This window comes from Janthinobacterium sp. Bl 1 (assembly GCF_058215535.1).
Genome location: NZ_CM177086.1, coordinates 5870657 through 5928327 on the forward strand (window position 1 = coordinate 5870657; position 57671 = coordinate 5928327).

A 57671-nucleotide genomic window follows, 5' to 3' on the forward strand; every position below is an offset into this window, starting at 1 on the left:
CCGCACCGAGGCCGCCCACGGCGATCAGATAGCCGTGCACGGACGGCAGGCGCGATGGGGCGATGGCGCACGAGACCGCTTTCACGGCGGCCATGAAACAGCCGCCCAGGCCCGCTCCCATCAAGGCGCGCGCCCACATCAGCTCGGCAAAGCTGTGGCCCCGGCTGAACAGCCATACGCCCAGGGCGGCCAGCGCCAGCAGCCACAGTTGCACCGCGCGGGGACCGTAGCGGTCGAGCGCCATGCCGATCGGCAGTTGCACCAGCGCAAAGGCGAGAAAAAAGGCACTGGTGAGCAGGCCCAGCTGGGCGGGTGTCAGGGCGATGGCGCCCAGCAACTCGGCCGTCAGCACGGCATTGACGCCGCGCAGCAGGCACGACAGGTAATGCCCGAGCGCGAACGGCAGGAATACCAGGCAAAACACGGCCACGCCGGAGCGGGCAGGCGCAACGGCCGCGTGCATGCTCAGGCGGCCTGTGCCAGGCGGATGATTTTATGCGGCAGCTGCGGCACGGGCTCATCCATTTCAAAGAAAAACTTGTCGTGGCCAAATGCCGGCTTCAAATGATCCAGCCACGTTGCTTCCGCATCGAACTTGGCATAAAACGGCCGGCGCACCCAGTCCGGGTTGCGCGCCTGCAAAAATTGCAAGGCAAACAGTTTTTCGCCATTGATGGTGACGATGCCGTCGATGACGACCTTGCCGGGGAAGGCGCTCATGGACGGTCCGCGCACCGTGCGCGACAGGCCCGACACCATCTGGTAGGCGGCCTGGAAAATCTCGTGCGCCTTTGCCAAGGGCAACTCGAAATAGCCGCGCGGACCCGTGTCCCGTTCGACGAACATGTAATACGGAATCGCCCCCAGGCGCGTGCCCGTCTGCCACAGCTCGGCCCAGCTTGCCGGGTCTTCGTTGATGTGACGGATCAGCGGCCCCTGCATGCGCAAGGTGGCGCCTGTGGAGACGATGCGTTTCACGGCTTGCTGGGCAATGTTCTGGCGCAACTCGACGGCATGGCTGTAATGGCCCATCACGGCCAGGTTCTTGCCCGCCTTGACGATGCGCTCGAACAAACGCATCAAGTCATCCGCATCGCGGTCGGAGACGAAGCGCTGGGGCCAATACGCCACCGCCTTGGTGCCGATGCGAATGTTCTGGATGTGTTCCAGGCCCGGCGCCAGCAGCGGCTCCAGGTAGGCGGCCAGTTGCCGCGTGTTCATGATCATCGGGTCGCCGCCCGTGATCAGCACGTCCGTCACTTCCGGATGCAGTTTCAGGTAAGCGGCCAGCTCATGCGACTCGCGCGCATCGAACTTCATGTCGTCCATGCCGACGAACTGGGGCCAGCGGAAGCAGAAAGTGCAATACGCGTGGCAGGTCTGGCCTGCGCTGGGGAAGAACAGCACTGTTTGCGCATATTTATGCTGCAGGCCGCGCACGGGCGCGTCGTTGACCCGGGGCACGTTATGCGTCATCTGGCCGGCCGGATGGGGATTCATGCCCAGGCGCAAGCCATGCACATAGGCATCGATGGCCGCCTTGTCGCGCTGCACCAGCACCAGGTCGCGCAAGTGCGCGTACTGCTCGGGTGGCAGCATGTCGCGGTGGGGAAAGACGAGGCGGTAGATGGGGTCGTCAGGGATATTGTTCCAGTCGATCAGTTGATCAAGCACATATTCATTGGTGCGAAACGGCAAGACGTGCGACACCACTTGCACGGCTACACGCTGCTCTTCGGGCAGCCATTCCCACTGCCGCGCCTGCTGAATGGTTTGCCGCGTATACGGCTTGAACTTGGGTGAAAACGGCTCAGTAATGAGTGCGGACACGATCGGCTCCTTGCCTGTAAATAGCGATAACTGTCATAAAATTGGCCGTATATCGGCCAATTCCAGCCTTTTTCTCCCGCATGCCAGGCCACCCCGGCATGCTGTGAAAGTCATCATAATTCTTGCCGTTCGGAACCAAATTGCTGCATATCAACAAGCCGTCGATACGTTGCATGCTGCCTACAAGCAACACCTTAGTTTGTTCCAACGCAAGCTGAGACGGACTTCGGCGACGTAAATTACGTCTTGGCAACACTTCCATCGATATCACAAGGAGCTTTCATGAAACGCTTATTCACGGGTAGCCTGCTGTGCCTGGCATTTGCCGGCGGCAGCGTCAGTGCCGCGGTCGAACCAACAGAAAAAGATGCGATCGCCATGGCCGAACGGGGCGCCGCCTTCATGAAGGCGCATGGCAAGGAAGAAATGATGAAGAAAATCACGGCGAAAGACCCGGACTTCGTGCAGGGCTCGCTGTATGTGGACATGCGCGACATCAAGACGGGCATCGTGCTGGCCCACCCCATAAATCCTTCCATCGTGGGCAAGGATTTGACGGATGTGCCCGATGCGAACGGCAAGAAATATCGCCGTGAAATCATTGAGCTGGCACAAAAGCAGGGCAAGGGCTGGGTCGATTACCAGTACAAGAATCCCGTCAGCGGCAAGATCGAGCCGAAGACCACGTACATTCTGCGCGTCAATGATGTGGTGCTGGAAGCGGGCATCTACAAAAAATAAGACGGGGGCGGCGCGCACGCACGCCATACGCCGCCTGCGGTTTGAACAGCCATCGCCAGGAGTCAAGCATGCTCAATCAATTACGCATCGGACCAAAATTATTGCTGGCGCCCACCCTGGTCTTGCTGCTGCTGATACTCAGCTCGAGCGGCGCGTGGTATGGCATGGTGCGGCAAAATGCCTCACTGGAAAACATGGTGCGGGTACGCATCACGCATTTGAAGGCGGCCGCCGACGTACTAGGAGAGGCCAAGCAGGTGCACGGCAATATGTACCAGTTGCTGTCGTGGACGAATGGCAGCTTCGCCAAGGCCCGCCTCGATACATTGGAGCAACAGATCAAGGCACGCCACGCGGCCATCGGCGCGCAGCTGGCCACGCTGCGCGCCACGGCCACGGGTGCCGAGCGCACCCTCGTCGATGCGGCCATCACGGCGCTGGCCGGCTATCGCAAGGCCGTGCTGGAAACCATGGAAATGGCGCAGATGGACCAGTCGATCGCCACCAATTCCATGCTCAAGGCGGAAACCCAATTCGTCCAGCTCAACACGCAGCTGGCGCAACTGTCGGCCCTGGAAACAAGCCTCAGCAGCGAGGCCCATGCGACGGCCAGCGCCGAGTTCCGCAGCCTGGGCTGGAGCTTGCTGCTGACGGTGCTGCTGTCTATCCTCGTTTCCATCGTCGTGACCATGCTGGTACGCCGCGCCATGCTGGTGGAAATCCGCGGTATTGCCGACGCCGTGCAAGACCTGGCGGCGGGCAAGCTGATGGCGGGCGCGCCCAAGCAGGGCAATGACGAAATCGCCGCCACGTCACGCGTGCTGGACCAGACCATCGCCCACCTGAACCAGACCTTGCGCACCATCATGAACGCCGTGCAATCGATCGACACGGCCTCGCGTGAAATTGCCACAGGCAATCTGGATTTATCGGCGCGCACGGAAATGCAGGCCAGTTCGCTGGAAGAAACGTCGAGCGCCATGGAAGCACTGACGCAAGCCGTCAATGACAACGCCGACAACGCCCAGCTGGCCTGCGAGCTGGCGGGACAAGCATCGACCCTGGCCGTGCAAGGGGGCGCGTCGATGCAGCAAGCGGTGACGACGATGGCGACGATACGCGCCAATTCGCGCCAGATCGTGGATATTATCGGCGTGATCGACGGTATTTCCTTCCAGACCAATATCCTCGCGCTGAACGCGGCCGTGGAAGCGGCGCGCGCGGGCGAGCAAGGCCGCGGCTTTGCCGTGGTCGCGTCCGAAGTGCGCACCCTGGCGCAGCGCTCGGCCCAGGCGGCCAAAGAAATCAAGACCCTGATTGCCACCTCGGTCACCACCATTGATGGCGGCAGCGTGGCCGTGCAGCAAGCGGGCGACAGCATGGGCGCCATCGTGGCCTCGGTGCAGCAAGTCAATGAAATCATCCAGCGCGTGAAAGAGGCCAGTGCGGAGCAGGCGTCGGGCATCACGGAAGTGAATCAGGCCGTCACGCAAATGGATGACGTCACCCAGCAAAATGCGGCCCTCGTGGAGCAGGCGGCGGCAGCGGCGGCCAGTTTGCAGGACCAGGCCGTCAAATTGTCGGCGGCCGTGGCTGTGTTCACCCTCGACCCGCTGGCGCCCGCACAGCCCGCCTCGACTGACGAGGAAGCGTTCCGGCATCCGGCCAGTGCGCAGCAGGAGCGGCGCGCACTGCATAGCCCGCTACGCGGCATGCCCGGCTTGCACGGCGCAAACACGACGCCACAGCGCCGGCGCAGCTAACTGGCCGGCGCGCGCATCGGTTTACTCAGGTGAGGCGAACCGGCCAGCACGAAGCGCCACTGCGTCTCCATCGCCTTGGAAATACCGATGCGCGGGCCAGCGTGTACCGTCACCTCTTCCTCGCGCGCCAGCAGGGTGAATGGCGGCGCATCGAGCGCCAGCCGGTTGTGCATATACGTGACACCGAGCGCCTGGCACACCTTGCCCGGCCCCGAACACAGCAGCCGCGCATCCTCGACGCCGCGCCGTTCGCGCATGGCATCGAGCCCCACGAGCGGTTCAATCGCCCGGATCAGCACGCCCGCCCCGTGCCCTGCTTCGCGGCACACAAAGTTCAGGCACCAGTGGATGCCGTACGAGCGGTAGACATAGGCGTGCGCGGGCGGGCCGAACATGGCCGCATTGCGCGGCGTCATCCCACCATACGTGTGCGAAGCCGGGTCCAGCCGGTCATACGCTTCCGTTTCCACGATGCGCCCGCCCACACCGTCGACCAGCACGGTCACGCCGATCAGCTGGCGCGCCACGCTGCTGGAATCATCCGCAAAATCGATACCCGCGAGGATTTTTTTCATCGGGCAATTGTACCGCTGCGCATCCCGCCACACGCCTCGCTTCGTCTTGAAAACAAATAAAACTTGACCTTTCCATCACAAATATCGCGATGAGCAGCGTCGTAAAATGACGAAAATCGCAGCTGGAGCAGGCCCAAACGGGGATTTTTGCGACAAAATATTGCAGAGATGAACTATTGCCTTGCATAAACAGCGATAATCGTCGGGCACTGCGCCAGACGCTCATGCAGCGGGCAGCGGCAGCGCGCACAGAATAAGCACCGGGCACAAAATGATGATGAAAGCGTAATGATGAGAGCGGCAGCGCAAAAGCAGGTAGTGCAGGAAGATCCGGTTGACGCCCTGATGCGTTCCATCCGTATCCCGCCGCGTCCCAGCCTGCTGGTCGACTTGCAGCGCGAACTGGCGGAACAGGATCCGTCGCCGCGCCGCATCGCGCGCATCATCGCCGATGACGTCGGCATGTCCGGCGCCCTGCTGAAATTGGCCAACTCGCCGTTCTATGGCGCCGCACGCAAGGCCAAGTCCGTCGAGCAAGGCATCAATTTTCTTGGCATCAACCAGTGCAGCGCCATGATGACGGGCTTGCTGGCACGCCAGGCGCTGGAAGCGGAAGGCGTGGAACTGACCAACTTCTGGGATGTATCGGCCAAGCGCGCGCGCGCCCTGGTCTTTACCTCGCGCAAGCTGCGCATCGCCCCGCCCGACATCGCCCACACCTTCGGCCTGTTCTGCGATATCGGCGTGCCCCTGCTGATGAACCGCTTCCCCGACTACGTCAACACGTACGCGGCGGCGGCCAACGATGCGCGCAATTGCTTTACGGCACTGGAAGACGCGCGCCACCAGACCAACCACGCGGCCATCGGCTGCTTGCTGGCGCGCAACTGGGGCCTGTCCTCCGACGTTTCCTGGGCGATTTTGCATCACCACGACTACACGGTGCTGGCCGACCCGTCCACGGACGACGCCATCCGCTCGCTCGTCGCCCTGTCGCTGCTGGCCGAAAAGGGCATTCAGCGCTACCATGGCAACAGTACCTCGCTCGAGTGGGACAAGGGCGGAGAACTTGCCTGCCAGCATCTCGGCCTGTCGCAGGAAGAAGCCGCCGACCTGCTCGACGAATTGCACGAGATGTTCGATACCGACCATTGAGGTATCAGGCGGCCGCGTCCGCCTGTATGATCTGTCCCGGCGCCTGGCCTGAGCCATGGCGCCCGTTTCCGTTTGCCTGACCCGTATTTCTTAACCTGTTGATCGCCATGCCCAAAAATAAGCGCCCTGTCCCCCGTAAATCCGCCAACACGCCTGAAGACAAGGATGAATCCGTCACGCGCATGCTGTGCACGATGGCCCTGAACCTGGCTGAGCAGGAAGACAGCGAATCGCAGGGCACGGTGCTGGCCGAGCAAGCCGTCGAGTTCGGCCGCCTGATCCGCAAGGCCTTGAATCAAAAGAAGGATGAAATTCTGTACGACGCCATCGAGCGCGCCAAGTACGAAGACGTGGGCGCCTACCAGTACCTGCACAGCCACATCGAGGAAGCGGCATCCATTTCCGTGATCCGCCGCGACAATGCCCCGGCCATGGAAATCAACGCCTTCGTCGTGCCCCTGCTGGTGCAAAGCACGGGCGGCCTGAAGGAAGCGGACAGCTTCCAGGACCAGAACGCTTTCGAAGCGCTGGTGAAAAGTTTCCAGCAGGCAGAACTGGAAAGCGCCAAGGCCAAGGTGGTCCTGATGAGTCATGCCTACGACCTCGATGAAATCGACCGCATCACCTACAGCCATCTGCACGAGATGGTGCGCGATGCCTATAGCTCGATGACGGACAAGAAGATCGTCGCCACGCCGGGCCTGGAAAGCAGCATCGTCGGCTGGAGCGAAACGGCCTTCGGTCCGCAGGACACGGCCGTCGAACTGCGCTTCCTGCTGGGCTTTGCCTTGAAACGCGTGGACGACCCGTTCTATGCGGAACCGAAGGACGAAGCGGCGCTCGACGCCTGGTTCGACGCGCGCATGGCCCGCTACCAGCAGTGGACGACGGAAGTCGGCGAGCTCGTCAAGCGCTGCCTGGCGCCGGCCGGCAGCCCCCTGGAAGTGAGCTTCCTCTACCAGGATCTGTTCCACGGCGGCAAGGAACAAGGCATGAGCGAGTACGCGATGCTGCAGATGATGTCCGGCATCAACCACGCATTGGCGGAAAACAAGGTAGACGCCGGCGACGTCTCCGTGGTCGTCGGCCCGGCCGATGAACATGGCGAAATGCTGCTGCGCGTCAACGTCAGTACGGCGGCTGGCGAACTGCTGCACAGCGCCGACAAGCCGCTGGACCTGGCCGCCGACCTGCAGGACGAAGTCGACGACATCTGCGACGCGCTGGCCACCATCGGCGTGACGCAACTGTCCGTGGCGCTGAAATTCGATGCCAAGGGACAGCCGCTGGAAGCGCAGCCATACGCGCCGGCGTAAGCCCCCCCCCGACGCAAATGCCAGCCACTGCCGCAATTTCGCGCCATACGCCAAGGTATAGGCGGGGCTGCTCGACGGCAAGCTGACGATGCGGTAGCGCTGCGCGTGTTCGCCCAGCACCTTGATGCCCAGCTTCGCGGCCGTGCCGCCGTTGAAAGCGATCGTGCGCAGCTGCGGCAGGCTGGCTGCCAAGGCCACCAGGTCGTTGTCGTCGCGGGCGCGGATATTGCTGTCCAGGCTGCCCGTGCGGTGCGCCTGCGCCACCACATCCCACAGGCCCACGCCGTGCGCCAGCAAGGTCGCCAGACGTTCCTCATAGGGCTGGCTCTTCAAATCCAAGCCAAGCACCTCGCCCAGCAGCATCCAGAACCTGTTTTGCGGATGTGCATAGTACTGGCTGTGCGCCAGCGATTTTTCGCCGGGCAGGCTGCCCAGTATCAGCAAGCGCGTGTTGGCGTCGACGACGGGATCGAAACAGCGCTTGCGCGCATCTGCGGCTTGCTCTGGCAGGATGACTGGGCTATTCAATGGGCGGTCCGGAAGGGAAAACGAAGGACCATTTTACCCGGCCACGCGACGGTGTAGAATTCCCGCACAACCTTCCTGCCCACGAGACCGCCCATGCGCACCATCGACACCCTGCTGGCCCAGTATGGCGAAAGCCACCGCAATCACGTCAATGAATGGGTGCACATCGTGTGCGTGCCGCTGATCGTTTTCAGCCTGCTGGGGCTGCTGTGGAGCGTGCATCCCAGCGTGGCGCTGCTCGGCAGTGTTCTGGCCTTATACTATTATTACAAGCTGTCGCGCCCGTTTGCGGCGGGCATGCTGGCGATGCTGGCCGCCATGCTGGGCCTGCTGTTGCTCATGCCGCCGCTGACCATCCTGCCCGTGTCGCTGGCGCTGTTCGTGCTGGCCTGGATAGGCCAGTTCATCGGCCACCAGATCGAAGGCAAGAAACCGTCGTTCCTCGACGACTTGCGCTTTTTGCTGGTGGGGCCGCTGTTCGTGCTGGGATTTTTGTACCGGCGCCTGCGGCTGGCGTATTGAGCGGCAAGCGGTCATGGGGTAGCCGTAACAGATTTTTACTATTCGCAACTAGGTATCTGCAGCAAGTGTCCTTATGATAAGTCATCATCTGCCGGTCGACGCAATCGGCAACCAACTTTTGTCCAAGGGAGTCCCACATGAAAGCACCAATTATTGCAGTGGCATTGCTCGCCACCCTGGCCGGCTGCGCCGTACAACCGAACTCGGCAAATGTCTACAACGCGCGCCAGGCGCAGAATGAACAATCGGTCCGCATGGGTACGGTTGAATCCGTACGCCAGGTGACCATCGACAAGGGCGAAACGGGCACGGGCGTGCTGGCTGGCGCGGCGCTGGGCGGCGTGGCCGGCTCGACAGTCGGTGGCGGCAAGGGCGCCATCGCGGCCAGCATCCTCGGCGCCGTCGCAGGCGGCATGGCCGGCAAGAGCATCGAAGCGAATGCCTCGAACAAGCCCGGCCTGGAAATCACCGTGCGCCTGGACAATGGCGACATGCGCGCCATCGTGCAAGACGCCGACGAGCTGTTCCGCCCGGGCGAGCGCGTTCGCCTGCTGTCGGACGGCCGCAAGACCCGCGTCACGCACTGATCCACTTGCCGGCGCAGGCGCTCAGCCGAATGCGCCGGCAGCGAGCAAGACTGAAGGGTGCAGCCAGATGGCAATCGCAGCCGTCACGACGACATACACAAGCACGCTCCATACTTTGATCTGCAGTGAGGCTGGCATGGCATTCCCCTTCAAAGATGCAATCCGGAAAATACTTACTTGATAATAAAGTAAATATTTTCATAAATTCAATATTTTCCAGAAGCACTGCGCTGGCTCAATCCCGGCTGTCTCCTGACGCCACGTTGAGCAAACTCGACCGCACTCGCCATCCCCGCGCGATGCCCGTATACTTGCGCGATGTCCTCTCCTCTCCTGTTCATCATTGCCTGCCTGATCTGGGGCTCCACCTTCTGGGCCATCACCTTGCAGCTGGGCGACGTCGCCCCCGCCGTTTCCGTGGTCTATCGCTTCGGCCTCGCGTCCGCCACCCTGTTTGCCTGGTGCGCCGTGCGCGGCGACCGCTTGCGCCTGCCGTGGCGCGCGCAAAAATGGATGCTGCTGCAAGGCCTGGCCTCGTTTGCCCTCAGCTATGTGTGCACCTACAGCTCGGAGCAATACCTGGTATCGGCCCTCGTCAGCGTGCTGTTCGCGCTGATGGTGTTCTGGACGCCGTTGCTCAACCGCATCGCCTTCGGCACACCGATCACCTGGAGCACCTGCTGCGCGGCATTCGTCGCCATCTGCGGCATCGTGCTGCTGTTTTACCAGTCCATCGGCGCGGCGCTGCAAGATATTCTGGGTGGCGGCAATGGCCATTTTCTGCTCGGTTTTATCCTGGCGCTGGTCGCTACCGTGTCGAGCACGGCAGGCAACGCCCTCGTCATGAAAGTGCGCGAACATTCGGGCAACGTGATGCTGACCATGGCCTGGACCATGCTGTGGGGCACCTTGATGGTGGCCGCCTGGGCCATCGCCACGGGCCAGTCCTGGCAGCTGCCCACGCGCCCCAGTTACTGGATGGGATTGGTGTACCTGGCCATCTTCGGCTCGGTGATCGCCTTCAGCGCATATTTCACGTTAATCGCCCGCATCGGCACGCAAAAGACCGTGTATATCGGCGTCGTCACGCCCGTCATTTCCGTGCTGCTGTCGGTACAATTCGAACACTACCGGCCCGCAGCCATCGAATGGGTGGGCATGGTGCTGTGCCTGTCCAGCGTGGCCTGGGCCCTGACGTCGGGCGCGCGCAAGACGAATACCATTGCTTCCCTTTCCACCACTCCATCAGCAAAGGCAACATGAGCACCTCTTCCTCCCTCGCCATCCGTCCCGCAACCGCATCCGACGTGGCCGCCATCTTCGGCATGATCCACGAACTGGCCGTGTTTGAGAAACTCGAACACATGATGATCGCCAAGGAATCGATGTTGCACGACAGCCTGTTCGGCGCCCATCCCGCGTGCGAAGCGCTGGTCGGCACAGAAAATGGTGAAGTCGTGACCTTCGCCCTGTTCTTCCATAATTTTTCCACCTTCCTGTGCCGCAAGGGACTGTACCTGGAAGACCTGTACGTGAAGCAATCGGTGCGCGGCAAGGGCTATGGCAAGCAGATGCTGGTGGCGCTGGCGCAACTGGCCGTCGAACGCGATTGCGGCCGCTTCGAATGGTCGGTGCTGGACTGGAATGAAAATGCGATCAACTTCTACAAGGGCATGGGCGCGGACGTGATGCCGGACTGGCGCATCTGCCGGGTCGCTGGCGATGCCTTGACGCAATTGTCGGCAGGCACGCCAACATCGGCCTGATGGGGGAACTGTCAGCGCAAGTTCCAAAAAAATCCCCGCGGGCTAGCGGCACCGCGGGGCAGAACCCATTGTCAAGTGGGAGGGGGAGAATGCAATCAACGGTTATCAATATAAACGCTGCCGCTTGCGATGGCGCAGACCTTTACATTTGCTTACCGGGCCTTACATTTGACTTAAATCCGCTAACCAAGTGTCACCCAGTGTCGCCCGGATGCCACTGATTATTTCCGTGGTTCAATCAATGTGCCGTGCAAGCCAATATGTTGTTGCGCAACCCCACTGCCACCCTGCGATTTTCTATAGATTTGATACACTGTCAGGCAGGCGATGCAGCCAGCAACCACGGCAAAAATGACCATGCGACGCTCCTTGAGTATGCTTGAGGGAATCAGGCCTGCGGCTGATGATGACCAGGCGAACAGGGAAAATTCAGTGTGGCATCTTCGGCCTGGGGGACATTGCGGAAGATCAAACGCGCCAAAGTGACGGCACGCTGGCGTTTGATGCGACGCAAAATGGCGGCAATGCGCTCACACACAATGAACGAATCAATGAACGAATCGCATACGGGAGCCACATCATGAATGTTTCTGCCAAACCGCTCGTCATGAAAATCTACCGCGCCTACCTGCGCTCCCGCCTGGAGCGCTACACACGCGACTTGCAAGCCATCGCCGAACAGCGCGAAAACGACTTCCAGGCCGAACGCATCCTGCACCAGGCCGTCGTCTCGGTGCGCTCCAAACTGCACTCGCTGTAACCGTGATGCCGTCAGCGCTGCCGGCCGGCCACGGCCCAGCGCTCCACCAGCTCGAACAAGCCTTGCGTCAGCAGGGCCAGCACGGCTGCGGGGATCGCGCCGGCCAGCAGCATGTCGTTGTCATTGAGCGCCAGGCCGATGGTGATGCGTTCGCCATAGCCGCCCGCGCCGATAAAGGCGGCGATGGTGGCCGTGCCCACGCTCATCACGGCCGCCGTTTTCACGCCCGCCAGCATCACGGGCAAGGCCAGGGGCAAGTCCACGTGCAGCAGGCGGTCGCGCCGGCTCAAGCCCAGCGCCAGCGCCGCCATGCGCAAGCCTTGCGGCACCTGCAAGATGCCTGTGCACGTGTTGCGCACGATGGGCAGCAGCGCGTACACGAATAGCGCCACCAGCGCCGGCACGGTGCCGATCATGCCCAGCACGGGGATCAAGATCGCCAGCAAGGCCAGCGAGGGCACCGTCTGCAGCACGCCGACGAAGGCCAGTACCGTTTGCCGCAGCGGCGCCGAAAACGCCGCCAGCACGCCCAGCGGAATGCCGATCAGACATGCCAAAGCCACCGACAACAATACCAGGGTCACATGCTGGCGCGTCAGGGTCCACAAGTCGTCGCCGATGATTTTATCGAGCAGCTTGCCGCGCGCGGCGGCCGGCTTGTTCGCCTGCGTGCCGGAGGCCAGCCACTGGCGCGCCACGTCGGAAAAACGCTTGCCGTCGATTTCCACGGCCGCATTCATGGCGATCATGTCGCTCTCGCTGATGCGTCCCTGCAACCCTTGCAACGCCAGCCATGCTGCGGGAAAACGCTGCGGCACGTCGAGCCGGTACAGGAGCATGGCGTCATAGCGGGGAAAGTACTGCTGCGTGTCGGCCAGCACGCGCAAGCCGTACTGGCGGATCTTCGCGTCCGTCGAATAGATGTCGATCACGTCCACCTGGCGCTGCGCCAGCGCTTCATAGGCGATGCCGTGATCGAGGCCGCGCGGGCGCTGCGGCAAGCCATAACGCGTGGCCAGGCCTGGCCAGCCGTCGACCCGGCCGATGAATTCATGCGACAGGCCGAATTTCAGGGCCGGGTGCTGGGCCAGCTGCGCCAGGCTGGCGATGGATTTTTCATCGTTGCGCACTGCCAGCGCATACGTATTGTTAAAGCCCAGCGGCACGGCCACGCCCAGGCCCAGCGCCGCCAGCTCGCGCCGCATCTGCGCCAGGTCGATGGCTTTGTCGTGCTTGAGGATTTCGCTGCCGATGGTGCCCATGTATTCGGCATACACGTCGATGCTGCCCGCCTGCAGCGCGGCCAGCACGATGGCCGTGTTACCCAGGCCCTGGCGGTGCTGCGCCTTGACGTGCGGCGCGGCGCTCTGCTGGAGGATTTCGCCGAGGATGTACGATTCCGTGAAGCGCTTCGAGCCCACCTTCAAGGTGCCGCCATCCTGGGCAAGGGCAGGGGCGGCGGCAAAAACAAGCAACAACAGCAGGGAAGACAACGAGTAAACAACACGCACGCGGCGCTCCAGGGCGGATGATCAATCCGGCAAGCTTACCACCGGCGCGCGCCAGACACCGCCATGCACCACGCCCGCGCACGGGTTCAGGCCCAGCGCATACGCCAGGTCGGCCGGGCGCGCGATGCGCCACAGGGCGAAATCGGCGCGCTTGCCCACCACCAGGCTGCCCGTCCGATCCTGCAAACCCAGCGCGCGCGCCGCATGGATCGTGCAGCCGGCCAGCGCTTCCTGCGGCGTCAAGCGCCACAGGGTACACGCCATGTTCATCGCCAGCAGCAAGGACGTCATCGGCGACGTGCCCGGGTTGCAATCGGTGGATACGGCCATCGGCACGCCGGCCGCGCGCAATGCCGCGACAGGCGGCGGCTGCGTCTCACGCAAAAAGTAATACGCGCCCGGCAGCAGCACGGCCACCGTGCCATGCTGCGCCATGGCGGCGACGCCCTCTTCCGACAGGAATTCCAGGTGATCGGCCGACAGGCCATCGTAGCGCGCCACCAGCGCCGCGCCGCCCAGGTCCGACAACTGTTCCGCATGCAGTTTCACGGGCAGGCCCAGCGCCTGCGCCGCCTCGAACACCCGCTGCGTTTGCGCCGGCGTAAAGCCGATGCGCTCGCAAAACGCGTCGACGGCGTCGACCAGTCCATCGTTCGCCAACTGGGGCAGCATCCGCGCGCACAGCAGCTCGATATAAGAGTCGGCCTGGCCAGCATATTCGGGCGGCAGCGCGTGCGCGCCGAGGAAGGTGGTGCGCACAGTGACCGGCAGCTGTTCCCCTATCCTGCGCGCCACACGCAGCATCTTCGCCTCGCTATCCGCGTCCAGGCCATAGCCGGACTTGATCTCGATCGTGGTCACGCCCTCGGCCAGCAGCGCCAGCACGCGGGGCAGGCTTTGCCGCAGCAATTCGTCGTCGCTGGCCGCGCGCGTGGCGCGCACGGTGGACATGATGCCGCCGCCGGCGCGGCTGATGTCTTCATAGCTGGCGCCATTCAGGCGCGCCTCGAATTCATCGCTGCGGTTGCCCGCGTGGACGATGTGCGTATGGCAGTCGATCAGGCCTGGCGTCAGCCAGCAGCCCTGTCCATCGAGCAGCGCCGCGCCGCTGGCCGGCAGCTCGTCGCCGGGGCCGAACCACGCGATGCGGCCATCCTTGACGGCGATGGCCGCGTCGAGCAGCTCGCCATAGCCATGCTCCATCGTGGCCAGGTGGACGTTGTGGATGACCATATCCCAGTCTTGCATGTGTGTTTCCTTCCTAGATGAACAGGTCGACGCGGAACACAGCCGTGCGCTGCAAAGCGTCGAGCCGCCAGTCCGGCGCATCGTCGGCGTCGAGCAGCAGCGCGTCATGGCGGGCCAGCGCGAACTGCTGCTCGCCACCGCGCGCCAGCACGTGGCCTTCGCCGGCGACGAACAGCAGGGTTGCCGCGCTGCGCCGCGCCAGCTTGCCCGGCGCCGTGATTTTTTCCAGCTGGTGGCGGCAGCGGTCGCGCCGCGTCATCACATTGAAATCCGTCGTCGGCCCCTTGACCTGCGCAACCACGGCCGCTTCGCCGGGAAACCACAGCATCGGTTGCGCCGCGCTCAAGGTCACCTTGCGCGCGCCGTCCAGCGTCAGCTGCACGCTGTCGCCATCGACCAGCATCAGGCTGCGGTCGATGCCGGGGAAGCTGGAAAATGGCCCGCTGGCCGTGATCGTCGCCAGGCTGATGCGCCAGTCGAAATCGTCGAAACCGGCACCCGGGGGAGCAATCGCGATTTCCGTCGTGCTGCCGCCGCCGTTTTTCCACGGCGCGGCGCGCAGGTATTCCTGCGGGATGAAGGTTGCCATCAGAGTGCCCTCAGTTGCGCCAGGGTGCGCTTGTAGGCGGTGGCGATGGCGTCCTGCGCCACGTGGCGCCCATCGCGCACCTGCCACTGGCCGCCGCACAGCACGTCGCGCACCAGGTTGTCGTTGCCGCAGAAAAGTACGCTGCCCAGCACATCGTCGATGGCCACGCCGCACAAGTTCACATGCGCGTCGTCGAGCACCAGCAAGTCGGCACGGCAGCCCGGCGCCAGGGCACCGAGCTTGCGCCCGGCCGCCTTCGCGCCGCCCTGCAAGGCCGTTTGCCACAGGTAGTCGCCCACATGGCGTTCATCCGGCGTGGCGGCCACATTGCGCTGCTGGCGCTGCAAGCGCTGGCCATATTCGAGCCAGCGCAATTCCTCCACCGGCGACTGCGACACGTGGCTGTCGCTGCCGACGCCGAAACGCCCGCCGGCGGCAATGAATTCGGCCAGCGGGAACAGACCGTCACCCAGGTTCGCTTCCGTCGTCGGGCACAGGCCTGCCACGGCGCCGCTGGCCGCCATCAACGCCACTTCATCGGGCTGCACATGCGTGGCATGCACGAGACACCAGCGCGCATCGACGTCGATCTGGTCGTACAAATACTGCACCGGGCGCCGGCCGCTGATATCCAGGCACTGGCGCACCTCGCCCTGCTGCTCGGCGATATGGATGTGGATGGGGCGGTCCGCGGGCAGCGCTTGCGCCACTTCACGGATCTGCGCCACGCCGGCCGCGCGCAGGGAATGGGGCGCAAAGCCCACCTCCACCTGCCCGCCACGCTGCGGCGCCAGCGCTTCGACGATGCGCAGCACGTCATCCGCACCGGTGCGAAAGCGCGCCTGCTCGGGTTTGAGGGGCTGTGCGCCAAAACCCGCATGGCTGTACAGCACGGGCAGCATGGTCAGGCCGATGCCGCTGAGGCGCGCCGCGGCCAGCACCCGTTCGGCCGTTTCGGCGGGACGCGCATACAGCGCGCCGGCCGCATCGCGCTGCAGGTAGTGAAATTCGCAGACAGCCGTGTAGCCATGGCGCAGGCATTCGGCAAACAGCTGCGCGGCGATGCTTTCCATCTGTTCCGGCGTGATGTGGTGCGCGAAACGGTACATCAGCTCGCGCCAGGTCCAGAAGCTGTCAGGGCCATCACCTGCAATTTCCGTCATGCCGCCCAGCGCCCGCTGGAACGCATGCGAATGCAGGTTGACCATGCCGGGCAAGAGGTATTCGGCCAATTCCGCGCCAGGCGGCGCTGCGGCGTTGTCCGCCACCGCCGTCAAATCGCCGGCCGCGTCCCACTCCAGCAGCACGTCGCGGCGCCAGCCTTGCGGCAGCAGCGCGTGGCGCGCAAACAAGCAGCCGCTCAACGCGCCACCCATGCCACGGCCGCTTCCATCATCTGACGCAGCAGCGGCTGCACCTGCGCCGCCAAGTCGGGCCGGTAGCCAAACGGCGCCGTCTCGTCCATGTACAGGCACTGGCACATCTCCAGCTGGATCGCATGCACGCGGCTGTCCGGCTGGCCGTAATGGCGCGTGATGTGGCCACCCTTGAAGCGGCCATTCAAGGCCACGGTAAATGCATCCTGCGCGCGCGCGATATCGACCACGGCCGACGTCAGGCCGCCATCGCAGCTGGCGCCATCGGCCGTGCCGAAGTTCAGGTCGGGCAGCTTGCCGTCAAAGAAGCGCGGCACATGCGAGGCGATGGAATGGGCATCCCACAGCACCACGGCGCCGTGCACGCGCAGCAGCCGGTCCAGTTCCGCGCGCAGCTGCGCGTGATACGGCGCCCAGTAGCGCTGCAGCCGGCGCTGCACATCGGCCGCATCGGGTTCCTTGCCGGCCAGGTACAGCGGCTCACGGTGGAAGGTATCGTTGGGCAGCAAGCCCGTCGTATCCTGGCCCGGATACAGATTCGTGTCTTCCTGCGGGCGGTTCAAGTCGATGATGTAGCGCGACCAGCGCGCCGACAGCACGGACACATCCATCTCCTGCAAAAAGCCATACAGTTCGCGCAGATGCCAGTCCGTATCGGCCTTGACCAGGGCCTGGGGCGTCATGCGCGCGGCGATATCATCGGGTATGTCGGTGCCCACGTGGGGCATCGACACGAGCAGCGGAATGCTGCCTTCGTTGAAGCGGAAATCCATGCTTGTCTCCTTGCGCCCGCTCAGGCGTACAGCGGGGCGAACAAATTCTTGCACGTGCTGCTCAACTCACCATGCAGCACCATCTGCTTGGCCGCCTCGATATCGGGCGCGAAGAAACGGTCGGCGTCGAAGAACGGCACTTTCTGGCGCAACTGGTGATGCACATGCTCGAGGTGCGGCGAGGTTTTCAGCGGGCGGTGGAAATCGATGCCCTGCGCGGCGGCCAGCAGCTCGATGCCGACGATGACGGCCGTGTTATGCGCCATGTCGTCCAGGCGGCGCCCGGCGAACGTGGCCATGCTCACGTGGTCTTCCTGGTTGGCGGAAGTGGGCAGGCTGTCGACGCTGGCCGGATGGGCGAGCGACTTGTTTTCCGACGCCAGCGCGGCCGCCGTCACGTGGGCGATCATGAAGCCGGAATTGACGCCGGGGTCGCGTACGAGGAATGGCGGCAAGCCGGAAAGCGTGGCGTCGATCAGCAGCGCGATGCGGCGCTCGGCCAGCGCGCCGATTTCAGCAATCGCCAGCGCCAGCGTGTCGGCCGCAAAAGCCACCGGCTCGGCGTGGAAATTCCCGCCCGAGACGATCTCCGCCTGCCCGTTCGGGCCATCCTGGAAGATCAGCGGATTGTCCGTGACGGCATTGGCTTCGATCAGCAGGGTGCGTCCCACATTGCCGATCAAATCGAGGCAGGCGCCCATGACTTGCGGCTGGCAGCGCAGGCTGTACGGATCCTGCACGCGCTCGTCGCCTTCCAGGTGCGAGGCGCGGATGGCGCTGTGCGCCACCAACTGGCGGTACATCTGCGCGGCCAGGATCTGCCCCGGCTGCCCGCGCACGGCATGCACGCGCGCGTCGAACGGCGAATCGCTGCCCTTGGCCGCGTCGAGCGACAGCGCGCCCGTGACCATGGCCGCTTCCAGCAGGCGTTCGGCCATGAACAGGCCATGCAGCGCCAGCGCGTTCGACACTTGCGTGCCGTTGATCAGCGCCAGGCCCTCTTTCGCCGCCAGCACGACGGGCGCGATGCCCGCCTGCGCCAGCGCTTCGGGCGCCGCCATCAATTCGCCGTTGACGCGCACCTCGCCCACGCCCAGCATGGCCAGGGTCATGTGCGACAGCGGTGCCAGGTCGCCCGAGGCGCCGACGGAACCCTTGGCGGGAATGGCCGGCATGATGCCCGCGTTGTACAGCGCGATCAGGGTGTCGACGATCAGCGGGCGCACGCCGGAATAGCCGCGCGCCAGGCTGCCGATCTTCATCAGCATGATCAGGCGCACAACGGCGTCCGACAGCAGCTCGCCCGTGCCGACCGAGTGCGACAGGATCAGGTTGCGCTGCAATTGCTCGAGCTTTTCATCGGGGATGCGCGTCTTGGCCAGCAGGCCGAAACCCGTGTTGATGCCGTAGGCCGCATCGCCCTTGGCGACGATGGCTTGCACGGCGGCGGCCGACGCCTCGATGACGGGATACGCTTCGGCGGCAAGGATCAGTTTCGCAGGCGCGGCCCACACGGCGCGCAGGTCGCCCAGGGTCATCGCGCCCGGTTTCAGGGTCCAACTTTTGGAGTGCTGTGTCATGTTTGCTTTCACTTCGTATTAAGCATCGGCAGGTTCAGATTGTTACGCTTGGCGCAGGCGGCCGCTGTTTCGTAGCCGGCATCGGCATGGCGCATCACGCCCGAGCCGCTGTCATTGACCAGCACTCTAGCCAGGCGTTTCGCCGCGCTTCACGTGCCATCGGCCACGATGACCATGCCCGCATGCTGAGAATACCCCATTCCCACGCCGCCGCCATGGTGCAGCGAGACCCAGGTGGCGCCGCCGGCCGTGTTCAGCATGGCGTTCAGCAGCGGCCAGTCGGAGACGGCGTCCGTGCCATCCTTCATGCTTTCCGTTTCGCGGTTCGGGCTGGCGACGGAACCCGTATCGAGGTGGTCGCGGCCGATGACGATGGGGGCCTTCAGCTCGCCCGTGCGCACCATCTCGTTGAAGGCCAGGCCGGCGATGTGGCGTTCGCCCAGCCCCAGCCAGCAGATGCGCGCCGGCAGGCCCTGGAAGGCGATGCGCTCGCGTGCCATGTCCAGCCAGTGGTGCACCTGCTTGTGGTGCGGGAACAGCTCCTTGATCTTCGCATCCGTTTTATAGATGTCTTCCGGGTCACCCGACAGGGCCACCCAGCGGAACGGCCCGCGCCCTTCGCAAAATTGCGGGCGGATGTAGGCGGGCACGAAGCCGGGGAAGTCGAACGCGTTCTGCACGCCCTGGTCGAACGCCACCTGGCGGATGTTGTTGCCATAGTCGACCGTGTGCACGCCCATGGCGTGGAAATCGAGCATCGCCTGCACATGGGCGGCGCAGGAATCGGCGGCGGCCACCGTCAGGCGCGCATGGCGCTGCGGGTCCTGCTGCGCCGCTTTCCAGTCCGATACGCTCCAGCCGCGCGGCAGGTAGCCGTTGACCAGGTCATGCGCGGACGTCTGGTCCGTCACCAGGTCCGGCACCAGGCCGCCCGCTTTCGCGCGGCGCACCAGTTCCGGCAGCACTTCGGCCGCGTTGCCCAGCAGGCCTATGGAAATCGCTTCCTTGCGTTCCGTGTGATATTTGACCAATTCCAGCGCTTCATCCAGGCTGGCCGCCTGCTTGTCCAGGTAGCGTGTGCGCAAACGGAAGTCGATGCTGCTTTGCTGGCATTCGATATTGAGCGAGACGGCGCCCGCCATCGTGGCGGCCAGCGGCTGTGCGCCGCCCATGCCGCCCAGGCCCGCCGTCAGGATCCAGCGCCCGCCCCAGTCGCCGCCGAAATGCTGGCGGCCCGCCTCGGCGAAGGTTTCATACGTGCCCTGCACGATGCCCTGCGTGCCGATGTAGATCCAGCTGCCGGCCGTCATCTGGCCGTACATGAACAGGCCCTGGCGATCGAGTTCGTTGAAGTGTTCCCAGTTGGCCCATTTCGGCACCAGGTTGGAATTGGCGATCAGCACGCGCGGCGCGTCCGCGTGGGTCTGGAACACGCCCACCGGCTTGCCGGACTGGATCAACAAGGTCTGGTCGTCTTCCAGTTCGCGCAAGGAGGCGAGGATCTGGTCGAAGCAGGCCCAGTTGCGGGCCGCGCGGCCGATGCCGCCGTAGACGACCAGATGCTGCGGATTTTCCGCCACTTCCGGGTCCAGATTATTTTGCAACATGCGGTAGGCCGCTTCGGCCTGCCAACTCTTGCAAGCCATGACCGTGCCGCGCGGGGCGCGGATGGTACGGCTGGCATCAAAGCGTGGATCGGTGTCCATTGTGCTGTTCATGCTGTCTCCTCGTAGGGTGCGAGCGGACATGCGTGGTCCGCTCTGGTGCTCCCAGCATAGGTTGTCTATACAACCAAGTCAACAGGTTTTCTTTGGGGTCAGACCCGGCGGGTCTGACCCCAGCCTTTATTTTTTCTCGTACACGCGCTTGCCCGCCACCCACGTCTGCAGCACCTGCGTCTTGCCAATCGCGGTTGGCGCCACGGTGAACAGGTCCTGGTCGACGACGATGAAATCCGCCCATTTGCCCGCTTCCAGGGTGCCGATGACCTTTTCCTGGTGCGCCGCCCAGGCCGCGTCCAAGGTAAAGCAGCGCAGCGCTTCCGTCACCGTCATAGCTTGCTGCGGGTACCAGCCGCCGGCCGGGAAACCCTCGCTGTTCTGCCGCGTGACGGCCGCGTGGATACCCTCGAACGGGTTCGGCGACTCGATGGGAAAGTCGGAGCCGCAGGCGATGCGCGAACCCTGTTTGAGGAAGGTGCGCCACGCATACGCGCCCTTGATGCGTTCGTGCCCCACGCGCTGCTCCGCCATGTTCTGGTCCGAGGTGGCGTGCGTCGGCTGCATCGACGGCACGATGCCCAGCGCCTTGAAACGGGGGATGTCGCTCAATTGCACCACCTGCGCGTGTTCCATGCGGTGGCGCAGACCCACGCTGCGGTATTGCGCGGTCAAGGCTGCATAGCCGTCGAGGATTTGATGGTTGCCCGCGTCGCCGATGGCGTGCACGTTCACCTGATAGCCGGCGCGCATGGCTTTGTCCATCTTCGCGCGCATGGCGGCGTCCGGATAGAACAGCAGGCCGCGGGTAGAAGGATCGTCGCTGTACGGCGCCAGCAAGGCCGCGCCGCGGCTGCCCAGGGCGCCGTCGGACAGCAATTTGACGGCGCGCAAGGCGTACATGTCGCGCGCATAGCTGGTCAAGGGACCGTTTTTCGCCAGCGCGTCGAAGTCTTCCGTCGTGTCGGCAATCATGCCGTACACGCGCACCGTCAGCTTGCCGTGGTCCGCATAGTCGCGGAACAGCCGGTCCTGCATCTGGCCGATGCCCGCATCGTGCACGCTGGTCAGGCCCACTTGCGACAACTGCGCCAGCGCACCATCGAGGGCGGCGCGGTTTTCCACGTCGCCCGGCTTGGGCAGCACGGCGTCCATCAAGTCCATGGCACTGTCGACCAGCACGCCGGTGGCATTGCCATCCGCGTCGCGAACGATCTTGCCGCCCGCCGGGTCTGGTGTGGCGCGCGTGATGCCGGCCAGCGCCAGCGCGCGGCTGTTGGCCCAGCCCGCGTGGCCATCGACCCGGCGCAGCCACACGGGCCGCGCACTTTCCGCCGCATCGAGTTCCGCCGCCGTGGGAAAGCGCCCCAGCTTCCAGATTTCCTGGTTCCAGCCATTGCCGACGACCCAGCTGCGTTCCGGATGTGCGCGCGCGAAGTCGCCCACGGCCTGCACGGCGGCCGGCAGCGAGGACGAACCGTACAGCATCACGCCGCTGGCGATCGTCCCCAGGCCGAACACGTGGCCATGCGCGTCGATCAGGCCCGGGAGAATCGTCTTCCCCTGCACGTCGACGTGGGTCGCGCCCTTGGCCGCCTTGCGTTTCACCTGCGCGGCGCTGCCGACGGCGAGCAGTTTTCCAGCGTCGTCAAAAGCCAATGCCGTGAAGCGCACCACCTTGCCGTTTGCATCGAGCGTGTAGCCGTTGGCGTTGTCGATGACGGTATCGGCATGAGCGTGGCGCAAGGCGCCCAGGCAGGCGAGCGTGAGCAGGGTACGGCGCAGGGGCAGGGTCGGCATTTCCATCTCCAGGTCTTTAAAGTCAATGAATGAAAAGACGAGTGTATAGAAATTGGCAAAATGGTCAAAGCGCGCGCGCCTTGCGCCCAGTCAATATCTCCCCGCCGCCGCTAGTCTACGCTGGCGTTTTGTCACGGAGTCTCCTTGGCCAGGCACCATGTCATCAGCACCACCGCGTGCGACGTGTTCTTCAAGCTCGTGGCCCACCAGAAGAAAAGCCTGGGCGCGCGCTTCGACAGCATGATCGTCACGTTCAGCGCCAACGGCCAGCCCGTGCTCGGCGCCACCCTGCGTAACGCGACAAGCGGCTGAGAACTGCACCGCCTGGCCGGCCAGCCCGACGAATGCTGGTGCTGCGGCGATGACGAACAGCTGGAATTCGTCTCAACCGCCAACGTGCCGCTGGCGCACGCCGATTACTGCCTCACCTTGAGCAATGGCGAAACGTGGACGGGGACGACGGATGCCAGGGGGTGCACGGGGCGAATTGCCAGCAAGCGCGAGGAACAGATTACCCAGGCAGAGTTCCTGCCGCACGCGAATAAATCGCCATGCTGCGCCGCCGCGCCAAAACACGCGACGCCAGCCATCAAGATCGTCCAGCTCGATGGCATCAAGACAACCGACAAAGATGTCGGCTCGTCCGTGAAACAGGTCAAAGTGAAAGACAAAGTTCGCCCGCTAACCAAGGGCGAGATTGACATGGCGTGGCTGCTGTTCCAGGATGCGATCGACTACGGCAAGGTCAAGGTGCATGCGGAGCCGTATCTATGGTTTGGCTTGCAGCCGAAGGATGTGGCCATGACGCCGGATGGGGAGATTTATTTTCATCCATCGGACTACATGGAGGACTTTTCCAAAGAAAACGATAGTCAGAAACACTGGTTTATGCACGAAATGGTTCATGTTTGGCAGTATCAACTCGGATATCAAATAAAACTGCGGGGAGCCATTCGATTGGGGCTGGACTACAAATACACCTTGCTCCCCAATCAAAAATTATCCAGCCATGACATGGAAGCGCAAGGTGATTTATTGGCGGACTACTTTGTGCTGAGGTTTTTAACTTCCACTCGCGCCATGCGCCAACAGCGCTATAAAAACTCCGGAGAACTGTTTAAAAAGGTACTCAATGATTTTTTTAACGACCGTAAGAGCCCGAAAAACTTGCCTGGCAACGATATTGACCATGAGCCTATATTCGATATTCCCTGACACATGGGCATATTCCCGTATGGCAGAAGCAGTTATCCAGTCGGCGCAGGGCATACCCTGCTTCTCGATTACAAAAAAGGAAGAGGCGCGCAATGGCCTACCATTTCTTGGCGCACTCATGGTTTCAGACATGTCCGTGCAACCAGTAAAAGAAGTATGGGGATTCTCCATGCCTCCAGACATGCCGCTACCCATCCGCGCCAGCATATGTATCCGCTATGGAAAGGTGCCTACCGGCGCGACGGGTATACGCGCTGAAAAACTGATACCCGGGCATTTTTATCATGTCTTCCTGAATGGCAGCCCCAAAGATCCGTCCGATCCAACCTATGGTTATCAAGGAAAATTCTGCGTGAGAGCTACGGCGGATGGCGGCCAGCAAGTCATCCCCATCAACAGCGACATGCAGGCCTGGATCGATAAAGTCTGCCCATCCAATCCCTAACAACTTCAGGGCTTGAGAGGCACCACTTGAGCCGCCTCTTCCTCCCCTCGCTTCGCCGGCGCCCTGAACCACTCTTCCGGCGGCACCACCTGCGACTCTTTCGGGTCATCTATGTAGTGCGGCGAGGTAATCTGCACGTCGAACTCGTTGAAGACGTCGATGATGTTCTGGTGCAAGCGGTTCAGCACTTCGGCGCGCTGGCGGGGGACTTCGGCGCTGGCGTAGGCGACGAGGCGGTATTGCACATAATAGTCTTGCAGGGCCAGCTGCATCACGTACGGTTTCGGCGAAGTGGACAGTTCCGGCGTGCGCGAGGCCGCCAGTTCCAGCATGGCGTGCACCTGGCGCCACGGCGTCGCGTAGCCGATGGTGACGGTGGAGTCGAGCACGAAGCCGCCGCCGGGCTGGGCGCGCGAATAGTTCTTTGTCGTTTGCGACATCACCCACGCGTTCGGCAAGGCAACTTCCTCGCCCAGGCCCGTGCGCAAGCGCGTCTCGAACATGCCCACGTCGACCACCGTGCCCTCGCTGTCGCCCACGCGCACATATTCTCCCTTGCGCAGAGCGCGCGTGTACATCAGGATCAGGCCGCTGGCGCCCTGGCCCACGATGCTCGACGCGCCGATCGACACCATCAGGCCGACCAGCACGGACAGGCCCTGGAAGGCGGCCGTGTGCGAGCCGGGTAGATACGGATACGCCATGGCCAGCGCGAACAGCCAGATCACCACGCTGGCGATGCGGCGCGTTGGCAGGGCCGTGTCCTTGTCCAGCCAGCCGATTTGCAGTTCGCCGCTTTCCACGCGCTTGAACAGCGAGGCGGCCGTGGCGGCGATCAGGCGCGCGATGGCAAAGATCACGCACACCAGCACCAGCCCCGGCAAGGCGCCGATGATGGCGTGGAAGACGTCGGCGGCCACGTCGAGCAGATAGCCGCTCAGGCTTTCGCCCCAGGAACGCGTGTACGGCAAACGGCCCAGCACGAAGGCGGCCCACAGATAGGTCGCCATCAGGCGCAAGCCCCACAGCACGGCGCTCAGCAGCTGATACGCGAAGGCGATGTAGTGCTCGGCGTCGAGCACGCGCACGTTTTTCAGGCGCACGTCGCGCAGGCGCGAAGCCAGCAGGATGCCGCTGCGGCGCTTGGCCCAGCGGTAAAAGCGCGTCAAGCCCATCCACACGAGCCAGAATACGAGGGTGGCGGCCGCGCACACGGCGGCGGCGATGGCCAGGTAGCGCCAGCTGCTCTGCTCGCGATAGTCAAACACAGCCTTGCTCAACTCGGCGGCCGCCGTTTTCGCCACGCTTTCCGTCGTGTCGCCCGCCAGCAGGTTGACGTCGCCGGGCACGACGACGAACAGCTGCACGCCATCAAGCAGCACTTGCGTGCCTTCGGGAATCATGCGCGTGCTCGCCTGCAAGGGACCGTTTTTCGCCAGCACGCTTTCCAGACGGCGCTGCGCTCCAATGGCCCGCTCATCGGGCGGATAGCCGGCCAGCGCGGCGCGGAAGACAAATACCTTGCGATTGGCGAACATCAGCGGCGCCGTCCTGGCCGCGGCTTGCGATGGCGCCACGACGGTCCCGGCCTCCGCAACGAGCGCGGGCACGCCATCGTCCGCATGGGCTGCGGGCAGCAGGAAAATGGTCAACAGGCACAACAGGCGGAGCAACGCGGACATGGCGGAAATGAAAGAGTGACAAGGAGTAGCCATCATGCCATGTAATCCTGGAAACTCAAGGATCACACGTACTGCTCAGCTCGCATCATGGAAAATGATGCCCAGGGTGTGGCGCAAGCCCGAACGCAGGCGCGACACGCCGTGGCGCATGTTGACGCGGTAAGTGCCGCGCGTGCCGTTCACGGGGCGCAGCGCAACGGGAAAGAGGACGGCGTCGCCCTGCGCCAGCGGCACGACCTCGGCGCGCGACTGCATGCGCGGGCGCTGCTCCGTCAGCACGAACTCGCCGCCCGTGAAATCGTCTTGCGGGCGCGACAGCAGCACGGCCAGCTGCAGCGGAAACACGTGCTCGCCATACAGGTCCTGGTGCAAACAGTTGTAATCGCCTTCGCGGTAGCGCAGCAGCAGAGGCGTGGGCCGGGTTTGCCCGGCCGCATGGCAGCGCGCGAGGAAATCGGCGTGGCTGGCTGGAAAGCGCGTCCCGATGCCCATGGCGGCGTGCCAGCGGTTGGCAATCGCCGCCAAGGGGGAATACAAGCCCGTGCGCAAGGCAGCCACGATATCGGGCAGCGGATGCGCCCAATACTGGTACTCGCCCTGTCCAAAGCCATGGCGCTGCATCACGACCTTGCTGCGAAAGCGCGACGCGTCGTCGTACTGGGCCGCCAGCGCCGCGCACTGCGCGGGATCGAGCAAGCCCGGCACGACGGCGCAGCCATGCGCATTCAGCTCATCTTCGATCCGCTGCCAATCGAGCGCCCTCACCGCTCGCCCTCGCGCTCGAGCAGCGCCTGCTTGCGCTCCACGCCCCAGCGGTAGCCGGACAAGGCGCCATCGTTGCGCACCACCCGGTGGCAGGGGATGGCGACGGCCAGCGCATTGGCCGCGCAGGCACCGGCCACGGCGCGCGCGCCTTGCGGGGCGCCGATGCGCCGCGCCAGCTCGGCATAGCTGATCGTGCTGCCGGCGGGAATCTCGCGCAAGGCTTGCCACACGCGCTGCTGAAACACCGTGCCGCGCACGTCGAGCGGCAAGTCCAGGCCGATAGCTGGCGCCTCGACCAGGCCGACCACCTGCGCCACCGTCTGTTCATAGTCGGTTTCCGCGCCGCGCAGTTCGGCTTGCGGAAAGCGGTCCTGCAAGTCGCGCAGCAGCACTTCCGGGTCGTCATCAATAAGAATCGCGCAAATGCCCTTGTCCGTGCTGGCCACGAGGATGGCGCCCAGCGAGCAGGCGCCGATGGCAAAACGGATCACGGCGCCGCTGCCGCCGGCGCGAAACGCACCCGGCGTCATGCCCAGCAAGCCCGGCGTTGCCGCATACAGGCGGCCGCTGGAATTGAAGCCGGCCGCATACAAGGTTTCCGTGACGTTTGCCGCGCCCTGCAAGCCGGCTTTCAGGCGCTCGCCGCGCCGCGCCGCCGCGTACGCTTTCGGCGTGATGCCCGTGTGCGCCTTGAAGACGCGGTGGAAGTGAAAGCGGCTCATGCCGGCGGCCTGTGCCAGGCTATCGAGGTCAGGCAACTCGTCGCTGGCGTCGATCAGGCGGCAGATGTCGGCCACGATGGCCGCCTGGCGCTGGGCCAGCGGCGGCAAATTCGGCTTGCAGCGCAGGCAGGGACGAAAGCCGGCCGCCTCCGCTTGTTCGCAACTGGCGTGGAAAGCCACGTTGCGGCGCAAGGCGGGACGCGCGGCGCAGGAAGGCCGGCAATACACGCCCGTCGTGCGCACCGAGTAATAAAAGACGCCGTCGGCATCAAGCGCGCGCCGCTGCAGGGCATCCCAGCGTTCATCGTCAGTCAGGTAAGCGTGTTCCATGGCGAACTCCGTGCAAGTCAATATTAAGAGCCTATCCCGGTAGATGAATACATCCCCTACTGGGATAGGCTCCAAGTCACCAGCATAGCCAGCACCCGCGCGCGCCACACTCCGGCGCTTGCTTTTGAATTCAAAAAAGGCTGGCGGCAGGCATCGTGCTCGGTGCTAAAATCGGCCATCGCGCCTCCAGCCGGCGGCGCGCCCTGCCCGCGCCTCGGAGAAACCGCATTGGACGATCACAATACACAAGAAAATACGCCCATTTTCCAGCGCATCAAGGATTTTCTGCTGGCCGGCATCGCCGCCGGACGCTGGAAGGAAGGCGACGTGATTCCATCCGAGCAAGCCCTCGTAAAACAATTCGGCGTCTCGCGCATGACGGTCAACCGCGCCGTGCGCGAACTGACGAGCGAACAGGTGCTGACCCGGCGCCAGGGTTCCGGCACTTATGTCGCGCAGCAAAAATACCAGGCGACCTTGTTGGAAATCAAGAGTATCGCCGATGAAGTGCGCGCGCGCGGCCATATCCACCGCAGCAGCTTGCAATTGCTGGAACGCACCAAGGCGTCCGACTTGCTGGCCAAGCAATTCGGCCTGCCGCCCGAGCACCCGCTGTTCCACTCGCTGATCGTGCATTTTGAAAACGGCGTGCCGATCCAGGTGGAAGACCGCTGGGTCAATCCCGAGTGCGCGCCCGACTACATGACGCAGGATTTTTCCAGCATCACGCCGAACGAATACCTGATGGCGGCCGCGCCCCTGCAAGGCGCCACCTACAGCATCGAAGCGCTGTCGGCGCCGCGCGACATCGCCGAAATGCTGGCCATCGACACCAAACAGTCATGCCTGGTGCTGCGCCGCCAGACGCGCTCGGGCGGCAAGATCGCCTCGATCGCCACCATGTGGCATCCCGGACACCGCTATCAGTTCGCCGGCAGTTTCACTTAAGGTCATACAACGCTATTCCGTAGCACGATTTCGCGCCAACTTTCTCTCAGATTCTCACCAAATCGCGAAAAAAACAGCCATTCCGGGGCAAAAAAAATCCCGTTTTGGCCGTTTCTGAACTTAACTACTGCGAGCAAATATTCGATGCTATAGTTGCCGCCAGAAAGCGCCGCAGGCGTTTATTTGAGCGCGCATCATGCACTGTCAGCCCAGTTCCATCATGCCCCAGAAAGGGATGCATTTGTCGTATTGCAGCCACACGAGTTTCAGCGCATCACGCCCCCGGCGCCCTGCGCTGCACCGGCTCGCTCATACGATGCTGGCGGCAGGCATGGCGCTTTCGTTGCCGGTGCAGGCGGCGGTACACGGCATGGCGCCAACAGTACTGTGGCCGTACGCTGCCGCCAGCGCCACCGCCCTGGCGGGAGTGGCTTGCTGGCAAGCATGGCGGCTGCGGCAACAGTTGCGCCGCCTGCTCCTGCCCGCGCACGCCCTGGCCGAACAGGATGCGGGGCAAGCCTTGCGCGGCGCGGCCCTGGCTGGCTGGACCTGGCGGCGCCAGTCCGGGCGGCTGCAGTTCGCGCCCCAGTACCAGGACGTGCTGGGCGACAAGAGCGCCAAGCTCGACCATACACTGGACGAGTGGCTGGCCGAAGTGCACCGCGACGACCGCGCGCGCCTGAGCCTGGCATTTCGCCAGCATCTGGATGGCCAGGCACCCGGCACTTTCAATTGCGAATTCCGTTTGCGCCACAGCGACGGCCACTGGCGCTGGCTGCTGGCGCGCGGCGCCGTGCTGACACGCGCCTCGGATGGCGCCGCCACGCAGGCCAGCGGCATCATCTGCGATATCAGCGAACGCAAGCAGGACGAGCAATCGCGCATGCGCTCGATGCTGGAAGCGGCGCCCGAAGCCATGCTGGTGGCCGACGTCGAGGGCAAGGTGCATTACGCCAACCAGATCGGCGCGCGCTGCTTCGGCTATCCGCTGGCCGAATTGACGGGCATGTCGCTGGAGCAATTGGTACCGGAAAGCACGACCAGCCATTCCGTGGGCGACCCGCAAGCGCGGCACAGCCTGCCGGGCCGGGTGATGATGGCGCGCCGCCGCGACGGCACGCATTTTCCTGCCAAGGTCAGCCTGTCGCCGCTGCGCATGGCCGGGCAAGTGTTTTCCATTGTCTCGCTGCGCGACATGACGCAGCGGCAACGTGCCGAAGAAGCGCTGCACGCGAGTTCGGAACGCTACCGCCTGATCGTGCAGACGGCCGCCGAAGGCATCTGGATGACGGGTGCGGACGGCAAGACCACCTTCGTCAACCCGAAGATGGCGCACATGCTCGGCTACACGGTGCAGGAAATGCTCGGCCGTCCCCTGCTCGACTTCATGGACCGCGACAGCCAGCTGCTGATGCAGCGCCGCCTGGCCAGCCACGGCAGCTTCGCCAGCCAGCCTGACCAGGTCGATTTCCGCTTCTTCCGCAAGGATCAGTCCAGCCTGTGGGGCTTGCTGTCGAGCACCAGCATCCAGTCGGACAACGGCGAACCGGGCGGTACCCTGGCGATGATCACCGACATCACGGAACGGCGCCAGGCGTCGATCGCGCTGTCGAACTCGAGCCAGCGCATGGCGTCCGTCTTCGGCGCCGTGACGAATGGCCTCGTGGTGCAGGATAGCCACGGCCACATCCTGGAAAGCAACGCCGCCGCCGAACGCATGCTGGCGGCCAGTCCTGCCGGCAACAGCCTGTGGCAAGCCATCCACGAGGACGGTTCCCCCTTCGACCAGCGCAGCCATCCCGTGCACATCACCCTGTCGACGGGTGTCGCCATGCGCGACGTGCTGATGGGCGTACAGCAGCCGGACGGCAGCCTGTCGTGGCTGTCCGTAAATACCGAGGCCATCCGCGATGAATACGGCAAGGTGGGCATGGTGGTGGCCAGCCTGACGGACATCACGTATCACAAGCGCAGCGAAAGCGCCTTGCGCGAACTCAATGAACATCTGGAAGAGCGCGTGGCACAGCGCACCGAACAGCTCGACCAGGCCAAGCAGGTGGCCGAAGAAGCGAGCCTGGCAAAGGGACAATTCCTGGCCAATATGAGCCATGAAATCCGCACGCCGATGAATGGCGTGATCGGCATGGCGTATCTGGCCCTGAAAACCGACCTGGAACCGCGCCAGCGCGATTACCTTGAAAAAATCCGTTTTGCCGGAGAACACTTGCTGGGCATCATAGACGACATCCTCGACATCTCGAAAATCGAGGCGGGCAAGCTGGAGATCGAGCGCGTCAACTTCAGTTTCGACCACGTCGTGCAAACCCTGATGACGGTGGTGGCGCCGCGCGCCGCCGGCAAGAATCTGGAACTGCTGTTTGAAATCGACCCGCAATTGCCGGCCGTGCTCGTGGGCGACCCGCTGCGCCTGGGGCAAGTGCTGATCAACTACGCCAATAACGCCATCAAGTTCAGTGAACAGGGCAGCATTACCGTGAAAGTGCGCAAGGTCGTGGCGGACGCGAAACACTGCCTGGTGCGCTTTGAAGTGTGCGACCACGGCATCGGCCTGTCGCAGGATGAAATGAGCAAGCTTTTCCAGTCCTTCCAGCAGGCGGACACGTCCACCACGCGCGAATATGGCGGCACGGGCCTGGGCCTGGCCATCTGCAAGCAGCTGGCGCAGCTGATGGGCGGCGACGTCGGTGTCGACAGCCGTCCCGGCGCCGGCAGCACCTTCTGGTTCACGGCCAACCTGGGCATTTCCGACCAGGCGGCGCCGGCCATGCTCGACAGCATGGTGCAGACGGCGGCCGCCATGCGCGCCAGCGCCGACGCGGCCCTGGTGATGCGCACGCTCAAGCATGCGCGCATCCTGCTGGTGGAAGACAATACGTTCAACCAGCAAGTGGCGCTGGAATTGCTGGAAGAAGCGGGCGCTTCCGTCTGCCTGGCCAACAATGGCGAAGAAGCGCTCGATTTGCTGCGCCAGACGCAGTTCGACTGCGTGCTGATGGACGTGCAAATGCCGCTGATGGATGGCTTGCAAGCGACGCGCCACATCCGCGCCGACCCGCAGCTGGCGCATTTGCGCGTGCTGGCCATGACGGCCACGGCCACCAGCGAAGACCGCGTGCGCTGCCTGGACGCGGGCATGGACGATTTCATTTCCAAGCCCATCCAGCCGGCCATGATGTACCAGACCATCGCCAGCTGGCTGCCGGCCCGCGAGACACCGCCGCCACCGGCGCGCAGCCGCGCCGCGCCCGCCTTCAAGACCACCCTGGCCGGCGACCCGCAGGTGATCGACCTGTCCATCCTGGCAAAGTTGCTGGGTTACAACCCGGAAAAGGTGCGCAAGTTCGCCTTCAAGTTCCTGCAGACCACGCAGGATGGCTTTGGCGACATCGATGCGGCCCTGGCGCGCGGCGACGTGCACCAGGTGCGCGAACTGGGGCACCGCATCAAATCGTCGGCGCGCACCGTGGGCGCCCTGGGATTGGCCGAGCTGTGCCACAACCTGGAAACCCTGGCGCCGGGCGAACCGGCCGACGAGGCGGAGCGGGCACGGCGCATCGTCGCGCGCCTGTGGCCCCTGCTGGAACAGATTACCGAACAAATCATGAATAACACCAGCTTTGCCAATGACGATTAGCTACCGCCAAATGACGCTATGGCAAGGTATCGGCATCGACAGCGATGCATATCAACAGAAAGACATGACGATGAACACTGCACCAAACCAAACAAGCGGGGAACACAATGAAGCAGGCCTGGCGCCGTTGCGCGTGCTGCTGCTGGACGACGACGTTTTCATGCTCGACGTGCTCAGCGACATGCTCGAGCAAATGGGCCCGTTCGACATCCGCTGCGAGTCGCACAGCGAACAGGCGCTGTCGACCCTGAAGCAGCACCAGCCCGACCTGCTGATCTGCGACCTGTCCATGCCCGATATCGACGGCATCGAATTCTTGCGCATGGCGGCTGAAAACGGCTTCCGCGGCGGCGTGGTCCTGCTGTCGGGCCTGCATTCGGCCGTGCGCCTGGCGGCCGAGCGCCTGGCCATGGCCAACGGCCTGCATATATTGGGCACCTTCCGCAAGCCGATGGAAAGCGCGGAATTGCAGCTGATGGTGAACTTACAACTGCAACACACGGCGCGTCAAGCCAACGCGCAAGCCTGATCTCAAGGCCAGGCCGAAGGGGCGGGCACGGCGCTGCAGGCCAGCAGGCATGCGGCTTTGCCGCCCTGCAGGCGCCTGCAGGAGCGATATGCTGGCGATATGCCTCAACTTTTTCTGCAATAATCGCCACGCTTTGAAAAAATGGGTTATTATTTCAGCCATCCCCGCCTGCATACCTCTGGTCGCACCTTCCAAGAACATTGAATTTGTGCCCATTGTCCCCATCTTCTAACTGCATTCCAGGAAGCATGGATGGCGAACCAGCGTATGGTTAATTCCAGGCATTATTGATCCCACCCTCATTTGAGGAAAATATGAGCGAAAATATCAAACACATTAGCGATGCATCTTTTGAAGCAGACGTCCTGCAATCCGAGTTGCCAGTACTGGTCGACTTCTGGGCAGAATGGTGCGGTCCCTGCAAGGCCATCGCCCCGATCCTGGAAGAAGTGGCCAAGGAATACGCCGGCCGCATCCAGATCGCCAAGATGGACGTGGACGCCAACCAGGCAGTACCTGCCAAGTTCGGCATCCGCGGCATCCCGACCCTGATCCTGTTCAAGGATGGTGTTGCAGCTGCTCAAAAAGTAGGCGCCATGGCCAAGGGCCAGTTGACCGCTTTCGTCGACAGCAACATTTAATGTATGATGGGCAGCGCTGCGCCCGCAGCGCCGCCTGACTGAACAACCGGGAAGCGGCTTTGCCCTCATTCGTGCACAGCCTTCCCCAATAATTAATCAACGCCACGCAGTCCCCTCCCCTACCTTTACATCCCGTCTCGGGACACTCAACACATATGCATTTATCCGAACTAAAGGCCCTACACGTATCCGCCCTGCTTGAGATGGCGATCGGTCTTGACATTGACAACGCAGCCCGCTTGCGCAAACAGGAGCTGATGTTCGCTATCCTGAAAAAACGCGCCAAGTCCGGCGAACAGATTTTTGGCGATGGCGCCCTGGAAGTGCTGCCTGACGGCTTCGGCTTCCTGCGCTCGCCCGACGCCAGCTACATGGCGTCCACCGACGACATTTACATCTCCCCTTCGCAAATCCGCCGCTTCAATCTGCACACCGGCGATTCGATCGAAGGCGAGGTACGGACCCCGAAAGATGGCGAACGCTATTTCGCATTGGTCAAAGTCGACAAGGTCAATGGCGAATCGCCGGAGATGTCGAAACACCGCATCCTGTTTGAAAACCTGACGCCGCTGCACCCGAACGAGCCGCTGCGCCTGGAACGTGAAATGAATGGCCAGGAAAACATCACCGGCCGCATCATCGACCTGATCGCCCCGATCGGCAAAGGCCAGCGTGGCTTGCTGGTGGCGTCGCCGAAATCCGGTAAATCCGTGATCCTGCAGCACATCGCGCATGCGATCACGGCAAATCACCCGGACATCACCCTGATCGTGCTGCTGATCGACGAACGTCCGGAAGAAGTTACCGAGATGCAACGTTCCGTGCGCGGCGAAGTCGTCGCCTCGACCTTCGACGAGCCGGCCACGCGCCACGTGCAAGTGGCCGAGATGGTGCTGGAAAAAGCCAAGCGCCTGGTCGAAATGAAAAAAGACGTGGTCATCCTGCTCGACTCGATCACCCGTCTGGCCCGCGCCTACAACACCGTCATCCCTGCCTCGGGCAAGGTCCTGACCGGCGGTGTCGACGCGAACGCGCTGCAACGTCCAAAGCGCTTCTTCGGCGCCGCGCGCAATATCGAAGAAGGCGGCTCGCTGACCATCATCGCCACGGCGCTGATCGAAACGGGTTCGCGCATGGATGACGTGATCTTTGAAGAATTCAAGGGTACCGGCAACATGGAAGTGCATCTGGAACGTCGTCTCGCCGAGAAACGCGTCTACCCGGCAATCAACCTGAACAAATCGGGCACCCGTCGCGAAGAACTGCTGATCAAGCCGAACGAACTGCAAAAAATCTGGATCCTGCGCAAGTTGCTGTATTCGATGGACGAGATCGAGGCGATGGAGTTCATTCTGGACAAGATGAAGGCGACCAAAAACAACGCCGAATTCTTCGACATGATGCGCCGGGGGGGATAAACCTACTGCGCGGCCACATTTGCGATCTCCGTTGCTCACCGTACTTTTGTGCGGTTGCGCTACTCGATCGCAACTGCGGCCTGCTCGCTACGGTTTCTCCCTCCCCGGTGGCAACATGCTGCCACCAAAGACGTAGGTCGGATTAGTGGGGCCGCCGGAGGCCGCGCAGGRGCGGTGGTCCGTTGTCGGTTACGCCACTCCGACCGGACGCGATCATGCAAAGCCGCTCTTCGGGCGGCTTTTTTATTGCCGCCAACCCGAAAGCGCTATATAATCGACGGTTGCATTATTTTAAACCCTGGCAAGTGATCGGCAATCGGGTCAAGAAGCAAGACGACCGACGAAGTGCTGTTTGGCTACCTACTTAGAGAGAATCCCATGAAAGTCGATACCCATCCAGAATACCGCGAAGTTGTTTTCCACGATCTGTCGTGCGATTTCAAATTCGTTACCCGCTCGACCATCCAAACCCGCGAAAAAATCACCCACGACGGTAAAGAATACCCACTGGTGAAGATCGAGGTTTCGGCTGAATCGCACCCATTCTTCACGGGCAAGCACAAAATCGTCGATACCGCCGGTCGCGTCGAGAAGTTCCGTCAGAAGTTCGGTTCGGTTGGTTCGAAAACCGCAGTCGCAGCAGGCTAATTTTTGCCGCTTTGCGGCAAAAAAGGGCAGCTTCGGCTACCAGAGAAAAGGCAGCCACGGCTGCCTTTTTTGTCTTTGGCCGCTTTACTTTATACTCGCGCATACCCGACGCCATTCGTCGCGTCTTGCCACTATTCTGATACAACTATCGATGAAGCCAGTCCGCCTTCCCGCCGCTGCCACACTCGCGCTGCCACGATGGGCCTTGTTTGCGCTCGGCCTGCTGTACATCCTGCCTGGCCTGATCGGCCGCGAACCGTGGAAGAACGATGATGCCGCCAGTTTCGGCATCATGTGGACCATAGCGCATGGCGGCCTGAACGACTGGCTGTGGCCCAATATCGCCGGCCTGTCGCAGCCCGATGAAGGCCCGCTGGCCTTCTGGCTGGGCGCCATCTTCATCAAGCTGTTCGGCTGGATCGACGGCGACGTCTTCGGCGCGCGCATGTCGACCATCGGCATCTTCGTCGTCAGCACCCTGTCCGTCTGGTACACGGCCTTCAACCTGGGCCGCCGCAACGACGCCCAGCCGCTACGCCTGGCCTTCGGCGGCCAGCCCGAGCCGGACGACTTCGGCCGCACCCTGGCCGATGCCGCCGTCCTCATCTACCTGGGCTGCCTGGGCTTGCTGCAGCACAGCCACGACATCACGGCCGAAGCGCTGTACGTGTCCCTGATGGCGTATTTGCTGTACCGCGCCGTGCGCTACGTGGAAGGCCCGTCCGTGCGCAATGCGGCCCTGCTGGGCCTGGCGCTGGGCGGCCTGACCCTCGCGCGCGGCTGGATCACGCCGGCGGCGCTGAGCATCTCCCTGCTGCTGTGCACCGTCTTCCTGCGCCTGCCACTGCTGCGCAGCGTGCGCCACCTGGCGCTGGCCATCGTGATCGGCGCCGCGCTGACCCTCGTCTGGCTGCTGCCGGGCGAATGGCTGCGTCCTTACGGCCATTCGCCGCTGCAAGCGTGGATGGAATGGAATTGGCGCCAGCTCAGCGCTCCGAGCCTGATCAGCGTGCAGTATTTCTTGCGTGTCGGCATCTGGTTCTTCTGGCCCGCCTGGCCTTTCGCCGCCTGGGCCGTATATGCCTGGCGCCGCCAGCACCACGTGCTGCACATCGTCGTGCCGCTGACCTTTGTCGCCATGCTGGCCATCCTGGGCCTGTGCCATCCCGATCCCGACCCGAGCCAGCTGCTGCCGCTGCTGCCGCCGCTGGCCGTGATGGCCGCGTTCGGCTTGCTGACCATGAAACGGGGCGCCATCAACGCCATCGACTGGTTCTCCGTGATGGTGCTGACCATCTGTGCCCTCGCGCTGTGGCTGTTCTGGTTCGCCATCCTGACGGGCTGGCCGCCGAAACTGTCGCATAATGCATTGAAACTCATGCCCGGCTTCAAGCCCGAGCTGGACTTGCTGGCCTTCTTCGTCGCCGCCTGCGCCAGCGCGGGCTGGGTGGCGCTGGTGCACTGGCGCATCTCGCGCCAGCCGGCCGTGCTGTGGCGCGCCGTGGTGCTGTCGTCCGGCGGCCTGATCCTGATCTGGGTACTGATCATGACCTTGTTCCTGCCGCCGCTGAACTACAGCAAGAGCTACGCCAGCGTGGCGCACCAGATTTCCGTCCACCTGCCGCCAGGCAGCAAGTGCATCAACAGCAACGTCGGCGCCGCCCAGCGCGCCTCGTTCGCCTACTTCGGCCACCTGCCGTTTGCCAGCGTAGGGCAGCAGGAATGCGATGTGTTCTTGTTACAAGACAGCATCAAGGTTCCCGACAACAAGGAAAAGCTGCCCGAGCATCACGGCGCGGACTGGATCAAGCTGTGGGAAGGGCGCCGCCCCACGGATGACGTGGAACGTTTCCGCCTGTACCAGCGCGTCAGGTAAGCAGCAAAAAAAAACCGGGCCAGCCCGGTTTTTTTATGTCCGCCAGACAATTGCTACCCGCAGGAAAAGTGTTGCCTTAAAATATAGTTAATTACCTAAATTGAACTAGAATTGCTTTTTATATTATAATAGCGGACTGCGCGATGGCGGTGTCTTGCTTTCCCGCCCTAATCGTCCCCAATTTACTATGAGATTGTCCATGAAATTATTTGCTACCCGCACCTTGCCGCTCATCAGCGCCGCCCTGTTCGCTTTCTCCTTCAGCGCGTCGGCCCAGGCCACCGTGGTTGACCTTGGCGTCGCCAATGGCTACTCGGCTTTCATCTTCGGCAACATCGGCAGCAGCGGCGCCAGCGGCTTTACCAGCGTCGGTGGCAGCATCGCCGCTGGCGGCAATATCTACCTCAACAACTACAACGTTGGCACGAACAAAAAGCCAGGCAACGCCGTCAATTCCGTCGTTGCTGGCGGCAACCTGAACACGGGCTGGGGCACGCTCGGCGGCTCGGCCGTGTACGGCGTCAGCAACCCCAACGCCACCCTGACGGCGCCACAATGGTTCCCAACCAACAACATCAGCAAAGGCAACGCATCCACCCTGGACTTCGCCGGCGCCAAGCAGCAATTGACGACCCTGTCGGGTGACGTGGCCAAGCTGCAATCGAACGGCACCGTGATCTCGCAATACGGCAACATGACCCTGGTGGGCAATGTCAACGCCGACGTGAATATTTTCAACATCGATGCGTCGAACCTGCATAACCTGACCCTGGACCTGTCCTCGCTGAAAAGCACGGCCAGCATCATCATCAACGGCACGGCCAGCAACATCACCATGAGCGGCGGCTTCGACAATTTCGCCAGCTTCGCCAACCGCACGCTGTTCAACTTCGCCAACGCCACCACCACCAGCCTGAACAACGTCGGCATCAACGGCAGCATCCTGGCGCCGAACAGCGCATTCTCCGGTTCGGGCGACATGAACGGCACCCTGATCGCCAATTCGGTCAGCTCGATCAATTATGGCCACGTCGCGATGAACGGCGCCGGCTTCAACACGGTCAACGTGTCGGCCGTGCCGGAACCAGGCACCTACGCCATGTTGCTGGCCGGCCTGGGTTTGCTGGCCTTCATGCGCCGCCGCACGCCAGCGCGCGCACCGCAAGCCGCGATGGCCTGAGCTTTACGCTGAATCAATAAAAAACACCGGGCCGCGCGAGCGTCCCGGTGTTTTTTTATGCACTGGCGAAAACCCTATTCCGTGCTCAAGCCCAAATCCGTCGCCACCTGCTTGCGCAAGACATATTTCTGGATCTTGCCCGTCACCGTCATGGGAAATTCCTCGACGAAACGCACATAGCGGGGAATCTTGTAATAAGCGATCTGCCCATCGCAGAAGGCGCGGATGTCGTCGCTGGTGGCCTGCGTGCCGGGCCGCAAGATGATGCAGGCGCATAACTCTTCGCCATACTTGGCATCGGGCACGCCCACGCATTGCACGTCGAGCACGCTCGGATGGCGGTACAGGAATTCCTCGACTTCGCGCGGGTAGATGTTTTCGCCGCCGCGTATCACCATGTCCTTCGAACGGCCGACGATGCTGCAAAAGCCGTTGGCGTCGATCACGGCCAGGTCGCCCGTGTGCATCCAGCGCGCCGCGTCGATGGCCTCGCTGGTTTTTTCCGGATCGCCCCAGTAGCCCTGCATCACGGAATAGCCGCGCGTGAGCAATTCGCCCTTCTCGCCGCGCGGCACGATCCGGCCTTCCGCATCGATGATTTTCACTTCCAGGTGCGGGTGGACCCGGCCGATGGACGATACGCGCATTTCGCGCGGGTCCTCGATCGACGTCTGGAAGCTGACGGGCGACGTTTCCGTCATGCCATACGCAATCGTGATCTCGGCCATGTGCATCAATTCGATGACCCGCGTCATGACTTCCATCGGGCATGGCGAACCGGCCATGATGCCGGTACGCAAGTTCGACAGATCGTATTGCTTGAAGTCGGGATGATCGAGGATGGCGATGAACATGGTCGGCACGCCATGCAAGCCCGTGCAGCGCTCCGCTTGCACGGTTTCCAGCACGGCTTTCGGATCGAAGCCTTCGCCGGGAAACACCATGGCCGCGCCATGCGTGACGCAGGCCAGGTTGCCCAGCACCATGCCGAAGCAGTGGTACAGGGGCACGGGTATGCACAAGCGGTCCTGTTCGGTGAGGCGCATGGCTTCGCCAATGAAAAAGCCGTTGTTCAGGATATTGTGATGCGTCAAGGTGGCGCCTTTCGGCGCGCCCGTGGTGCCGGACGTGAACTGAATGTTGACGGCGTCGTCAAACTGCAAGCCAGCGCTCACTTCTTCCAGATGCGCCAGGTCGGTATCCGTGATGCCCTCCATCAGGGCGTCGAAGTTGTGCATGCCCGGCGTGGCGGCCGCGCCCAGGCGGATGACGTGGCGCAATTGCGGCAGGCGCGGCGATTGCAGGGCGCCGGCGCGCGAACGGGCGATTTCCGGCACCACGTCTTGCACGATGGCCAGATAGTCGCTGGACTTGAAGCTGGGCGACAGGATCAGCGCGCTGCATTGCACCTTGTCGAGTACGTATTCGAGTTCCGAGCGCCGGTAGGCGGGGTTGATGTTGACCATAATCAAGCCGGCTTTCGCCGTGGCAAACTGGGTCAATACCCATTCGGCGCAATTCTGCGACCAGATGCCGACCCGGTCACCCGGCTGCAAGCCCAGTTTCAGCAAGCCGGCCGCCAGCCGGTGCACGCGCTGCTGGAATTCAAGATACGTCCAGCGCACGTTCTGGTGCGCCACGATCAGGGCGTCGTGCTGGCCATAGCGGGCGGCGATGCCGTCCAGATAAGCACCGATGGTTTCGCCGATCAACGGCGTCTCGTGGGCGCCGTGTACATAACTGATTGCTTGCATGCTGTCTCCGGGTTGGGTGGCGCGGCGCGCTCTTGTTATCGTCTTCGATGCAGAAAATTATAGCCGCAACCGCCCCCGCCCTGCGTCAGCTTGCTGTAATGTGCAGGCCAGCACATCCGACACTCACGGCACCATGACAGGCAACACCGAGCACACGCCCGAACAGGGCTTCATCCTGACCCGCCACTGGCGCGACACGAGCGCCGGCACGGAAGTCGATTTCTGGCTGGCAACGGATGCCGGGCCCCGCCACGTGCGCCTGCCTGTGCAGACGGCCGTCGCCTTCCTTCCCATGGAGCAGCAGGAACAGGCACAACAGCTGCTGCGCGGCGAGCGCCATGCGGAGCTGCGGCCCCTGTCGCTGTGCGATTTCCACCACCGTCCCGTACTGGGCCTGTACTGCAAGCAATACCGGCATTTGCTGAAGCTGGAAAAGCAGCTGCGCGCGCACGGCGTCGACGTGTACGAAGCCGACATCCGTCCACCCGAGCGCTACCTGATGGAGCGTTTCATCACGGCGCCGGTCACGTTCAGCGGAGAAACGGAAGTGCAGCTGAAACCGGCGCCCGGCTACCGCCCCACATTAAAACTGGTATCGCTCGACATTGAAACGACGGCCCATGGCGAGCTGTATTCGCTGGCCCTGGAAGGCTGCGGCCAGCGCCAGGTGTACATGCTGGGGCCGCCAAACGGCGGCGATGACGCCCTGGACTTCGACCTCGAATACTGCGACACGCGCGCACAGATCCTCGAGCGCCTGAACACGTGGATGGAGCGCCACGATCCCGACGCCATCATCGGCTGGAACCTGGTGCAGTTCGACTTGCGCGTGCTGCGCCAACACGCCGAGCGCTACCAGGTACCATTGAAACTGGGACGCGGCGGTGCCGTGATGGAATGGCGCGAACACGGCGGCAAGCAGGAACACTATTTTGCGGCCGCTGCGGGACGGTTGATCATTGACGGCATCGAAGCCTTGAAATCGGCGACATGGAATTTTTCCTCGTTCAGCCTGGAAAACGTGGCGCAGACGCTGCTGGGCGAAGGCAAGTCCATCGACAATCCCTACCAGCGCATGGCCGAGATCGACCGGCGCTTCCGCGAAGACAAACCGGCGCTGGCCCGCTACAACCTCAAGGATTGCGAGCTGGTCACGCGCATCTTCGCCAAGACCGAGCTGCTGACCTTCTTGCTGGAACGGGCCAGCGTGACGGGCCTGGCGGCCGACCGCAGCGGCGGCTCCGTGGCCGCCTTCGAACATCTGTACTTGCCGCTGATGCACCGGCAGGGTTATGTGGCGCCCAACCTGGGCGATGTCTCCGGCGAAAACAGCCCCGGCGGCTTCGTCATGGATTCGCAGTCGGGCCTGTACGATTCCGTGCTCGTGCTCGACTACAAAAGCCTGTACCCGTCCATCATCCGCACCTTCCTCATCGATCCCGTGGGCCTGGTGGTGGGCACCAGCGGCGATGAAGCCGATACCGTGCCCGGCTACCGGGGCGCGCAGTTTTCGCGCGTGAAACACTGCCTGCCGGCCATCGTGAAGCAGGTGTGGCAGGGGCGCGAAACGGCCAAGCGCGAGCGCAACGCGCCGCTGTCGCAAGCGTTAAAGATCATCATGAACGCATTCTATGGCGTGCTGGGATCGAGCGGCTGCCGCTTTTTCGACCCGCGCCTGGCGTCGTCGATCACCCTGCGCGGCCACGACATCATGCACCGCACGCGCGAGCTGATCACCGGGCACGGTTATCAGGTGATCTACGGCGACACGGATTCCACTTTCGTCTGGCTGAAAACGGCGCATACGGATGAAGAGGCGGGCGAGATCGGCCGCGCCCTGGTGACACACGTGAATGCGTGGTGGAATACATACTTGCGTGACGAATTTGGCCTCGAGAATGCGCTTGAGCTCGAATTCGAGACGCATTACCGGCGTTTCCTGATGCCCACCATCCGCGGCTCGGAAGAAGGCAGCAAGAAGCGCTATGCGGGCCTGGTCGGCAAACCCGATGGCAGCGAGGACATGGTCTACAAGGGCCTGGAAACCGTGCGCAGCGACTGGACGCCGCTGGCGCAGCAATTCCAGCAGGACTTGTACCGGCGCATCTTCCAGCGCGCCGCCTACCAGGACTATGTGCGCGACTACGTGGCGCGCACCGTACGCGGCGAGTTCGACGCTTTACTGGTCTACCGCAAGCGCCTGCGCCGCCCGCTCGACGATTACCAGCGCAACGTGCCACCCCACGTGCGCGCGGCGCGCACGGCCGACGCCTATAACCTGGCGCAGGGACGGCCGCTGCAATACCAGAACGGCGGCTGGATCAGCTATGTGATCACGGTGGCGGGGCCGGAACCGCTGGAAACGCAGCGCTCGCCCATCGACTATCACCATTACCTGACGCGCCAGCTGCAACCGGTGGCCGACGCCATTCTGCCCTTCCTGGGCGACGATTTTTCGCGCCTCGTGTCGGGCCAGCAGGATTTGTTTTAGATCAATTTTGCTGACCTGGGCGGCCAAGCTGAGGTAATATCGGCGCCTTCCGGGCTTATCTGACCCTGTCCGCAGGCGCTGTGCGCCGTGGCAGCGTAAAATACGCCATGGCGAAAGAATAAGAGCTGCATGCAGAAGAAGATGCCATTCCAGACGAGAATCGTTCGCAACAGAATTTTCCTCGCTGAAATGGCGCATAATTTACAACTATGTTGAACCAGCGGGCAGTCGCACCAGCCATCTGCCCTGCTAATTTTAGAATGAATTGACACCATGACCGAGATCACGTCCTTAAGAGACATCCCGCAAAAAAATATCTTCCGCAAGGGCGACACCTTTGTGCTGTTCGGCGAGCTGTTCGGCCGCGGCTATGTAAATGGCTTGCTGGACGAAGCGCGCAAGGCGGGCATGAATATCGTCGGCATGACGGTCGGCCGCCGCGATGAAAACATGGCGCTGCGCCCGCTGAACGCGGAAGAGCTGGCCGAAGCGGAAGCCAACCTGGGCGGCCGCATCATCAACGTGCCGCTGATGGCCGGTTTCGACCTCGACGCGCCAGCCGGCGAACCGACGCCGACGGCCCTGCTGGCCGACATGACCCTGAAGAGCTGGCAAGAAGACAAGCTGGACTGGGCGCAGATCGAACGCTGCCGCGAAGCCGGCATCGCCCGCTTCAGCGCTTCCGTGGCCAAAGCGATGGCCGAGCTGGACAGCCTGATTCCTGACGGCAGCAATGTGTATTTCGCCCATACCATGGCTGGCGGCATTCCGAAGGTCAAAGTCTTCCTGGCGATCGCCAACCGCATCTACAAAGGCCGCGGCGAGCGCTTCATGTCCTCGCGCGCCCTGCTCGACAGCGACCTGGGCAAGCTGATCCTGATGAACTTCGACGAAGTCACGGCCAACACCCTGCAGCACCTGATCGACGGCAGCGCCGCCATCCGCGCCCGCATCGAGCAAACGGGCGGCCAGGTGCGCTACAGCGCCTACGGCTACCACGGCACCGAGATCCTGATCGACGGCAAGTACCAGTGGCAAACCTACAGCAACTACACGCAAGGCCTGGCGAAGATGCGCCTGGAAAACGTGGCCAAGGCCGCGTGGGACAAAGGCATCAAGGCCACCGTCTTCAACTGCCCGGAAATCCGCACGAACTCGTCCGACATTTTCGTCGGCGTGGAACTGTCACTGTTCCCGCTGCTCGACGCGCTGAAAAAAGAAGGCGGTAGCGCCTGGGCCGAAGAGCAATGGAAAATCTGCCAGGGCTTGCTGGAAGACGGCGTTTCGCTGCAAGACTTGCTCGACCGTATCGCCGCCTACAATGGCGACGCGACCAGCGTGCAATTCCGCAACTTCGCCGCCTGGCCGATGGACAACACGCCGGAACTGGCCGACGTCATGATCGGTACCTCGGACGACATCACCAAGCTGCACAAGGACCGCAAGGAACTGATCACCGACCACCTGAGCTCGCTGGTTCTGGAAGGCACGGGCCCGCTGATGTTCCACACCATGTCGGAACCGCCAGCACCGGTCGTCTGGCTCAACCACGACATCATCGCGCGTCAGCTGAACTCGGCTCACAACTGAGCTTGATCTAGCAGCACAGCACCGACGGCCCGGCTCATCCCCGGGCCGTCGGCGTTTTCAGGCGCCTTATGCCCGTACGATGGACACGCCACCGTCGGCCAGCAGCGCCGTACCGGTGGTAAAGCTTGATGCATCGGAGGCCAGGTACAGCGCCGAGCGGGCGATCTCGTCCGGCGTGGCCAGGCGTTTCAATGCGTGCAGTCCCGCCACGAAGGCCTGCGTCTCGGGCGTATTGGCCACTTGCCGCCCCAATGGTGTATCGGTACCGCCTGGCAATAAGGCATTCACGCGGATGCCCGCCGCGCCATATTCGGCCGCCAGGGCCTTCGTCAAGCCGATCACGCCCGCCTTGCTGGCCGCATACGCCGCCATGCCGGGCATGCCCAAGGTATGGCCGACAAACGTGGACGTGAAAATCAGCGATCCGCCGCCGCGCGCCGCCATGGCTGGCAACTGGTATTTGGCCGCCAGGAAGGCGCTCGTGAGATTGGTATCGACCGTCGCCCGCCAGTCTTCCAGGGCAACTTCCTGCGTGGGCCCCATGGGTCCCAGGGTGCCCGCATTATTAAAAGCGATATCGAGGCCGCCAAAGCGTTGCAGCGCCAGCGCCACGGCCCCTTGCGCGCACGCGGCGTCGCCCACATCGCCCACGCAAGCCACGGCTTGCGCGCCGCCGTCCGCCAGTTGCGCCACGAGCGCATCGAGTTCCGTCCGCCGCCGCGCCACCAGCACCAGCCGCGCGCCATGGCGGGCAAACAGCCGCGCCGCCGCATGACCGATGCCCGAGCTGGCGCCCGTGATGATGGCGACCTTGTTGTCCAGTTGCTTCATGGGATATCCCTCCAGGTGAATGAAGGGACACGATAGGACGGCAGGCCAGGCGCGGCACTCCGCTTCTTGCGCTGGAATCGGCGCCATCAAGGATTTCAATGCCTGTGCAAAACACACGCCAAGCATAAAACTTGCCAGATTGTGACAAATCAGTGATAATGCGTCTCGCGTTGCCGGGATGGCGGAATAGGTAGACGCACGGGACTCAAAATCCCGCGCTGGAAACAGCGTGCCGGTTCGATTCCGGCTCCCGGCACCACAGAACACTTTAGTAGCACCTGATCAAACCCGCCCATCGCCAGATGCTGCGGGTTTTTTTACGTCAGCGCCCGCATGGGCAGTGGGCAGCAAGCCGGCCAGCTGGCCGACACCTTCCCCGCAAATCAGCGTTCCTCGCGATAATAATCACAGCCCTCGAACGTGCTGCGCAGCGCCTGCTGCAGCTGGGCGTAGCGCTCGGGCGTCAAATTGAAACGCACGTCGATCTGGCCGTCGTCATCCATCTGCATGGCGGCCTCGGCATCCATCTGCACGGATAAACGGTTCGGATGCAGGATCACGGCGTGCATGTGGCCATACCAGGCAAACTCCTGGCCGCCGTATTCGATGTACGGTTCGTCCATGCCCATGGCCACGTCCTGCTCGTCGTATTCATCGGCGCGCTGCAGCATCAGGTAGACGGGCTCGCCTTTGCCGGCTGGTGCGGCCAGGGTGGTGATCAGGGCGTCGTCTTCATTAATGACGGACAACTCGGTGGCGGTAAATCCTGCGGACATGGCGTGCTTTCAACAAATGGATGGATGACGCCACCATAGCGCAAAAGCGTCCCGGACAACATAGCGCGCGGCGAATAAAGCGTGCCGCCTATAATGGCCATTCCATCCATATTGCACAGGAGACCGCCTTGACCGCAGCATCGTCCTACACCACCCGCCTGGCCATCCCCTCCAGCGCCACCTACCAGCACCTGCGCGTCGCCGCCGGCATGAGTGCGAAAAGCACGGCAGCGGCCGCCAAGGGCTTGCCGAACTCGCTGTTTGCCGTGCAAATCCTGCATGGCGACGAGGTGGTGGGCATCGGCCGCGTCATCGGCGATGGCGGCTGCTTCTTCCAGGTCACCGATATCGCCGTGCTGCCGGCCCACCAGGGCAAGGGCCTGGGCAAACGCATCATGGGCGAGATCATGCAGTTCATCGAGACGGAGGTGCCGGAAAGCGCGTACGTCAGCCTGATCGCCGACGGCCAGGCGCAAGACTTGTACGCGCAATTCGGTTTCAAGCACACGGCGCCCGCCTCCGTCGGCATGGCGTTGACACGCTAGTGCCGGTCTGGCTGGTTTGCAGCATGGCGCTGGCGCTGCTGTTGAGCGCCGCCGCCTGGGGCGCCGAGCGCCTGCTGCAGCGGCGCGGCCGCACGACGCGCTGGCTGTGGCTGGCGGCCATCGCCGCGTCCGTCCTCTTGCCCCTGGCATGGCTGCCCGGCGTGCTGGCGGCCATGCCGGCGGAACAGGCGCAGCTGAAGCTGGGCTGGTTTGTCTTGTCGACGGGCATGCTGTTGATATTGGCGCTGCGCAGCGTCTGGCTGCTGTCGCACCAGCGCCGCTGGCAAAAGAGCACCTTGCTGGGCACGCCCGTCTTCCTGAGCGGCGGCATCGGTCCCTGCGTGGCGGGACTGCTGCGGCCCCGCATCGTGATGCCCGTCTGGCTGCGATTGATTCTGCCGCCGCAACAGGCGCTGCTGCTGGCGCACGAACAATGCCGGCTGGCCGCGCGCGATCCGCTGCTGCTGGCCGTGGCGTACGCCTTGATCGTGCTCATGCCCTGGAACCTGCCCCTGTGGTGGCAACTGCACCGGCTGCGCTTTGCCATCGAGGTCGATTGCGACGCGCGCATGCTGGCGCACGGCCACGCGCTGCGTGCCTACGCCATCGTGCTGCGCCAGCACGGCCAGTATTATTCGGGGCTGACTGGCGCCTCGCCCATCGTGCTGAGCGACCCGCTGGCACTGCGGCGTCGGCGGCAAATCATGGGCAGATTTACCCGGGACCAGGCGGCGAACTTGCTATAGTAGCGGCAACGCCGCGCGGCGCGCCCGCGAGCCCGGCTCCCCCCTTAGAAATCAGAGAGATACCATGCTTTACCTGCTTGCCATCGTGATCGTCACCGCCCTGCTGTACTACGTCTTCAGTGGCCGCACGCCCGTCAAACCGCTGCACAAGCCACTCGTCTCGGTGCGCCAGTACGTGCCGGCGATTCCTCCCGGCGCCCCTGCGCACCACTGGAGCGATGAGGGACGCTTTGCGTCGGAAGTGGAAAACGAGTCGATGTACCAGCCCGCCATCGCCAAGCTGGCCGGCGAGCACGGTCCCGGCAATGCGGAAGAGAAATGCCTGGCCCTGCTCGTCTGCGACGATGCCAACCCGTTCCAGGACAAGGCCATCGCCGTCTTCATCGATGGCCTGCTGGTCGGTTACCTGTCGCACAACGACGCCCTGCGCCTGCGCCGCAACCTGGGCCGCATGGACCTGGTCGGCCAGCTAACCTCATGCGACGCCGTCATCCGCGGCGGCGGTCTGTGGAATGGCAAGCGCCTGGCGTATGCCGTATGGCTCGATCTGCAGCCCTATAACTAAGCTATCGCGCGCGCCAGCCTGACGGCGCGCGTAGCGATAAAGCTGGGCAGGTATTTTTCAATTTCAAAGCGCGGGTGGGGATGCATTTCCTCGTGGTAGCCTGCCAGCACGAACCCCGCCGCCAGCTGACCGCCGATCTGGCTGTCCAGGCCGTGGCCGAAGATCAGCGCCTCGCCCCTGTCCATGCGGGCCGCCAGCGCATCGGCTGGCATATCCTCCACATCGGAATACGGCAGCACAAAACGGGGACGTATCAAGCCCTGCTTTGCCCATTGCGGATCGCGGTCGCCGATGAACACGGCCGGATTGAAGAAACTGCTCAGCAGCACGCCGCCGTCCGCCAGCACGCGCGCGCATTCGCGCCACACGGGAGCAATGTCGGGCACGTACTGGTTCGACACGGGGTGCACGATGACATCGAAACTGGCGTCGGCAAAATGGCGCAGGTCGCGCATGTCACCCTGCACGGTGGCCAGGTGCAAGCCGTCGCGTTCAGCCACCATGCGGTCTTTCGCCAGTTGCTGCTCAGATAAATCGAAGACGGTCACGTGTGCGCCGGCGGCGGCCAGCACGGGCGCCTGCTGCCCGCCGGCACCGGCCAGGCACAGGATACGCTTGCCTTGCACATCGCCCAGCCAGCCAGCCGGCAAGGGGCCGGGCGTCAAATGGATTTGCCACTGCCCGGCGCGCGCTGCGGCGATGGTGGCGCAGTCGACAGGCTGCGACCATGGGCTGTTCTGTACAGCCTGGGCATCCCAGGCTTGCTGATTATGCCGCAAGAAGTTGTCACTTAAAGGCATCGTCATCCTTTCAGAAAAAACAGGACGCGAATGTAGCATGACACCCGGCAAGGCGTCGCAGCTTGCAAAAAAACCACACAATTCTTAATGGCAACTTCCTCGCCAGCATCGCCATTCCACGGGCACGACAAGTCCGAGACCCACCTGTCCCGCTCGGGAATCGCTTGCACGACAGGGAAAATAATTACAATTAAGATATTTGTTTCCTGAAATCTGGTAAGGTAATTCGCATCGATCACCCGCAGTGGCGGCAGGCGTCCATGCCGGCGCCAAACGCGTCACCTGTTTGCCTACGATGATACCTGCCAGCGTCCAGCACCTGTTCCACCTTCCCGCCGACCCGGCCCAGCTGCACCACGGCCAGCATGCGCCGGGTCTGGTGCTGCTGTCGCTCGTGATCGCCATTTTCACGTCGTGGATGGCTTTCCAGATGACGGCGTACAGCCGCGCGCAGGCGAGCATCAGCCGCCGCTTGCACTTGCTGTGCCTGCTGGCCGGCAGCCTGGCGCTGGGCTGCGGCGTGTGGGCCATGCATTTCATCGGCATGCTGGCCTTCGAGCTGGGCACCAGCGTCGATTACGACCCGGGTCTGACCTTGCTGTCCATCGTGCCCAGCGTGGCGGCCTCGTTCGTGGCCCTGGCCACCATCAGTCGGCGCGCCGTCACGGCGCCGCTGCTGCTGCGCAGCGGCTTGCTGGTGGGCCTGGGCATCGGCGCCATGCATTACACGGGCATGCAGGCCATGCGTGTGGGTTTGTCGCTGCGCTACGATCCGCTGCTGTTCGCGCTGTCGCTCGTCGTTGCCGTGGCGCTGGCCACCCTGGCCCTGTGGATACGTTTTGGCTTGCGCGGCTGGAGCAGCCGCGTGCCCTCGTCGCAACGCACGCTGATCAGCGCCTGCGTCATGGGTTGCGCGATTGCCGGAATGCATTACATGGGCATGCAGGCGGCCCGCTTCGTGGGGACAATCCCCCCGGGCAATGATGCCGATGCCAACCGGCCCATGCTGGTGATCAGCGTGACCTTGCTGACCATTGCCCTGACGATCCTGGTCGCCTCGGCAGTAGGCATCTTGCGCTACCGAGAACTGTTTCGTCACCTGAACCAGAGCGAACACTGGACCCGTTCACTGCTGACGAGCACGGTCGACGGCGTCATCACCATCGACCGGCACGGCAGCATCATCGACTTCAACGGCGCCGCCGAGCGCATCCTCGGCTGGCGGTCGGCGGAAATTGTCGGCCGCCATGTCAGCGTGCTGGTCAGCGACGTGCGCCAGTCGGAACAACACGGCCTGCTCCATTACCTGCGCACGGGCGAGGCTGGCACTTTCCAGTCCAGCGAGGAAATCGTCTACCTGCGCAAGGATGGCATACCGGTCGCCGTGCAGCGTTCGGTGGCCAGCGCGCGTCTGGCCGACCAGGATTTGTATGTGCTGTTCATTACGGACATCAGCGAACGGCGCGCCATGCTGGCTGCCCTGCGCGAAAGCGAGCAACAATTGCGCTCGCTGATCGGCAATATTCCCGGCATCGCCTTCCGCTGTACCACGGCGGAAAACCAGCCCATGCTGTTCATCAGCGATGGCGTGGAAGCCGTCACCGGCTATCCGCCCGCCGACTTTCTCGGCGCAACACCGCGCCGCAGCATCACGGGCCTGATTGCCAGCGAAGAGCGCGCCTACGTCGTCGACGTCTTCAACCGCAGCGTGGCCAGCGGCGAGCCCTACCTGCTGGAATACCGGCTGCTGCATGCCGACGGCACGGCCCGCTGGCTGTGGGAGCGGGGCACCGTCGTGCACGATGCGGCAGGCGCCGTGCGCTGGGTCGACGGCGTCATCCTCGATATCAGCGAACGGCGGCAGATGGAGGAAGACTTGCGCAAGGCCAAGGAAAAGGCAGAGCTGGCGGCCGCCACGCGGGCCAGCTTTGTCGCCAACATGAGCCATGAAATCCGCACGCCGATGAATTCCATCCTCGGTTTCACCGATGTGCTGCTCGACTCGCCGCTGGCGCCGGAGCAGCGGCGCCACCTCAATACCGTGCGGCAGTCCGGACGCTCGCTGTTGCGCCTGCTCAACGAAGTGCTCGATACGGCCAAGCTGGACAGAGGCGCCGTGGCGCTGGAAATGCGCGACTACAGCCTGCTGGCGCTGGTCGATGAACTGGCGTCCACGTATGGCATTCATGCACGCAACAAGGGTTTGCGCATGGAGGTGCAGTACGATCCGCAACTGCCGGCCGTGCTGCATGGTGACGAATTGCGCATGCGGCAGGTGCTGGGCAACCTGCTCGACAACGCCATCAAGTTCACGGCCAGCGGCGGTGTCAGCCTGGCGGCGCGCCTCGACGGTGGCCAGCTGCACTTGCTGGTGCGGGACAGCGGCATCGGTATCGCCGCGGAACGGCGCGATGCCATTTTTGATCCCTTCGTGCAGGCGGACGCTTCGACCACGCGGCGCTTTGGCGGCACGGGCCTGGGCACCACCATCAGCAGGCAGCTGGTGACCCTGATGCAGGGGCGCATCTGGGCCGACGCCAGCGTGCCGCACGGCAGCGTATTCCACGTCATGCTGCCCTTGCTGCCGGCACGCCAGGCGGCGCTGCCCGCCAGCGAACGCCGCAGCGTGCGCCTGCCGCCCCTGCGCGTGCTGGCCGCCGACGACGTGCCGCAAAACCTGGAACTGCTGAGTCTGCTGCTGGGCAAGCGCGGCCACACGGTGATCACGGCAGGCGATGGCGTGCAAGCCTTGCAGCTGACGCAGCAGGATGACTTCGACATTCTGCTGCTGGACTTGCAAATGCCGCGCATGGATGGCCTGGCCGCCACGCAAGCCATCCGTGCCGCCGCCCTGCGCGATGGCCGCCCGCGCGTGCCCGTGATCGCCATGACGGCCAGCGTGCTCGATGCGCACCGCAAGGCGGCGCAGGCGGCCGGCATGGACGGTTTCGCCACCAAGCCCGTCGAATGGCAGGCGCTGTCGCGGGAAATCGCCCGCGTGCTGGGCCTGACGGCGGAGCCGGCCGATGACAGCCCCGCGCCCGCTGGAGGAAGAGTGCTGCACCATGCGGGCGCCCTGCAGCGCTGGGCCGGCAACGACAGCGCCTACCGCGCGGCACTGGCCCGTTTCGGACGCGAGCATCCGCGCGTGCCGCCTGCCCTGCTGGCCGCCATCGAGGCACGCGACCACGCGGTGCTCCTGCCGCAGAGTCACCGGCTGCGCGGCGCGGCGGCCAACCTCGGCCTGGAACAGCTGGCCGCCAGCCTGGCGACCCTGGAACAAACGTGCGCCAGCCCTGGCCCCGCCACGGCGCCACAGCTCGATGAGACGCTGGGCAAGCTGCTGACGCAATGGCCGGCGGCCCTGGCCGCCATCGCCCGGCTGGCGCCGCCTGCATTGCCGGCGGCAACGGCGACGAGCGCCATCGACGCACCCGCCGCCCGGCAAGCGGCCAGCGCCCTGCTGCAGGCCTTGCAGCGCGGCGAACTCGATGACGCGGCGCAAGCACAATTGCAGCACGCCATGGGCGCGCAAGCGGATACGCTGGCGCCGCTGCTGCACGCCATCGACGACTTTGATTTCCCCCTGGCACAGTCGCTCCTGCACGGCCTGCTGCCCACCTTCTCCCCGGAGTCCCCATGAATGCACGAGCCAGGCCCGTGATTCTCGTCGTCGACGATGAAGCGGCCAATTTGCAATTGCTGCGCCAGATCTTGCAGAACGACTACGCGCTGCTGTTCGCCAAGGATGGCGCGCGGGCTCTGGAACTGGCGCAGCAGGAACGCCCGGCTCTGATCCTCCTCGACGTGATGATGCCGGGCATGAGCGGCCACGACACCTGCCGCCAGCTGAAAGCGGCGCCGCTGACGGCCGCCATCCCCGTCATTTTCGTCACGGCCCTGAACGACATGCGCGACGAACTGAGCGGTTTTGAAGCGGGCGCCGTCGATTACATCACCAAGCCGCTCAGCCCTGCCATCGTGCGTGCCCGCGTGCGCACGCATCTGTCGCTGGTGCGCATTGACGAATTGAAGGAAACGCGGCTGCAGATCGTCCAGCGCCTGGGCCTGGCGGCCGAGTACAAGGACAATGAAACGGGCTTGCACGTGATCCGCATGAGCCATTACGCGCGCCTGCTGGGCGTGGCCGCCGGCATGGACGAGGCCGCCGCGGACGACCTGCTGCACGCGGCGCCCATGCACGACGTGGGCAAGATCGGCATCCCCGACCGCATCCTGCAAAAGCCGGGCAAGCTCGATGCGGACGAATGGGCCATCATGCAGACGCACGCGCGCATCGGCGCCGACATCATCGGCGAACATGCCGCAGGCGGCATGCTGGCGCTGGCCCGCGAGATCGCCCTGTCGCACCATGAAAAATGGAATGGCAGCGGCTACCCGAACGGCTTGGCGGGCGAGGCGATCCCGCTGGCGGGACGCATCATCGCCGTGGCCGACGTCTTCGACGCGCTGACCTCGGTGCGCCCGTACAAGCGCGCGTGGTCGGTGACGGACGCCGTGGGCTACTTACAAGCGCAACAAGGCAGCCATTTCGATGCGCGGCTGGTCGAGCTGTTTGTCAAGGAACTGCCCGCCATCGACGCCATCCGGCTGCGCTGGGCAGAGAAAGAGGAAAGCCACGCGGCCGCCTGAAAAGTGAACTCCCGCCACAGCCAGCGTTGTTGCGTCACACAAGAAAGTGCCGGACAGATGGCGCCGGCGCCGATGCAGACCACTGGAAGGGCAAGGAGTTCGATGCCATTATGGCCGGCAGCAAGTCGAGCATTTTGATGCACATCAAATAACTCGCAATTTCCTGGCGACGGCCTTGCAGATGGCGCACCGCCGCGTTTTTTCGCCCCACCCTTGCGGATGACGCGGCTTTTAACTGACAGCGACAGCCTTAGACTTTGCGCTGGGCCACTGCGTCAACGACACACAGCGCCGTCATGTTGACGATGCGGCGCACGGTGGCCGATGGCGTCAAGATGTGCACGGGCTTGGCGCAGCCGAGCAGGATCGGGCCCACGGCGATGCCGTTGCCGGCCGCCGTTTTCACCAGGTTGTAGGCGATGTTGGCCGATTCGATATTCGGCATGACGAGCAGGTTGGCGTCGTTCTTCAGTGCCGAATTTGGCATCAGTTTGTGACGCAGCTTGCTGTCGAGGGCCGTATCGCCGTGCATTTCGCCGTCGATTTCCAGGTCCGGCGCGCGTTCCTTGACGATGGCCAGGGCGGCGCGCATCTTTTGCGCCGAGGCGCTGTCGCTGGAACCGAAATTCGAGTGCGACAGCAGGGCCGCGCGCGGCGACAAACCGAAACGGGTCATCTCTTCGGCGGCCATGATGGTGATCTCGGCCAGCTGCTCGGCGTCCGGATTTTCATTGACGTGCGTGTCGACCATCACCAGCTGGCGCTCCGGCATGATCAGGACGTTCATGGCCGCATACACATTGCTGCCGGCGCGCTTGCCCAGCACCTGGTCGATGTATTTCAGGTGCAGCTGGGTGGTGCCGAAGGTGCCGCAGATCATGCCGTCGGCGTCGCCCTTGTGGATCATCATCGAACCGATCAGGGTGTGGCGGCGGCGCATTTCCAGCTTCGCGTATTCCTCGGTGACGCCCTTGCGGCTCGTCATCGCGTAATACGTGTTCCAGTAATCGCGATAGCGCTCGTCGAAGTCCGGGTTGATGACGTCGAAGTCGACGCCTTGCTTGAGGCGCAGGCCGAATTTCTGGATGCGCGCTTCGAGCACCGGTGGACGGCCGACCAGGATAGGACGCGCCAGTTTTTCATCGACCACCACTTGCACGGCGCGCAGCACGCGCTCTTCTTCGCCTTCGGCGTAGACGATGCGTTTGAGTTCGGCCGGCGTGGATTTGGCCATCAGGAACAGCGGCTTCATGAAGGTGCCGCTGCGGTAGACGAATTGCTGCAGGCTGTCCGCGTACGCTTGCAAGTCCTTGATCGGACGCGTGGCGACGCCGGAATCCTCGGCCGCCTTGGCAACGGCCGGCGCGATCTTGATCAGCAGACGCGGATCGAACGGCATCGGGATCAGGTATTCAGGACCGAACGACAGGTTGCTGATGCCGTACGTGGTGGCCACGATGTCGGACTGCTCCGCATGCGCCAGGTCGGCGATCGCGTGCACGACGGCGATTTCCATTTCACGCGTGATCGTCGTCGCGCCGCAATCGAGGGCGCCGCGGAAGATGTACGGGAAGCACAGCACGTTGTTGACCTGGTTCGGATAGTCCGAACGGCCCGTGGCGATGATGGCGTCGCTGCGCACGGCCTTGACTTCTTCCGGCAGGATTTCCGGATTCGGGTTGGCCAGCGCCAGGATCAACGGGTTCGGCGCCATCTTGCGCACCATGTCTTGCTTCAGCACGCCGCCGGCGGAGACGCCGAGGAAGATGTCGGCGTCCGGGATGATCTCGGCCAGGGTGCGCAGCGGCGTGTCTTGCGCGAAGCGTTCCTTGTCCGGGTCCATCAGTTCCGTGCGGCCCTTGTAGACGACGCCGGCCAGGTCGGTGACGTAGATGTTTTTGAGCGGGAAGCCCAGGTCGACGATCAGGTCCAGGCAGGCCAGCGCCGCGGCGCCCGCGCCCGACACGACCAGTTTGCAGTCCTCGATTTTCTTGCCGACGGCTTTCAGGCCGTTCAGGATGGCCGCGCCGACGATGATGGCCGTGCCGTGCTGGTCGTCATGGAAGACGGGAATCTTCATGCGGTCGCGCAGCTGGCGCTCGATGTAGAAGCATTCAGGGGCTTTGATGTCTTCCAGGTTCACGCCGCCGAAGGTCGGTTCCAGCGAAGCGATGATGTCGACCAGTTTGTCCGGGTCCATCTCGTTGATTTCGATGTCGAAGACGTCGATGCCTGCGAATTTCTTGAACAGCACGCCCTTGCCTTCCATCACCGGCTTGGCGGCCAGCGGGCCGATATTGCCCAGTCCCAGCACGGCCGTGCCGTTGGTGATGACGGCCACCAGGTTGCCGCGCGCCGTGTATTTATAGGCGTTGGCCGGATCGATGACGATTTCTTCGCACGGTGCCGCCACGCCTGGCGAGTAGGCCAGTGCCAGATCGCGCTGGTTGGTCAGTTGTTTGGTCGGCGTCACGCTGATTTTGCCGGGGCGCGGGCACTCGTGATACTCGAGTGCGGCCAAGCGCAATTGTTGACGCAATTCTTCTTTTTTATCAGATGACGAATCCATGCTGTGCTGCCTTCCTGTTTGGTCGATCGGGTGTTCCGGATTTTATCAGACCGATTCTTTCAATTAGCTAGGTATTTTCCGCTAGCCACAGTCTGATATCACGAAAACGCATAACCTAGCATTGTAAGGCCGTCCGGCGGCACAAACGTCCTCAACAGGAAAAACTATCAAATTTTAGATTTCAATTAGTTTTTGTGATCACTGACCGGGAGCTCGCCACAGCGGCAGCGCGGCGACGGCGCGCTCGATATCGTCCATCTCGTCGTCCCCAAGAGTGGTGTCGAATTGGGCGGACAAAATGCGGCGCATCAGCGCCAGTCGCGTCGTCGCTTGCTGCGCGTCGATGAAGCGCGTCGTCTCCGCGCAATACTGCGCACGGCGCTGGGCATCGGCGCCGTCATCGTCGCCGTCGGGATAATAATGGCGGCCGATGTGCTGCAGCGACTGCAGCAGGAATTCGATCTCGCGCAGGATGCGCAGCGCATCCTCGCCGGACAGCACGATGCGGCGGTTGGCGGGCAGCAGGGATGGCGGCGTGGCGCGACTATTCAAAATAGTCCTCGATCAGGAATGCATAACCGCCATCGATCAGCATTTGCAGATAAGCGTCGAAGCTGTCGGCGATGACCTGGTAATTGTCGGGGTCATGCAGAAAGCGCACGACCTGCCCGACCTTGCCCGACGCCGTGGGCGTGAAATCGATATACAGCCGCGAGGAGCCGCCATTATTCATGCAATGCGAAAAACACAGGCGCTGGCCTTGCCGGATACCGGCGTCGATGCGGGCGTCGACGATGCCGGGATCTTCCTCCAGGTAATGGCCATAGATATCGGCGATGCTGCGCTGGTTCGCCTGCCCGTCCTGCAGGATCTGCTCGACGGAACTCAGGTAATACGGATACTCGAACACGTCCGAGCCCAGCATGTACACCAGCACCATGCCACCCGCATACTCCTGATAATAGGTGCCGTTGTACTGGCCCAGCAAGCGCAGCAGGCTGTCCGGGCACAGCGGATACGCGTGGCGCAAGCTGGCCAGTTGCGCCGCGCTGGCGCCGCTGGCCAGCGCCAGCTCCGCCAGCGGCTCTGGTGGCAAGGCCTGGCGCAATCCTGCCAAATAGTGGTCGACGATGTGCATGGGCGAAATATATCAGCTGCCGGCACACGGCACGCGCACCTTAGCGGGTATTGGCCAGCCGCGCCCCCGGCGCGAAACGCACGGCGATCAGCAGCAGCACCACGACGCCGGCGGCCATCACCATCCACGCCTGGGCCAGGCTGGACGAGTGCTGGCGTATCAGGCCGGCGATGAACGGCATGCTGCTGGCGATGATGTAGCCGCCGCCCTGCACGAAACCGAGCAGTGCGCCGGCGCCGGCCGGATCACGCACGTGGTCCATGCTGACGATCAGCGACAAGGGGAACAAAGCGCCGATGCCGCAGCCCAGTAATATCACGGCGGGCAACGCCAGTTGCGCGGGCGCCACAATCAGGCAGGCCAGGCCGCCCAGCACGGCCAGCAGCACGACCAGCAACAGGATGCGGCGGTCGGGAAAACGGTGGATGATGCTGGAAATTACCAGTCCCGCCAGCACTTCCACGAGGGTCAGGCCGCCGAGCAGCAAGCCGCTGTCGGCCGCGCTCCAGCCCAGCTCCGTGTAAAACGGCGGCAGCCAGGCCAGCACCAAGGTGTAGGCGCCCGTGCCGATGCCAAAGAACACCATCAGCAGCCAGGCGCGGCCACTGCCCACGGGCAGGCTGGCGCCCGCGCCGCCGGGCACCTCCACGCACGCGGCCGATGCGCGGCGCCACAGCAGCGCGGCGGCCACGGCCGGCAGCGCCCACAGGGCCAGCAGCGCCTGCCAGCCCAGCGATTGCGCCAACGGCGAAGCGGACGCGGCGGCAATGGCGGCGCCGCCCATGATGCCCGTCGTATAAAAGCCCATCAACTGGCCTGCCCGCTCGGGGAAATGGCGCTTGATGAAGGCGGGCAGCAAGGCTTGCACCAGCGCGATGCCCAGGCCGCCCAGGGCCGCCGTGGCGATCAGGCCGCCGCTGCCATGCAGGGGCCAGCGCAGCGCGCAAGCGGCGGCGATGATGGCGATGCCCAGCGAGATGCCGCGCGCCACGCCCAGCCGGCGCTGCAGCTGCGCGCCCGC

The 57671-nt window shown here is 63.4% G+C and carries 49 protein-coding genes, 1 tRNA gene and 2 pseudogenes (2 of these 52 running past the window's edge); 28 read left to right on the forward strand and 24 right to left on the reverse strand.

Features of this window, described 5'->3' with window-relative positions; translation table 11 throughout:
* Both AC4BCN_RS26485 and AC4BCN_RS26490 read right to left on the reverse strand, forming a co-directional pair.
* Positions 1–463: the 5' end (the start) of an MFS transporter gene (locus AC4BCN_RS26485; protein WP_490492127.1), read on the reverse strand. Its footprint begins 878 nt before the window's first position; only the first 463 of its 1341 coding nucleotides appear in the window; it begins with the start codon at positions 461–463; its stop codon lies off the left edge, out of view.
* 2 nt (positions 464–465) lie between these two features.
* Positions 466–1830, reverse strand: coding sequence for a KamA family radical SAM protein (locus AC4BCN_RS26490; RefSeq protein ID WP_490492128.1), 1365 nt, complete (start codon positions 1828–1830; stop codon positions 466–468).
* A gap of 282 nt (positions 1831–2112) precedes the next feature.
* On the opposite strand from AC4BCN_RS26490, the gene AC4BCN_RS26495 reads away from it, so the two are divergent.
* A complete protein-coding gene (locus tag AC4BCN_RS26495; RefSeq protein WP_070301115.1) occupies positions 2113–2571 on the forward strand; it encodes a cache domain-containing protein in 459 nt (152 codons plus the stop codon).
* 68 nt (positions 2572–2639) lie between these two features.
* Complete coding sequence (locus AC4BCN_RS26500) at positions 2640–4334, forward strand: methyl-accepting chemotaxis protein (protein ID WP_490492129.1); 1695 nt, start codon at positions 2640–2642, stop codon at positions 4332–4334.
* Here AC4BCN_RS26500 and AC4BCN_RS26505 read toward each other — a convergent pair.
* A complete protein-coding gene (locus tag AC4BCN_RS26505) occupies positions 4331–4909 on the reverse strand; it encodes a DNA-3-methyladenine glycosylase (RefSeq protein ID WP_490492130.1) in 579 nt (192 codons plus the stop codon). The two genes, AC4BCN_RS26500 and AC4BCN_RS26505, sit on opposite strands and share 4 nt — an antisense overlap.
* Positions 4910–5197: 288 nt before the next feature.
* Here AC4BCN_RS26505 and AC4BCN_RS26510 point away from each other — a divergent pair, with 288 nt between their 5' ends.
* Both AC4BCN_RS26510 and AC4BCN_RS26515 read left to right on the forward strand, forming a co-directional pair.
* The gene (locus tag AC4BCN_RS26510) at positions 5198–6064 is read left to right on the forward strand and encodes an HDOD domain-containing protein (RefSeq protein ID WP_490492131.1); all 867 of its coding nucleotides are present in this window, start codon (positions 5198–5200) and stop codon (positions 6062–6064) included.
* Positions 6065–6171: 107 nt separating this feature from the next.
* Positions 6172–7380 (forward strand): hypothetical protein, encoded by a 1209-nt coding sequence (locus AC4BCN_RS26515; protein WP_490492132.1) that lies wholly within the window; start codon positions 6172–6174, stop codon positions 7378–7380.
* 24 nt (positions 7381–7404) lie between these two features.
* Here the strand turns inward: AC4BCN_RS26515 and AC4BCN_RS26520 are convergent.
* Positions 7405–7908: pseudogene (locus tag AC4BCN_RS26520) on the reverse strand (DNA-deoxyinosine glycosylase); the annotation flags it as partial.
* A 93-nt stretch (positions 7909–8001) separates the two neighbouring features.
* Here AC4BCN_RS26520 and AC4BCN_RS26525 point away from each other — a divergent pair.
* From AC4BCN_RS26525 to AC4BCN_RS26540, 4 genes are all read left to right on the forward strand, one after another.
* The gene (locus tag AC4BCN_RS26525; protein ID WP_139090676.1) at positions 8002–8430 is read left to right on the forward strand and encodes an Mpo1 family 2-hydroxy fatty acid dioxygenase; all 429 of its coding nucleotides are present in this window, start codon (positions 8002–8004) and stop codon (positions 8428–8430) included.
* A 137-nt stretch (positions 8431–8567) separates the two neighbouring features.
* Complete coding sequence (locus AC4BCN_RS26530; protein ID WP_034780449.1) at positions 8568–9017, forward strand: outer membrane lipoprotein; 450 nt, start codon at positions 8568–8570, stop codon at positions 9015–9017.
* 318 nt (positions 9018–9335) lie between these two features.
* Complete coding sequence (locus tag AC4BCN_RS26535) at positions 9336–10280, forward strand: DMT family transporter (protein WP_128141830.1); 945 nt, start codon at positions 9336–9338, stop codon at positions 10278–10280.
* Positions 10277–10783: a GNAT family N-acetyltransferase gene (locus AC4BCN_RS26540; RefSeq protein WP_490492133.1), complete on the forward strand. Its 507-nt coding sequence runs from the start codon at positions 10277–10279 to the stop codon at positions 10781–10783. Before AC4BCN_RS26535 ends, AC4BCN_RS26540 begins: the two co-directional genes overlap by 4 nt.
* 221 nt (positions 10784–11004) lie before the next feature.
* Here AC4BCN_RS26540 and AC4BCN_RS26545 read toward each other — a convergent pair whose 3' ends face one another.
* Positions 11005–11142: a hypothetical protein gene (locus tag AC4BCN_RS26545; protein WP_157808830.1), complete on the reverse strand. Its 138-nt coding sequence runs from the start codon at positions 11140–11142 to the stop codon at positions 11005–11007.
* Positions 11143–11363: 221 nt separating this feature from the next.
* Here AC4BCN_RS26545 and AC4BCN_RS26550 point away from each other — a divergent pair, with 221 nt between their 5' ends.
* Positions 11364–11543 carry a hypothetical protein gene (locus AC4BCN_RS26550; protein WP_034746290.1) on the forward strand — a complete coding sequence of 60 codons (180 nt, stop codon included), beginning with the start codon at positions 11364–11366 and terminating at the stop codon, positions 11541–11543.
* Between the two features lie 11 nt (positions 11544–11554).
* Here AC4BCN_RS26550 and AC4BCN_RS26555 read toward each other — a convergent pair whose 3' ends face one another.
* The 8 genes and pseudogenes from AC4BCN_RS26555 to AC4BCN_RS26590 form a co-directional block, all read right to left on the reverse strand.
* Positions 11555–13054 carry a glycine betaine ABC transporter substrate-binding protein gene (locus AC4BCN_RS26555; RefSeq protein ID WP_490492134.1) on the reverse strand — a complete coding sequence of 500 codons (1500 nt, stop codon included), beginning with the start codon at positions 13052–13054 and terminating at the stop codon, positions 11555–11557.
* A gap of 21 nt (positions 13055–13075) precedes the next feature.
* Positions 13076–14302 carry an imidazolonepropionase gene (gene hutI / locus AC4BCN_RS26560; RefSeq protein ID WP_456147801.1) on the reverse strand — a complete coding sequence of 409 codons (1227 nt, stop codon included), beginning with the start codon at positions 14300–14302 and terminating at the stop codon, positions 13076–13078.
* Positions 14303–14315: 13 nt separating this feature from the next.
* Positions 14316–14891 carry a HutD/Ves family protein gene (locus AC4BCN_RS26565; protein ID WP_034746284.1) on the reverse strand — a complete coding sequence of 192 codons (576 nt, stop codon included), beginning with the start codon at positions 14889–14891 and terminating at the stop codon, positions 14316–14318.
* Positions 14891–16267, reverse strand: a complete 1377-nt coding sequence (locus AC4BCN_RS26570; RefSeq protein WP_490492135.1) for a formimidoylglutamate deiminase — start codon at positions 16265–16267, stop codon at positions 14891–14893. The genes AC4BCN_RS26565 and AC4BCN_RS26570 overlap by 1 nt, the downstream gene beginning before the upstream one ends.
* A complete protein-coding gene (gene hutG / locus AC4BCN_RS26575; protein ID WP_490492136.1) occupies positions 16252–17040 on the reverse strand; it encodes an N-formylglutamate deformylase in 789 nt (262 codons plus the stop codon). Before hutG ends, AC4BCN_RS26570 begins: the two co-directional genes overlap by 16 nt.
* Positions 17041–17060: 20 nt before the next feature.
* The gene (hutH, locus tag AC4BCN_RS26580) at positions 17061–18620 is read right to left on the reverse strand and encodes a histidine ammonia-lyase (protein WP_456147804.1); all 1560 of its coding nucleotides are present in this window, start codon (positions 18618–18620) and stop codon (positions 17061–17063) included.
* A gap of 8 nt (positions 18621–18628) precedes the next feature.
* A pseudogene (gene hutU, locus AC4BCN_RS26585) lies at positions 18629–20326 on the reverse strand (urocanate hydratase).
* A 138-nt stretch (positions 20327–20464) separates the two neighbouring features.
* Entirely contained in the window at positions 20465–22138 is a 1674-nt protein-coding gene (locus AC4BCN_RS26590; RefSeq protein ID WP_490492137.1) for an amidohydrolase, read from the reverse strand.
* Between the two features lie 144 nt (positions 22139–22282).
* On the opposite strand from AC4BCN_RS26590, the gene AC4BCN_RS26595 reads away from it, so the two are divergent.
* The 3 genes from AC4BCN_RS26595 to AC4BCN_RS26605 all read left to right on the forward strand — a co-directional run bounded on the left by AC4BCN_RS26595 (position 22283) and on the right by AC4BCN_RS26605 (position 23798).
* A complete protein-coding gene (locus AC4BCN_RS26595; protein WP_490492138.1) occupies positions 22283–22450 on the forward strand; it encodes a hypothetical protein in 168 nt (55 codons plus the stop codon).
* An 84-nt stretch (positions 22451–22534) separates the two neighbouring features.
* Positions 22535–23353 (forward strand): hypothetical protein, encoded by an 819-nt coding sequence (locus tag AC4BCN_RS26600; protein ID WP_490492139.1) that lies wholly within the window; start codon positions 22535–22537, stop codon positions 23351–23353.
* A gap of 19 nt (positions 23354–23372) precedes the next feature.
* Positions 23373–23798, forward strand: a complete 426-nt coding sequence (locus tag AC4BCN_RS26605; RefSeq protein WP_490492140.1) for a hypothetical protein — start codon at positions 23373–23375, stop codon at positions 23796–23798.
* A 5-nt stretch (positions 23799–23803) separates the two neighbouring features.
* Here AC4BCN_RS26605 and AC4BCN_RS26610 read toward each other — a convergent pair whose 3' ends face one another.
* From AC4BCN_RS26610 to ada, 3 genes are all read right to left on the reverse strand, one after another.
* Positions 23804–25480, reverse strand: coding sequence for a mechanosensitive ion channel family protein (locus AC4BCN_RS26610; protein WP_490492141.1), 1677 nt, complete (start codon positions 25478–25480; stop codon positions 23804–23806).
* Positions 25481–25555: 75 nt separating this feature from the next.
* The gene (locus AC4BCN_RS26615) at positions 25556–26245 is read right to left on the reverse strand and encodes a 2OG-Fe(II) oxygenase (RefSeq protein ID WP_490492142.1); all 690 of its coding nucleotides are present in this window, start codon (positions 26243–26245) and stop codon (positions 25556–25558) included.
* Positions 26242–27297: a bifunctional DNA-binding transcriptional regulator/O6-methylguanine-DNA methyltransferase Ada gene (ada, locus tag AC4BCN_RS26620; protein ID WP_490492143.1), complete on the reverse strand. Its 1056-nt coding sequence runs from the start codon at positions 27295–27297 to the stop codon at positions 26242–26244. Before ada ends, AC4BCN_RS26615 begins: the two co-directional genes overlap by 4 nt.
* Positions 27298–27525: 228 nt before the next feature.
* On the opposite strand from ada, the gene hutC reads away from it, so the two are divergent.
* The 8 genes from hutC to AC4BCN_RS26660 all read left to right on the forward strand — a co-directional run bounded on the left by hutC (position 27526) and on the right by AC4BCN_RS26660 (position 38192).
* Complete coding sequence (hutC, locus tag AC4BCN_RS26625) at positions 27526–28245, forward strand: histidine utilization transcriptional repressor HutC (protein WP_490492144.1); 720 nt, start codon at positions 27526–27528, stop codon at positions 28243–28245.
* A gap of 331 nt (positions 28246–28576) precedes the next feature.
* On the forward strand, positions 28577–31900 hold the full coding sequence (locus AC4BCN_RS26630; RefSeq protein ID WP_490492145.1) for a PAS domain S-box protein: 3324 nt from the start codon (positions 28577–28579) through the stop codon (positions 31898–31900).
* 70 nt (positions 31901–31970) lie between these two features.
* Positions 31971–32429, forward strand: coding sequence for a response regulator (locus AC4BCN_RS26635; RefSeq protein ID WP_128143223.1), 459 nt, complete (start codon positions 31971–31973; stop codon positions 32427–32429).
* 314 nt (positions 32430–32743) lie between these two features.
* Entirely contained in the window at positions 32744–33070 is a 327-nt protein-coding gene (trxA, locus tag AC4BCN_RS26640; RefSeq protein ID WP_034746251.1) for a thioredoxin TrxA, read from the forward strand.
* 155 nt (positions 33071–33225) lie between these two features.
* Positions 33226–34488 carry a transcription termination factor Rho gene (gene rho / locus AC4BCN_RS26645; protein ID WP_034746249.1) on the forward strand — a complete coding sequence of 421 codons (1263 nt, stop codon included), beginning with the start codon at positions 33226–33228 and terminating at the stop codon, positions 34486–34488.
* A gap of 378 nt (positions 34489–34866) precedes the next feature.
* Positions 34867–35136: a type B 50S ribosomal protein L31 gene (locus AC4BCN_RS26650; RefSeq protein ID WP_034746247.1), complete on the forward strand. Its 270-nt coding sequence runs from the start codon at positions 34867–34869 to the stop codon at positions 35134–35136.
* 151 nt (positions 35137–35287) lie between these two features.
* A complete protein-coding gene (locus AC4BCN_RS26655) occupies positions 35288–37012 on the forward strand; it encodes an ArnT family glycosyltransferase (RefSeq protein ID WP_490492146.1) in 1725 nt (574 codons plus the stop codon).
* 199 nt (positions 37013–37211) lie between these two features.
* A complete protein-coding gene (locus tag AC4BCN_RS26660; protein WP_490492147.1) occupies positions 37212–38192 on the forward strand; it encodes a choice-of-anchor A family protein in 981 nt (326 codons plus the stop codon).
* A 74-nt stretch (positions 38193–38266) separates the two neighbouring features.
* On the opposite strand, the gene AC4BCN_RS26665 is transcribed toward AC4BCN_RS26660, so the two are convergent.
* Positions 38267–39946 carry an AMP-binding protein gene (locus AC4BCN_RS26665; protein ID WP_490492148.1) on the reverse strand — a complete coding sequence of 560 codons (1680 nt, stop codon included), beginning with the start codon at positions 39944–39946 and terminating at the stop codon, positions 38267–38269.
* 133 nt (positions 39947–40079) lie between these two features.
* On the opposite strand from AC4BCN_RS26665, the gene AC4BCN_RS26670 reads away from it, so the two are divergent.
* Positions 40080–42437, forward strand: coding sequence for a DNA polymerase II (locus AC4BCN_RS26670; protein ID WP_490492149.1), 2358 nt, complete (start codon positions 40080–40082; stop codon positions 42435–42437).
* 273 nt (positions 42438–42710) lie between these two features.
* Entirely contained in the window at positions 42711–44027 is a 1317-nt protein-coding gene (locus AC4BCN_RS26675) for an enoyl ACP reductase FabMG family protein (RefSeq protein ID WP_070301095.1), read from the forward strand.
* A gap of 66 nt (positions 44028–44093) precedes the next feature.
* On the opposite strand, the gene AC4BCN_RS26680 is transcribed toward AC4BCN_RS26675, so the two are convergent.
* A complete protein-coding gene (locus AC4BCN_RS26680) occupies positions 44094–44858 on the reverse strand; it encodes an SDR family oxidoreductase (RefSeq protein WP_490492150.1) in 765 nt (254 codons plus the stop codon).
* Between the two features lie 172 nt (positions 44859–45030).
* On the opposite strand from AC4BCN_RS26680, the gene AC4BCN_RS26685 reads away from it, so the two are divergent.
* Positions 45031–45117 (forward strand) — tRNA-Leu (locus tag AC4BCN_RS26685).
* A gap of 124 nt (positions 45118–45241) precedes the next feature.
* Here AC4BCN_RS26685 and AC4BCN_RS26690 read toward each other — a convergent pair.
* A complete protein-coding gene (locus tag AC4BCN_RS26690) occupies positions 45242–45634 on the reverse strand; it encodes an Imm10 family immunity protein (RefSeq protein ID WP_490492151.1) in 393 nt (130 codons plus the stop codon).
* A gap of 128 nt (positions 45635–45762) precedes the next feature.
* Between AC4BCN_RS26690 and AC4BCN_RS26695 the strand changes: the two genes are divergently transcribed.
* The 3 genes from AC4BCN_RS26695 (at position 45763) to AC4BCN_RS26705 (ending at position 47490) form a co-directional block, all read left to right on the forward strand.
* Positions 45763–46179, forward strand: a complete 417-nt coding sequence (locus AC4BCN_RS26695) for a GNAT family N-acetyltransferase (protein WP_070301089.1) — start codon at positions 45763–45765, stop codon at positions 46177–46179.
* Complete coding sequence (locus tag AC4BCN_RS26700; RefSeq protein WP_490492152.1) at positions 46179–46925, forward strand: M56 family metallopeptidase; 747 nt, start codon at positions 46179–46181, stop codon at positions 46923–46925. The genes AC4BCN_RS26695 and AC4BCN_RS26700 overlap by 1 nt, the downstream gene beginning before the upstream one ends.
* Before the next feature lie 64 nt (positions 46926–46989).
* Positions 46990–47490, forward strand: coding sequence for a hypothetical protein (locus tag AC4BCN_RS26705; RefSeq protein ID WP_128141809.1), 501 nt, complete (start codon positions 46990–46992; stop codon positions 47488–47490).
* On the opposite strand, the gene AC4BCN_RS26710 is transcribed toward AC4BCN_RS26705, so the two are convergent.
* Positions 47487–48290: a class I SAM-dependent methyltransferase gene (locus tag AC4BCN_RS26710; protein ID WP_490492153.1), complete on the reverse strand. Its 804-nt coding sequence runs from the start codon at positions 48288–48290 to the stop codon at positions 47487–47489. The genes AC4BCN_RS26705 and AC4BCN_RS26710 overlap by 4 nt on opposite strands.
* Before the next feature lie 295 nt (positions 48291–48585).
* On the opposite strand from AC4BCN_RS26710, the gene AC4BCN_RS26715 reads away from it, so the two are divergent.
* Both AC4BCN_RS26715 and AC4BCN_RS26720 read left to right on the forward strand, forming a co-directional pair.
* On the forward strand, positions 48586–51933 hold the full coding sequence (locus AC4BCN_RS26715; protein ID WP_490493638.1) for an MHYT domain-containing protein: 3348 nt from the start codon (positions 48586–48588) through the stop codon (positions 51931–51933).
* On the forward strand, positions 51930–52943 hold the full coding sequence (locus tag AC4BCN_RS26720; RefSeq protein WP_490492154.1) for a response regulator: 1014 nt from the start codon (positions 51930–51932) through the stop codon (positions 52941–52943). Before AC4BCN_RS26715 ends, AC4BCN_RS26720 begins: the two co-directional genes overlap by 4 nt.
* A gap of 250 nt (positions 52944–53193) precedes the next feature.
* On the opposite strand, the gene AC4BCN_RS26725 is transcribed toward AC4BCN_RS26720, so the two are convergent.
* The 4 genes from AC4BCN_RS26725 to AC4BCN_RS26740 all read right to left on the reverse strand — a co-directional run.
* Positions 53194–55512 carry an NADP-dependent malic enzyme gene (locus AC4BCN_RS26725; protein WP_490492155.1) on the reverse strand — a complete coding sequence of 773 codons (2319 nt, stop codon included), beginning with the start codon at positions 55510–55512 and terminating at the stop codon, positions 53194–53196.
* A 198-nt stretch (positions 55513–55710) separates the two neighbouring features.
* Positions 55711–56064 (reverse strand): hypothetical protein, encoded by a 354-nt coding sequence (locus tag AC4BCN_RS26730; protein WP_223278872.1) that lies wholly within the window; start codon positions 56062–56064, stop codon positions 55711–55713.
* Positions 56057–56650 (reverse strand): SMI1/KNR4 family protein, encoded by a 594-nt coding sequence (locus AC4BCN_RS26735; RefSeq protein WP_490492156.1) that lies wholly within the window; start codon positions 56648–56650, stop codon positions 56057–56059. Before AC4BCN_RS26735 ends, AC4BCN_RS26730 begins: the two co-directional genes overlap by 8 nt.
* A 40-nt stretch (positions 56651–56690) precedes the next feature.
* Positions 56691–57671 carry the 3' portion of an MFS transporter gene (locus AC4BCN_RS26740; RefSeq protein WP_490492157.1) on the reverse strand. It continues 213 nt past the right edge of the window, so 981 of the gene's 1194 nt are visible here — the last part of the coding sequence; its start codon lies off the right edge, out of view — the gene reads right to left on this strand; the stop codon is at positions 56691–56693.

Bases quoted from the DNA above. Each gene is read 5' to 3' on its own strand.
- AC4BCN_RS26545 (WP_157808830.1), bottom strand. From the start codon at position 11,142: ATGGTCATTTTTGCCGTGGTTGCTGGCTGCATCGCCTGCCTGACAGTG.
- AC4BCN_RS26660 (WP_490492147.1), top strand. From the start codon at position 37,212: ATGAAATTATTTGCTACCCGCACCTTGCCGCTCATCAGCGCCGCCCTG.
- AC4BCN_RS26565 (WP_034746284.1), bottom strand. From the start codon at position 14,891: ATGGCAACCTTCATCCCGCAGGAATACCTGCGCGCCGCGCCGTGGAAA.
- AC4BCN_RS26505 (WP_490492130.1), bottom strand. From the start codon at position 4,909: ATGAAAAAAATCCTCGCGGGTATCGATTTTGCGGATGATTCCAGCAGC.
- AC4BCN_RS26690 (WP_490492151.1), bottom strand. From the start codon at position 45,634: ATGTCCGCAGGATTTACCGCCACCGAGTTGTCCGTCATTAATGAAGAC.
- AC4BCN_RS26725 (WP_490492155.1), bottom strand. From the start codon at position 55,512: ATGGATTCGTCATCTGATAAAAAAGAAGAATTGCGTCAACAATTGCGC.
- AC4BCN_RS26680 (WP_490492150.1), bottom strand. From the start codon at position 44,858: ATGAAGCAACTGGACAACAAGGTCGCCATCATCACGGGCGCCAGCTCG.
- AC4BCN_RS26550 (WP_034746290.1), top strand. From the start codon at position 11,364: ATGAATGTTTCTGCCAAACCGCTCGTCATGAAAATCTACCGCGCCTAC.
- AC4BCN_RS26720 (WP_490492154.1), top strand. From the start codon at position 51,930: ATGAATGCACGAGCCAGGCCCGTGATTCTCGTCGTCGACGATGAAGCG.
- AC4BCN_RS26530 (WP_034780449.1), top strand. From the start codon at position 8,568: ATGAAAGCACCAATTATTGCAGTGGCATTGCTCGCCACCCTGGCCGGC.
- AC4BCN_RS26515 (WP_490492132.1), top strand. From the start codon at position 6,172: ATGCCCAAAAATAAGCGCCCTGTCCCCCGTAAATCCGCCAACACGCCT.
- hutI (WP_456147801.1), bottom strand. From the start codon at position 14,302: ATGCAAGACTGGGATATGGTCATCCACAACGTCCACCTGGCCACGATG.
- ada (WP_490492143.1), bottom strand. From the start codon at position 27,297: ATGGAACACGCTTACCTGACTGACGATGAACGCTGGGATGCCCTGCAG.
- AC4BCN_RS26735 (WP_490492156.1), bottom strand. From the start codon at position 56,650: ATGCACATCGTCGACCACTATTTGGCAGGATTGCGCCAGGCCTTGCCA.
- AC4BCN_RS26510 (WP_490492131.1), top strand. From the start codon at position 5,198: ATGATGAGAGCGGCAGCGCAAAAGCAGGTAGTGCAGGAAGATCCGGTT.
- AC4BCN_RS26605 (WP_490492140.1), top strand. From the start codon at position 23,373: ATGGCAGAAGCAGTTATCCAGTCGGCGCAGGGCATACCCTGCTTCTCG.
- AC4BCN_RS26500 (WP_490492129.1), top strand. From the start codon at position 2,640: ATGCTCAATCAATTACGCATCGGACCAAAATTATTGCTGGCGCCCACC.
- rho (WP_034746249.1), top strand. From the start codon at position 33,226: ATGCATTTATCCGAACTAAAGGCCCTACACGTATCCGCCCTGCTTGAG.
- AC4BCN_RS26540 (WP_490492133.1), top strand. From the start codon at position 10,277: ATGAGCACCTCTTCCTCCCTCGCCATCCGTCCCGCAACCGCATCCGAC.
- AC4BCN_RS26710 (WP_490492153.1), bottom strand. From the start codon at position 48,290: ATGCCTTTAAGTGACAACTTCTTGCGGCATAATCAGCAAGCCTGGGAT.
- AC4BCN_RS26670 (WP_490492149.1), top strand. From the start codon at position 40,080: ATGACAGGCAACACCGAGCACACGCCCGAACAGGGCTTCATCCTGACC.
- AC4BCN_RS26610 (WP_490492141.1), bottom strand. From the start codon at position 25,480: ATGTCCGCGTTGCTCCGCCTGTTGTGCCTGTTGACCATTTTCCTGCTG.
- hutH (WP_456147804.1), bottom strand. From the start codon at position 18,620: ATGACACAGCACTCCAAAAGTTGGACCCTGAAACCGGGCGCGATGACC.
- AC4BCN_RS26655 (WP_490492146.1), top strand. From the start codon at position 35,288: ATGAAGCCAGTCCGCCTTCCCGCCGCTGCCACACTCGCGCTGCCACGA.
- AC4BCN_RS26665 (WP_490492148.1), bottom strand. From the start codon at position 39,946: ATGCAAGCAATCAGTTATGTACACGGCGCCCACGAGACGCCGTTGATC.
- AC4BCN_RS26705 (WP_128141809.1), top strand. From the start codon at position 46,990: ATGCTTTACCTGCTTGCCATCGTGATCGTCACCGCCCTGCTGTACTAC.
- AC4BCN_RS26590 (WP_490492137.1), bottom strand. From the start codon at position 22,138: ATGCCGACCCTGCCCCTGCGCCGTACCCTGCTCACGCTCGCCTGCCTG.
- AC4BCN_RS26715 (WP_490493638.1), top strand. From the start codon at position 48,586: ATGATACCTGCCAGCGTCCAGCACCTGTTCCACCTTCCCGCCGACCCG.
- AC4BCN_RS26495 (WP_070301115.1), top strand. From the start codon at position 2,113: ATGAAACGCTTATTCACGGGTAGCCTGCTGTGCCTGGCATTTGCCGGC.
- hutG (WP_490492136.1), bottom strand. From the start codon at position 17,040: ATGGATTTCCGCTTCAACGAAGGCAGCATTCCGCTGCTCGTGTCGATG.
- AC4BCN_RS26630 (WP_490492145.1), top strand. From the start codon at position 28,577: ATGGCGCTTTCGTTGCCGGTGCAGGCGGCGGTACACGGCATGGCGCCA.
- trxA (WP_034746251.1), top strand. From the start codon at position 32,744: ATGAGCGAAAATATCAAACACATTAGCGATGCATCTTTTGAAGCAGAC.
- AC4BCN_RS26535 (WP_128141830.1), top strand. From the start codon at position 9,336: ATGTCCTCTCCTCTCCTGTTCATCATTGCCTGCCTGATCTGGGGCTCC.
- AC4BCN_RS26650 (WP_034746247.1), top strand. From the start codon at position 34,867: ATGAAAGTCGATACCCATCCAGAATACCGCGAAGTTGTTTTCCACGAT.
- AC4BCN_RS26525 (WP_139090676.1), top strand. From the start codon at position 8,002: ATGCGCACCATCGACACCCTGCTGGCCCAGTATGGCGAAAGCCACCGC.
- AC4BCN_RS26675 (WP_070301095.1), top strand. From the start codon at position 42,711: ATGACCGAGATCACGTCCTTAAGAGACATCCCGCAAAAAAATATCTTC.
- AC4BCN_RS26635 (WP_128143223.1), top strand. From the start codon at position 31,971: ATGAACACTGCACCAAACCAAACAAGCGGGGAACACAATGAAGCAGGC.
- AC4BCN_RS26570 (WP_490492135.1), bottom strand. From the start codon at position 16,267: ATGGGTGGCGCGTTGAGCGGCTGCTTGTTTGCGCGCCACGCGCTGCTG.